This is a genomic window from Streptomyces seoulensis (genome assembly GCF_022846655.1).
GTDB lineage: Bacteria > Actinomycetota > Actinomycetes > Streptomycetales > Streptomycetaceae > Streptomyces.
In genome coordinates this window covers 225,652-282,500 of the sequence record NZ_AP025667.1, presented here as the reverse complement: position 1 = coordinate 282,500, position 56,849 = coordinate 225,652, and the positions used below count along the sequence as shown (strand labels likewise).

The window sequence follows — 56,849 nt, the reverse complement described above, 5'->3', positions numbered from 1 at the left end:
GGATCATCCCCGGCAGTTCCTAATCGAGCTGCCGGCTCCCATTCGAATTGAATTCGGACGCGCCGAAGCCAATCCCAGGGGGATGGTCGTACTGGTGGTTTGAGGTGCCGCTCCAGGCGGCGAGGTGTTGCGGGAGAACCGTTACGGCTCCGTGCAACCCGAAGAACTTTACGGACTCGGCAGGGGTGGGTCAAGCCCCCCTGTCAAGATTTTTTCCGCGGCCCGTCAGTCCAGGTCGGAGAGCCGGCCCTCGGCGTCGGGCTGGGCGTGCTCCACGCGGCGGAGGAGCCTGGTGAGGACCTCCCCCAGTACCGAGCGCTCCCCGAAGGTGAGGTCCTGGAGCAGGTCCTCCTCGAAGACGGTCGCCATACGCATCGCCTCGAGCCACTTCTCGCGCCCCTCGGGGGTCAGCTCCACGATGACACGGACGCGGTTGGACTCGTCGCGCTCGCGGGTGACCAGGCCCTCGGTGACCATGCGGTCGATCCGGTGGGTCATGGCGGCCGGGGTGAGGCCGAGCCGCTTGGCCAGCTCGCCGGGACCCATCCGGTAGGGGGCGCCGGAGAGCACCAGGGCCTTCAGCACCTCCCACTCCGCGTTGCTGATGCCCAGCTCTGCGGTCTGGCGGCCGTACGCCACGTTCATCCGGCGGTTCAGCCGGGACAGCGCCGACACGATCTCCTCGACCTGGGGGTCGAGGTCCTGGAACTCGCGCTGGTAGGCGGCGATCTGTTCTTCGAGTGTCGGCTCCGGGACGCCGGCGTTGTCGGCCATGGCAAGGAGTATGGCACGGGGAGTCTTTGCTTTGAAGTCCTTCGACATGTACTCTTTAGCTTCGAACTTTAGCTTTGAAGTCTTCACTCCTAACTTGTGGAAGAGGTGAACGTGACCAGGGCGATGGGGGCGGCGATGCCCCGCATCCACGTGGGCAACGCGCTCAGCGCGTTCGGACTCGGCTTCACGGTCCCGTATCTGTACGTCTACGTGGCGCAGGTGCGAGGGCTGGGGGCCATGACGGCGGGACTCGTGCTCGCCGTCTTCGCCGTGGCGGCGCTGATCGCGCTGCCGTTCGCCGGTAGGGCGATCGTGCGGCGCGGTCCGTTGCCCGTCCTGCTCGCCGCCCTGGTCCTGTCCGCGCTCGGCGCCCTGGGCCTGGGACTGGCGGGCAGCTCGGTCCCCGTACTGCTGACGGCGGCCGCGCTCGGTGCCGGGCAGGCCGTGATGCAGCCCGCGCTGGCGACGATGATCGTGGACTGCTCGACCACCGCGACCCGGTCGCGGGCGTTCGCCATGCAGTTCTTCCTGCAGAACCTGGGCCTGGGCGTGGGCGGTCTCATAGGCGGCCACCTGGTCGACGCGAGCCGCGCCTCCTCCTTCACCGTGCTGTTCACCATCGAGGCCACGATCTTCCTGCTGCTCGCCGTGCTGATGGCGACGGTGCGGATGCCGCGTGCCCCGCGCATCACCGACCTGCCGTCCGGCTCGGCCAGGGGTGGCTGGCGGCAGTTGCTGGGAAACCGGGCGATGGTGCAGTTGTGCCTGCTGGGCTTCGTGCTGTTCTTCGCCTGCTACGGCCAGTTCGAGTCCGGCCTGAGCGCCTACGGCGTGGAGGCCGCCGGGATATCCACGTCCACGCTGGGCACCGCGCTCGCCGCCAACACGATGATGATCGTCGTGGCGCAGTTCGCCGTGCTGAAGCTGGTCGAGCGGCGGCGCCGCTCGCGGGTGATCGCGGTGGTCGGTCTGATCTGGACCGTGGCCTGGCTGGCGGCGGGGTACGCGGGTCTCGGACACGGCAGCCAGGAGATGGCCACGGCCGCGTTCGTCTCCACGTACGCGCTGTTCGGGCTGGGTGAGGCGATGCTGTCGCCGACCGTGGCCCCGCTCGTCGCCGATCTGGCGCCGGAGGGCATGGCCGGGCAGTACAACTCCGCTTTCGCACTGGTCAAGCAGTTGGCGATGGCGGTCGGGCCGGCCGTCGGCGGACCGCTGGGGGCCTCGCTGCACGGCCCGTACATCGTGACGTTCCTGCTGTTCTCGGTGGCGATCAGCGTGCTGGCGCTGCGGCTGGGCCGTCGGCTCACGCCCGCGCAGGACCACCCGTGGGCCGCGGCGGCCAAGAGCCGGGTCGTGGCGCGGGGCGGTACTCCGGCGGAGTCGGTCAGCGCATAGGGAGTAAGAGGTGAGAAGCGGAAGGGCCGGGAGCACATCGCGTGCTTCCGGCCCTTCCGCATGTACAGGGCCCGCGCCATGTTCAGGGCTAGCGCTTCGGGAGCAGGAACTCGCACCAGACCGCCTTGCCGCCGCCCGGTGTCCGGCGGGAGCCCCAGCCCGAGGCGATGGTGGCGACGATGTCGATGCCACGGCCGGACTCGTCGGCCGGTTCCGCGCGGCGGCGGCGCGGGAGGTGGTCGTCCCCGTCGGTGACCTCGATGAGCAGGCGGCGGTCGGTGCGGCGCAGTCTCAGCCGCATGGGCGGGGTGCCGTGCTGGAGGGAGTTGGCGACCAGTTCGCTGGTGGCCAGGACGCCGAGGTCGTGCAGTTCGGTGGGGAAGCGCCAGCTCGTGAGCACGCCGGAGGCGAAGGCGCGGGCGCGCGGGGCGGCCTCGACTCCGCCGAGGAGGTCCAGGGCCGCGTTGCGGAAGAGGTCGGCCGCGGGGCCGGTGCGGGCCGGGTGCTGGAGGACGAGGACGGCCACGTCGTCGTCGTGGTCGGCGGTGACGCCGGCCGAGCGGACCAGGCGGTCGCAGACGACCTGGGGGGTGCCGGTGGCGCCGGAGAGGGCGCGTGCCAGGGCGGCGATGCCCTCGTCGAGGTCCTGGTCGCGCCGTTCGACCAGGCCGTCCGTATAGAGGACGGCCGTGGCGCCGGGGCCGAGGGGGACGGAGCCGGAGGAGTGCACCCAGCCGCCGGTGCCCAGCGGGGGTCCGGTGGGTTCGTCGGCGCGCAGGACCTCGCCGTTCTCGTCGCGGACGAGGATCGGCAGGTGACCGGCCGAGGCGTAGACCAGGCGGCCCTCGTTGGGGTCGTGGACGGCGTAGACGCAGGTGGCGATCTGGTTGGCGTCGATCTCCACGGCCAGGCCGTCGAGGAGCTGGAGGACCTCGTGCGGGGGGAGGTCGAGGCGGGCGTAGGCGCGGACGGCGGTGCGGAGCTGGCCCATGACGGCGGCGGCGCGGACGCCCCGGCCCATGACGTCGCCGATGACGAGGGCGGTTCGTCCGCCGCCGAGGGTGATGACGTCGTACCAGTCGCCGCCGACCGCGGCCTCGGTGCCGCCGGGCTGGTAGGTCGCGGCCACGCGCAGGTCGTCGGGTTCCTCGAGGTCCTGGGGGAGCAGGGAGCGCTGGAGGGTGACGGCGGTCTCGCGCTGGGTGCGCTCGCTGGCGCGCAGGCGTTCGGCGGCCTCGGCGTGGTCGGTGACGTCGGTGGCGAAGACGAGTACGCCCGCGTCGCGGTCACCGTGTCCGGTGACCGGGGTGCAGGTGAACGTGTAGGAGCGGCCGTCGACGGCCTTGCGGGACTTCAGCGTGCGGGGTCTGCCGCTGCGCAGCACCTGGTCGAGCAGGGGGAGGAGGCCCAGCTCGGCGAGTTCGGGGAGGGTGTCGCGGGCCGGGGCGCCGGGCGGGCGGGGGCCGAAGGCGGTGACGTAGGCGTCGTTGACGTGGGCGACGCGGTGGTCGGGGCCGTGGACGAGGGCGACGAGGGCCGGGACGTGGTCGAGGACCTCGCGCGTGGGCAGTTCGTCGACGGCGGAGGCGGGGTGTCCGGCGCGGGCGGCGGGCACGGGGCTCTCGCTCCGCCGGTCCGGGGGGACCGTCTGCTCGGTCCGCGCTGCGGCGCGGCGCTGCGTTCCGGGGAGCCGGGCGCTCCAGCGCGTGAAGTTCACAGTGGGGAAAGCCTCGTGTGTGCTGAGGGCGGGCTGTTGCCCGTCCGAGGATGTGGAGCAGTCTGGCAGGTGGCCGTCCGCGGCGACATCCGTCAGACGCCCCTGCCGTCCGGGGAGTTCCCGGCTCCGGTCAGGACGACCCCTTCGGGGGGTCCGGGTGCCGCCGTGGGGGTTTTCCACCGGCCGCGAGTTCGAACTCCGCCCGCGGGTGTTCGAGTGAGCCGAGGGAGACGATCTCCCGTTTGAAGAGTCCGGCGAGGGTCCATTCGGCGAGCACGCGGGCCTTGCGGTTGAAGGTGGGCACGCGGCTGAGGTGGTAGGCGCGGTGGAGGAGCCAGGCGGGGCGGCCCTTGAGCCTGCGCCCGTACACCTGGGCGACGCCCTTGTGCAGGCCGAGGGAGGCGACCGAGCCGAGCTGCCGGTGGGAGTAGGTGCGCAGGGGCTCGCCGCGCAGGGTGTGCACGATGTTGTCGCCGACGACCCTGGCCTGGCGCAGGGCGTGCTGGGCGTTGGGCGCGGTGGTGGCGCCGGGTGCGGTGGCGGTGACGTCGGGTACGGCGGCGGCGTCGCCCGCGGCCCAGGCGTGCTCGGTGCCCTCGACGGCGAGCTGGGCGGTGCAGCGCAGCCGGCCCCGCGGGTCGAGGGGCAGGTCGGTGGCGGCGAGCAGCGGGTGGGGTTTGACGCCGGCGGTCCAGACGACGGTGCGGGTGGGGAACCGGCGGCCGTCGCTGAGTACGGCGACACGGTCGGCGCAGGAGTCGAGGCGGGTGTTCAGCAGCACCTGGATGTTGCGGCGGCGCAACTGGGTGACGGTGTGGCGGCCCAGTTCGGGGCCGACCTCGGGCAGGACCCGGTCGGTGGCCTCCACCAGGACCCACTTCATGTCCTCGGGGCGGAGGTTGGGGTAGTAGCGGGCGGCGTAGCGGGCCATGTCCTCCAGCTCGCCGAGGGCCTCGACCCCGGCGTAGCCGCCGCCGACGAAGACGAAGGTGAGGGCGGCGTCGCGCAGGGCGGGGTCGCGGGTGGAGGAGGCGATGTCCATCTGTTCGATGACGTGGTTGCGCAGCCCGATGGCCTCCTCGACGGTCTTGAACCCGATGCCGTGCTCGGCGAGGCCCGGCACCGGCAGGGTGCGGGAGACGGAGCCGGGGGCGAGGACGAGTTCGTCGTAGTGGAGGAGCTCGGCGGCGCGGCCCTGCTGTTCGGTGGCGAGGGTGGTGACGGCCGCGGTGCGTACGGCGTGGTCGACGGCGGTGACCTCGCCGATGACGACGCGGCACCCGGGCAGGACGCGGCGCAGGGGGACGACGACATGGCGCGGGGAGAGCGAGCCGGCGGCCGCCTCGGGGAGGAACGGCTGGTAGGTCATATAGGGGTCGGGGCTGACCAGGATGATCTCGACGTCACCCCGTCTGACCTGCCGTTTCAGTTTCCGCTGGAGACGCAGGGCGGTGTACATGCCGACGTGTCCCCCGCCGACGACCAGAATGCGCGCGCGTTCCTTCACCATCCCATGACGCACCCGGCGCTGGTGTTTGTCCACAGCCTCGGCAATTTGTGTGACCGGCGGCCGGATGCGCGGGGGCACGGAATCCGGACATAAATGGCTCGTACTCCGATCGAGGGGCGCACTGTGCGGAACCTACCCCTTCTGAATTGACTCCCGCTCAACTATGTTCGTGTGTCGACGGGGTGCGGGAGGGTCGTCGAGGGGGTCGCCGGGTGCGGGCCCGCTCAGGGACCGGCGCCAGTTTTCCGCGCGCTCCGGAATCAGTGGCGGGGAGAGTCTCCGGGGGGAGACGTCATTACCGGGGGAACACATGCATGTTCAGGACACGCACTGGTCGACGGCGGCTCTCGCGTCCGGCGGCGGACGGTCGGGCGGTTCTCGTCCGGCGCCGCTGCGGGTGGACGCGCAGCGCAATCTGGAGCACGTGCTGAGGGCGGCGCGTGAGGTGTTCGGCGAGCTGGGGTACGGCGCGCCGATGGAGGACGTGGCGCGGCGGGCGCGGGTCGGGGTCGGCACGGTGTACCGGCGCTTTCCCAGCAAGGACGTGCTGGTGCGGCGGATCGCCGAGGAGGAGACCGCGCGGCTGACCGAGCAGGCGCGGGCCGCGCTCGGGCAGGAGGACGAGCCCTGGTCGGCCCTGTCCCGCTTCCTGCGCACCTCGGTGGCGTCCGGCGCGGGCCGGCTGCTGCCGCCGCAGGTGCTGCGGGTGGGGGTCGCGGAAGACGGTGCCGGCACGGTGGCCGAGGAGGCGCGGGTGCCGCAGCAGCGGTCCCAGGCCGGTGCCGGGGAGCTGCGGCTGGTGGACGGGGACCGCGCGGGCGGCGAGGTCGGTACGGCGGCGCTGCTGGACGTGGTCGGACAACTGGTGGAGCGGGCCCGTGCGGCCGGGGAGCTGCGGGCCGACGTGTCCGTCTCCGACGTGCTGCTGGTGATCGCCACGGCGGCTCCCTCGCTGCCCGACGCGGCACAGCAGGCGGCCGCCTCCACCCGGCTGCTGGACATCCTGCTGGAGGGGCTGCGGTCCCGGCCCGCGTAGTGCGCGCGCGGCCCTCGGCACGCTGAACGCCGGTACGAGGCCCGCTTGTTCGGATCTGTTGCGAGCGGATGGTGAAACTTCCGCCCGGATGAGTGACGGGTCCGACGAGCGGACCGGCGGCGAAAGTGGGTATGGCACGCTGAGCCCGTAAAGGATTGGGCTGTGCCGGTGTCGGGGGCTTTACGCGATGGGCGTTGACGGGTGGGACGGCGCGCGCGCCGACGGTGGTGACGCGGAGGCCGGGGAACTGACCTCGCCTCAGGTGCCGAGCCAGGGCGGCCGGGCCGCCTCGGGCGGGGACCGGACCGCGAGGAGCCTGCCGGCCCAGCGCGAGGGCAGCGTCCTTCCGCCCCCGCGTGACGCGGCTCCGGCCGACGGCGAGTTGATCGAGCGGATGCGCGCCGGGGACGACTCGGCGTACGAGGAGTTGTACCGGCGCCACGCGGACGCGGTGCGACGCTACGCGCGTACCTGCTGCCGGGACGGGCACACCGCCGACGACCTGACGGCCGAGGTCTTCGCGCGCATGCTCCAGGCGGTGCGCGGCGGTTCGGGTCCCGAGTACGCGGTGCGCGCCTATCTGCTGACCTCGGTGCGCCGGGTCGCCGCGCACTGGACGCAGTCCGCCAAGCGCGAGCATCTCGTGGACGACTTCGCGGTGTTCGCGCAGGCGGCGTCCCGGGCCGCCGAGGTGGCCGACGACACCGGGTCCCTGGGAGCCTTCGGCGCCGATCTGGGTGCCGACGTGCGCGCGATGCACGAGGCCGAACAGACCCTGGCCATGCAGGCGTTCCGCTCGCTGCCCGAGCGCTGGCAGGCCGTGCTCTGGCACACCGAGGTGGAGGACGAGTCGCCCAGCGAGGTGGCCGTGCTGTTCGGGCTCGACGCCAACGGCACGCGCGTGCTGGCAAGTCGGGCCCGTGAGGGGCTGAAGCAGGCGTACCTCCAGGCGCACGTCAGCGCGACGCTGGTGAACGACGAGGAGTGCGCGCGCTACGCCGACCAGCTCGGTGGCTACGCGCGTCGCAAGCTGCGTGTCCGGGCCGAGCGCGGGCTGCGCAAGCACCTGGAGGAGTGCGCCAAGTGCCGTCTGGCGGCCGCCCAGATCGAGGAGGTGGCCGGCGGGATTCCGGCCGTCGTCCCGATCGCGGTCATCGGCTGGTTCGGCGCCGCCGGGTACGCCAAGGCGCTCGGTGTCATCGCCGGTGGCGCGGGCGTGGGCGCGGCGGGTGCCGCCGCTGCCGCGACCGGGTCCACGGGCGGCGCGGCGGGCGGTGGCGCGGCCTCGGAGGGGCTGGGCGCGCCCGTGAAGGCGGGGATCGCCACGGGTGTGGTGGCGGTGGCCGCGGCGGTCGTCGCGCTGGCGCTGGTGAACGACAGCCGGCCCGCCAAGGAGATCGCCGAGCCGTCGCCGTCCGCGCCGGTGATCCGGCAGACCCCGGCGCCCGAGCCCCCGCCGTCCGGGCGGAAGCCCGAGCCCGCGCCCCCGGCCGCCCCGCCCGCCCCCGCCGCCCCGGCGGAGAAGCCGGCGCCCGAGCCGAAGCCCACGCCGAAGCCGACGCCCAAGCCCACCCCGCCCCCGAAACCGGCACCCACTCCCACCCCGACGCCCACCCCGGCACCCCCGAAGCCGAAGCCGACCCCCACTCCGACCCCCACCCCTCCGCCGCCGCCTCCGCCCGCTCCCGAGGTCTACGATATGAGCGAGCTGAGCTACGACGTGCTGGGTGACGGCAGCGACCCGGAGGTGCGGCTCGGCGAGAGCAGTTGGGTGTGGCAGCGCTACGGCATGTCGATCGGCGGCGAGCGCTACTCCACCGGTGTCACGGTGCACGGGGACTCCTCCGTGACCGTCGACCTCAACCGCGAGTGCACCGCCTACGACGCGTCGGTCGGCGTGGACGACATGACGCTGGGCCTCGGCAAGGTCGCCTTCGCGGTGTACGGGGACGGTGCGCGGCTCTGGCAGTCCGGCACCGTCTCGGGCGGCGACCCGGCGGTCCCGGTCCATGTGAACCTGACCGGCCGGAAGACGGTGCGGCTGGTGGCGGAGTCCAGGGGCGGGGCCTTCGACCAGGCGGCCCTGGCGGACTGGGCGAGGTCCCGCTTCTCCTGCGCTTAGGGCGGCGGCGTTAGGGCCTGCCCGCCCGCAGGGCCCCCCGCTGCGGGGCGATGCCCGCCGGGACGGCGCGGGCGCGGGCCGGGGTGCCGGTCCAGCAGGTGCCGCGGCGGGCCAGGAGGCGGCCGAGCCAGAGTTCCAGGGAGACGAGGTCGGCCAGGCCGTCCAGCGGGAGGGGTTCGCCGGCCGCGGCCTCCCGGACGGCCTTGCGGACCACGCGGGCCTCGACCAGGCCGGCGTCGGCGAGCAGCGGGGTGTCGAAGAGGTCGACCAGGGAGTCGGCGGCCAGGCGCAGCCCGGCTCTCGCCGCTGCGGCCGAGGAGGCGTGGGACGGGGTGCCCCAGCCGGGCGGGAGGTCGGTGACCCCGGCGCCCTCCAGCACCGTGCGCAGTACGGCGGCGCGGGCGCCGGGTCGGACGCGCAGCGCCTCGGGGAGGTCGCGGCAGGCGCGGACGACCTGGTTGTCGAGGAAGGGGGCGTGCAGCCGCTGGGAGCGGACCTCGGCTGCCTGTTCGAGGACGCGGAGGTCGGCCGCGTGCCGGGCGAGGACGGTACGGGCGCGGAACTCGCCGGGTCTCTGTCCGGGGCCGCCGGCCGCCCGGTCGGCGCCGGTCTGGAGCAGAACCGATACTTCGGCCAGTGCTTCCCCCGTGAGCCACCGGGCGGCCGGTCCGGGTCTCGCCCAGGTCAGCGCGGCGAGCGAGGCGCCGACCGGCCCCTTGGGCTCGTCGAACCGGCGCCGCATCAGCCGCTCGGCCAGCGCCTCGAGCCCGGTGCGGTACGGGGTACGGGACAGTCGCCGGGCGGCGCCGTACACGCGCGCGGGGACCAGGACCGAGCCGTCGGCGCGGGTGAGGGCGGCGACCGGGCGGACCAGATGGCGCCGCTGACGGTCCAGCAGCAGGTCGGCCAGGCGGGCGGGGTGGGCGTCCAGTACCTGGCGGGCGCCGTGGCCGGTGAAGTGGTCGGCGCTGCCCGCCGCGAGCCGGGCGCGGTGCCGGGCAGCGGTGACCAGGGAGGGGCCGGGCTCGTCGGTGAGGGGTCCTTCGAGGTCGGCGTAGGGCAGCGTGTCCTCGGCGCCGGTGACCACCACGTGGTGCAGGCGCGGGTTGGCCGCGAGGGCGCCCGCGCGTTCCACCTCGGCCTCGCGGCCGCCGACGGCGAGGTCGTTGAAGGTGACGGCGAGCAGTCGCTCGCCCGCGCCGGTGCCGTGCCCGAGAAGGGTGCCGGGTCTGCCGGGCAGCCCTGCGGCGAGCAGCGCCAGGGTGCCGGAGGCGGGGCCGCCGGAGAGGTCGGCGCCGATGCCGGGCACCGGCATGCCGCGCGCCGCCCGCCGTTCGGCCGGGCCCATGCCGGGCACCGGGCCGGGGTCGAGTCCGGGGACGTGCCGGGGCGCTGCGAGCCGGACTCGTACGGCTTCCACCAGGGCGTCCCGTACGGCGTCCACCGCGCGGTCGGGGTCGGCGGGGGGCGCGGCGACGGCGAGGGAGGCGACCGGCTCGTAGCCGACGATCTCGCGCGCCCCGGCGCGCAGCACCAGCGCGTGGCCGGGCGCGACGCGGCGTACGCCCTCGTAGGGGGTGGTGTCGCGCAGCGCGGCCGGGACCTCGGGGGCGGCGAGGAGGGCGGCGAGATGACCGAAGTCGAGGTTGGCCTCGGTGAGGTCGGCGAGCGGGAGGGCGGCGGTGGCGTAGGCGGTGCCGCCGTCCCAGGGGGCGTGGAAGACCGGGCGGGCGCCGGCGAGGTCGCCGCAGACGGTGATGCGGCGGCCGGCCTGGACGACGGCGGTGTAGCTGCCGGGCCAGGCGGTCAGATGGCGCAGGGCGCCGCCGCGGGCGGTGAACAGGCCGCGCCGCAGCTCCTCGTCGGAGGCGCCGCAGATGCCGAGGACGGCGATGCGGTTCTGCGCGTCGGCGTGGACCACGCGGACCTCGTCGGGGCGCCAGTCGCCCACGGCCCACAGCGGATCGGGGTCACCCCACAGGAGTTGGGAGCCGACGGGGCGCAGCGTCTCGCCCTCGTACCCGGTGGCGCCCGCGGAGTCTGCGGCGCCCAGGGCGCGCGCGGCGGTGCTGCTCCAACCCACCAACCACCGCATCGACGCCTCCACAGGCTGTGGACCACCAGAGCACCGCACGAACCGGACCCATGCTGCCATGAAGAACGCGCCGGGGAAGGGTGGTGGCGCCGCCTTCGATCGAGGGAAATCAGCAGGAAACACGGCAGGACCCGACGCGCCGCCGGGATACGACAGGGCGCGGCGGGCAGGATGAACTCCCGCGCTGCCTCGGGAGGATGAGCAGCGGGAGCGATGCGAATGCGCCCCGCTTCACTCCCCTGGAACCACCTTCGCGCCCTCAAGTGCCATGGTGGGAACGGGAATGACGGAACCGGAACGGCGGCTGTTTTCGGCCAAATTGGCGACAGGGCAAGGGATTTGAGCACGCTCCGTACAGGCCCTGCGGAGCGCACGGCGGTCCGGTGAGCGCGCACGGCCCGGGAGGCGGGCGACGCCTCCCGGACCGGTCCGCCACCCGCGGGGATGTAGGTGGCGGCGTCCCCCAGCCCACTGGACTCAAGTACAGCGGGCCGACCCACGCAATGCCATGGAACCGCTCCCCCGGTGGCCGGAGTAGAGCGCACGGACAGGCGCACGGCCACACGCGCGGGGGCACGCCGCGACAGTCCGTGCACGGTGCGTACAGGGCCGTACTCCCGTACGGACCGCAATCACGCCATCCGGAACAATGCCCCTTAACGCTTGGGATCCGGCGAACTACGCTGTGTTTACGAATGCCGCGTGGTTATGCCAGCGGGGCAGCCGTCTGTGTCGAGGGGTGGCGCATGTCCAGGGAGCAACGCGGGCCGAACGAGAAACTCGGCGCCGTTCTCGCCCTCGCGGGAATCAGCAACGCGGGCCTCGCGCGCCGTGTCAACGACCTGGGCGCGCAGCGAGGGCTGACGCTTCGGTACGACAAGACCTCGGTCGCGCGCTGGGTGTCGAAGGGGATGGTGCCGCAGGGTGCGGCGCCGCATCTGATCGCGGCCGCGATCGGGCAGAAGCTCGGCCGGCCGGTGCCGCTGCACGAGATCGGCCTCGCCGACGCCGACCCCGCGCCCGAGGTGGGCCTCGCCTTCCCCCGGGACGTGGGGCAGGCGGTGCGTTCGGCGACCGACCTGTACCGCCTCGACCTGGCCGGACGCCGTGCCGGGACCGGTGGCATCTGGCAGTCGCTGGCGGGGTCGTTCGCGGTGAGCGCCTACGCGACGCCCGCCTCCCGGTGGCTGATAACCCCCGCCGACAGTTCGGTCGAGCGGGAGGCGAACTCCGCCGAGGGCGCCGCCGCACCGATCAAAGTCGGCCACAGCGATGTGCAGAAGCTCCGGGAGGCCGCCGAGGACGCCCGGCGCTGGGACTCCAAGTACGGGGGCGGTGACTGGCGTTCGTCCATGGTGCCGGAGTGCCTCAGGGTGGAGGCGGCCCCGCTGCTGCTGGGCTCCTACTCCGACGAGGTGGGCCGCGCCCTGTTCGGCGCGGGCGCGGAGCTGACCCGGCTCGCGGGGTGGATGGCCTTCGACACCGGCCAGCAGGAGGCGGCCCAGCGGTACTACATCCAGGCGCTCCGGCTGGCCCGCGCGGCGGCCGACGTCCCGCTCGGCGGCTACGTACTCGCCTCCATGTCGCTCCAGGCGACCTACCGGGGCTTCGGCGACGAGGGCGTCGACCTCGCCCAGGCCGCCCTGGAGCGCAACCGGGGGCTGGCCACCGCGCGCACGATGAGCTTCTTCCGGCTGGTCGAGGCGAGAGCGCACGCACGCGCGGGCGACGCGCACGCGGCCGGCGCCGCCCTGAAGTCGTCCGAGGGCTGGCTGGAGCGGTCCAGGGAGGGCGACAGCGACCCCACCTGGCTCGGCTTCTACGGCTACGACCGCTTCGCCGCCGATGCCGCCGAGTGCTACCGCGACCTCAAGGCACCCCGCCAGGTGCGCCGCTTCACCGAGCAGGCGCTGTCCCAGCCGACGGAGGAGTTCGTGCGTTCGCACGGGCTGCGGCTGGTGGTCTCGGCGGTGGCCGAGCTGGAGTCGGGAAACCTGGACGCGGCCTGCGAGCAGGGCGTACGGGCGGTCGAGGTGGCCGGCCGTATCTCCTCCGCGCGCACCACCGAGTACGTCAAGGACCTCCTGCACCGCCTGGAGCCCTACGGGGACGAGCCCCGGGTCGTGGAACTGCGCGAACGGGCCCGCCCGCTGCTGATGGCACCCGCCTAGGGCACAAGCCCGCTGCCGCGCGGTTTGAAGGCGTTGTCAGTGGCGCAGTGCACTATCGAGGCCGGGAGGTGGTGCAGGTGCGGGCGGACGCGTACGACTGCGATGTGCTGGTGGTCGGTGGCGGCATCGTCGGGCTGTCGACGGCGTACGCCCTGACGCGCGCCGCTCCCGGTACGCGGGTCACCGTGCTGGAGAAGGAGCCCGGCCCGGCCCGCCATCAGACGGGCCGCAACAGCGGGGTGGTCCACAGCGGGATCTACTACCGGCCGGACTCGCTCAAGGCGCGGTACGCGGTGCGCGGCGCCGCCGAGATGATCAAGTTCTGCGCGGAGTACGGCATCGACCACTCCGTCACCGGCAAGCTGATCGTCGCCACCGACCGCGCCGAGCTGCCCCGGCTGCACGCCCTGGTGCAGCGCGGCCGGGAGAACGGCATCCCGGTCCGGGAGCTGGGCGCCGCCCAGATCGCCGAGTACGAGCCGGAGGTGCGCGGCCTGGCCGCGATCCACGTCGGCACGACCGGCGTGTGCGACTTCACGGCCGTCGCCCGCCAACTGGCCCGTGCCTCCGGCGCCGAGATCCGCTACGGCTCACGGGTCGTCCGGGTGGACCGGCGCCCCGACCGGGGCGTGGCGGTGCTGACCTCGGCCGGCCAGGTGGTCCGCGCACGCGTGCTGGTGAACTGCGCGGGGCTGTACTGCGACGAGCTGGCCCGCCTCACCGGGGACGAGCCGGGCGTGCGGATCGTGCCGTTCCGGGGGGAGTACTACGAGCTGGCGCGGCCGGAGCTGGTGCGCGGCCTGGTGTACCCGGTGCCCGACCCGGCGTTCCCGTTCCTCGGCGTCCATCTGACCAAGGGGCTCGACGGGGGCGTGCACGTGGGCCCCAACGCGGTCCCGGCGCTGGCCCGCGAGGGGTACGGCTGGGGCGTGGTCCGCCCGCGCGAGCTGGCGGGCACCGCGAGCTGGCCCGGCACGTGGGCGCTGGCCCGGCGGCACTGGCGGTACGGCGCGGGCGAGCTGTACCGGTCGGTGTCCAAGGGGGCCTTCCTGGACGCGGTGCGCCGTCTGGTGCCCGGTGTGGAGGAACGGGACCTGGTGCGGGCGCCCGCCGGGGTGCGCGCGCAGGCGGTGACGCGGGACGGGACGCTGGTCGACGACTTCCTCATCCGCGAGGGCCCCCGCGCGGTGCACGTCCTGAACGCCCCGTCCCCGGCGGCCACCGCGTCCCTGCCCATCGGCCGCGAGGTGTCCCGCCGGACGCTCGGGATGCTGCGGGACCTTTGACGTGGCGCTTCCGTCCGGCGGGGCGCGCCTCCGCCGCCGCGGAGCCCCCGTGACCGACCGCACGGCCCCCAGCGGCCGGGGCCGGCCCGGTGGAGCGCCTAAAATCGGACCCACTGTGTCTGACTCCGTGAACACCCCCGAAGCCACCCGGCCCGCCGACGCCGAGCCGCGCACCGCGCGGCCCGCGGAGCCCGGACCGTCCGCCCGGACCTCCCGGAGCAAGGGCGAGCCCCGGTTCCCCGACGGGCCGCAGCCCGACCCCGCCGGATCGCACTTCGAGCGGCGCATCCGCAGCTTCCAGCCCCGGCGCAGCCGGGTCACCACCGGCCAGGGCGAGGCACTGGCCCGGCTGTGGCCGCAGTGGGGGCTGGACATCGACGGGCAGCGGGTCATCGACCTCGCGGAGCTGTTCGGCAACGCGAACCCGGTCGTGCTGGAGATCGGCTTCGGCATGGGCGAGGCCACCGCGCAGATGGCGGCGGCCGCCCCGGACACCCACATCCTCGCCGTGGACGTGCACACCCCCGGCCAGGGCAATCTGCTGAACCTGGCCGAGCAGGGCGGGCTGACCAACGTCCGGGTCGGCAACGGCGACGCGATCATCCTGCTGCGGGAGATGCTCACCCCCGACTCCCTCGACGGGCTCCGCGTCTACTTCCCCGACCCCTGGCCGAAGAAGCGGCACCACAAGCGGCGGTTGATCCAGCCCGAGTTCCTGAGCCTGGCCGCGACCCGGCTGGCGCCCGGCGCGATCGTGCACTGCGCGACGGACTGGGAGCCGTACGCCGAGCAGATGCTGGAGGTGCTCACCGCGCACCCGGACTTCGAGAACACCCGGGCGGACGGCGGGTACGCGCCGCGCCCCGCGTTCCGGCCGCTGACCCGGTTCGAGGGCCAGGGTCTGGACAAGGGCCATGTCGTGAACGACCTGCTGTTCCGCCGCGTACCGCACCAGAACCCGTAACTCGTCGCGGGCCGCGAAGCCCGAGGCCGTACGGCCCGGTCACCGTTAGGGTCGATGCTGTGGCCATCAGTTCCCCGTACCCGTCCCACACCTCCGGCGACGGACCCCGGCCGCCCTGGTGGCGGCGGGAGTGGGTGCGTCACGGGGCGCTGGCCGCGCTGCTGGCGCTCTCGGGGCTCGTGATCCTGGCGCTGGTGCGCCGGCAGACCGGCACGGAGGGCTTCCTCGTCGGACTGGGGCTGGCCGTGGTGCCGGTGCCCTGGCTGACCGCGGCGTTCCGCTGGCTGGACCGGGTACGGCCCGGACCCTGGCGGAACCTGCTGTTCGCGTTCGCGTGGGGGGCCTGCGCGGCGGCGCTGATCGCCATCGTCGCCAACAGCTTCGCCACCCACTGGATCGCCACCGCGACCGCGGACCCCTCCGGCGCGGACACGCTCGGCGCGACGGTGATAGCGCCGGTGGTGGAGGAGTCGGCCAAGGCCGCCGCCGTACTGCTGGTGTTCGTCTTCCGCAGACGGGACTTCACCGGACCGGTCGGCGGCGCGGCGATAGCCGGGGTGACCGCGACCGGCTTCGCGTTCACCGAGAACATCCTCTACCTGGGCAACGCCTTCGGCACCGACCAGTCCATCGGCACCACGGGCCTCGTCTCCGTGACCGCCGCGACCTTCTTCGTGCGCGCGGTGATGTCGCCGTTCGCGCACCCCCTGTTCACCGTGCTCACCGGCATCGGCTTCGGCCTGGCCGCGCTCCCCCGCAGGCGGCGGCCGGTGCTGCGGGTGCTCTTCCCGGTGGGCGGGCTGCTGCTCGCGATGGGCATGCACGCCCTGTGGAACGGCTCGGCCGCCTTCGGCCAGTTCGGCTTCCTCGTCGTCTACGGCGGCTTCATGGTCCCCGCGTTCGGGCTGCTGACCTGGCTGCTGATCCGCTCGCGGCAGCGTGAACTGCGCGTGGCCCGTGAGGAACTGCCCGTCTACGTCCACGCCGGCTGGCTCGGCCCCGCCGAACCCTTCGCCCTCGGTTCGCTGCGCGCCCGCCGCCTGGCCCGCGACCACGCCCGCCGCTTCTTCGGCGGCCGCCCGGCCGCCCGCGCGGTGGTCCGCTACGAGAGCGACGCCACCGAACTGGCCCTGCTGCGCCACCGCGCCCGGGCCGGCCGCGTCGGCACCGACTTCGCCGCCCGGGAACGGGAACTCCTGGCCGCCCTGTGGCAGCGCCGGGACTCCTCGCGCCCCGCCCTGGAGTACGCGGCCCGTGTGACGGCCCCGCCGCCCAGGCCGGTCCCGTACTGGCAGCGGTACGGGCACCCGGCACCCCCGTACGCCGGGTACAACCCGTACCGCTCATAGGGACCGGGTCAGGCCGAAGCCTCCGTGAGGCGGTCCAGCTCCGCCGTGGTGAGCGTCAGCTCCGCCACGTCCAGCAGGGCCGGGAGCTGGTCGACCGTGCGGGCCGAGGCGATGGGGGCGGCGACCGTGGGCTGGGCGGCGAGCCAGGCGAGGGCGACCGTGGCGGCAGCGGTGTCGTGGGCGGCCGCGACCTCGTCCAGCGCCGTCAGGACCTTCTGGCCGCGCTCGGAGTCCAGGTGCTTGGCGGCCGAACCTGCGCGGGCGCTGTCGACCGTCGCGCCGGGGCGGTACTTGCCGGTGAGGAAGCCGGAGGCGAGCGCGAAGTACGGGACGGCCGACAGTCCCTCGCGGGCGGCGACGTCCTGGAGCGGGCCCTCGTAGGTGTCGCGGGAGACCAGGTTGTAGTGGGGCTGGAGGGCGACGTACCGGGCCAGGCCCGCGCGGTCGGAGAAGTCCAGGGACTCCTTCAGCCGCTCGGCGCTGATGTTGGAGGCGCCGATGTAGCGGACCTTGCCCGCCCGCACCAGCTCGTCCAGCGCGCCGATGATCTCCTCGACCGGCACGTCGGGCTGGTCGAAGTGGGTGTAGTACAGGTCGATGTGGTCGGTGCCGAGGCGGCGCAGGGAGGCGTCGGCGGCGGCCTTGATGTTGGCGGCGGTCAGGCCCTGGTAGTCGGGGTGCTGGCTGACCTTGGTGGCGATGACGACCTGGTCGCGGTTGCCCCGCGCCCGCACCCACTCGCCGATGATCGTCTCCGACTCGCCGCCCTTGTTGCCCTCGGCCCAGGCCGAGTAGGAGTCGGCGGTGTCGACGAAGTTGCCGCCCGCCGCGGCGTAGGCGTCCAGGACGGCGAAGGACGTGTCCCGGTCGGCGGTCCAGCCGAAGACGTTGCCGCCGAGGGCGAGCGGGAAGACCTCGAGGGAGGAGGAACCGAGTTTGCGCAGAGAAGCAGTCATGTCTCTTCTCAACGATCACTCGGGTCCCGCCCATTCCGGTTCCGGGCAAGGACCCGGTCAAACTCCGGCCGGGTACCTCAGGGGGTGAGTCCCTTGCCGCGCAGCCAGGCGCCGGGGTCGATGCCGGTGGGCTGGCCGCCGGGGTGGACCTCCAGGTGGAGGTGCGCGCCGGTGACGTTGCCGGTGGCGCCGACGCGGCCGATGACCTCGCCGGTGGAGACCTTCTGACCGGTGCTGACGTTGATCGAGGACTGGTGGCAGAACCAGAGCTCGGTGCCGTCGTCGAGGGTGAGGATCGTGCGGTAGCCGTAGGCGCCGGCCCAGCCCGCCTCGGTGATCGTGCCGCTGTGCACGGCCTTGATCAGCGTGCCCGTGGGCGCGGCGAAGTCGAGACCGGTGTGGTAGCCGGAGGACCACAGCGCCCCGGCCTGCCCGAAGGTCGAGGTGATCGTGTACGAGGAGGTCGGCAGCGTGTACTGCTTGGCCAGCGTGGCCAGGCGTGCCGCCTCGGCCTTCTTCTCGGCGTCGGCCTCCGCCCGCTCCTTGGCGTCGGCGGCCTTCGCGGCGGCTTCCTTCGCGGCCTTGGCGGCGGCGTCGGCGGCCTGCTGGTCGGCCTTGGCGACGGCCGCGGCGGTAGCCCGGCTGTCGGCCTTGCTCTGCTGCCGCTCGGCCTGGGCCATGATCCGGCTGCGCAGCGCCTCGCCCGCGTCGGAGGCGGAGTCGTCACTGGCGGCGGTCGCCGTGGCCGTGGCGAGGGAGGCGGCGGGCGCGTCCGTGTGGTGCCCGTCGATCAGGGAGTCCACGGAGGGCAGGTCGGGCATGGCGATGGACACGGGCGGCTTGCCGGTGTTGGCGCTCGCCATGCCACCCGCGCCGACGGCGGCTATGACGCCGACGCCGAGGACGGTGGAGCTGCGGGCGAGTCCGCCGCCGCGCTGCTTGGCCACCCGGTGGCGGCCGCGTACGGGGGGCAGGGACTCCTCGGTGGGATTCCACTCCTCCCACGCGTCGCCTTCCGCGCGGGGGGCGCCGTAGGCGAAGGGCTCACTCGCGTCCGGCGCGAACGGGGCTTGTGGGGCAGGCCGGTTGGACGCCACGCGGGCGCACTCCTCTCCTCCTCCGCCTACCGGGTTAGCTGACGGGTTCGGAGCAGGAAGGTCTCCTACGCGCGTAAACCCGGCGTGCTCCGAGAGCGGTGCACGGCGGACTGGGCGCGATTCACCCCAAGTTGGTGGGTCCCCGGTTCCCTTGCGGGATTCGGCGTGTGCGCACGGCGCCGTCTCTGCTGACGGCTGTAACGACCGCACTGCGTTATCGAACGTTAATAGACACGCACACCGGATTCCAAGCCCGTTCGGCTTGATCGTTAACGTTCCCGACGGGGACGTACGCACCAGGAACGGCGCGAACGGGGCGAGTTGACCGCGCTTCAGGAGTCACAGCGGTTTTGATGGTGACTCAGAAGCGCTGCACTGAGCGGCCATTGCGTCACTTTGGGTAGTTCCCGTTGTGAAGGCTCCGGGAAAACACTCAGGGCCGGAATCCGTTTTACTGGATTCCGGCCCTGAGTCTTCAGTAGCGGGGACAGGATTTGAACCTGCGACCTCTGGGTTATGAGCCCAGCGAGCTACCGAGCTGCTCCACCCCGCGTCGTTGTGTCTCAAGCATACGTCATCCGCGGGGTGCCGCGCACACACCCCGCGGTGACGTGGGCCTCAGTGCGGAAGGTGAGCGTTCGGCCGCTGTGCGAGAGGGGCGTACTCGGGCACCGTCACCACCGTGACGCCTCCGCTGCCGAGCACTCCGGCGCCGTCGGCCGCGGTGACGAAGGTGTCCGGCTCGCGCCAGGCCGTGACCACCCGGCGCACCCCGGCCCGCAGGATCAGCTCGGCGCAGGGGGTGGGGCGGGAGGAGCGGTGCGCGCAGGGCTCCAGGCTGGAGTAGACGGTGGCGCCGGGCAGGCGCGGGTCGGCGGGGTCCAGCCCGGCGAGGGCGGCCTCCTCGGCGTGGACCACCGGGTCGCCGCCCTCGCGCGAGTGTCCGCGCGCCAGCTCGGTGCCGTCCGCCGCGACGACCACCGCGCCGACGCTGAAGGCGGTGTCCGAGGGCGGGCAGAGCGCGGCCAGCTCACAGGCGGTGCGCAGCCAGTGCCGGTCGGCGGCGGTGGGCAGCGGGCCGGCGCCGGGGGCGGTGGGCTCGTAGTGCATGAGGACGACGTCCTCGATCCGCCGGCTCCCGGTCAGCCGCAGCCGGCCCCCCTGGTACGCGCCGGGCCCGAACAGGCGGGGGGCTGCCGGGTCGCCGACGAAGAGCGGGGCGAGGACCAACTGGAGTTCGTCGGCGAGGCCCTGCTGCAGGAGCTGGGTGTGCACGGTGCCGCCCCCCTCGACCATCAGCCTCCGTACCCCGCGCACGTCGTGCAGATGCTCCAGCAGCGCCCGCCAGTCGAGCCCGGAGCCGAGCGGGACCACGTCGGCGGTGTCCCCGAGGAGGCGCGCTGCCCGCTCGGCCCCCTCGTCCGTCGAGTAGACGAGCTTCTCCCCGCCGGTGTGCCAGAAGTTGGCGGCCGGATCGAGGTCACCGGACCCGGTCACGGTCACCTTCAGCGGGTACTCCGCCCGTCCCTCGGCCACCCGCGCGGCCCGCCGCTCGGCCGAGTTGACCAGGAGGCGAGGGTTGTCGGCCCGGATCGTCCCGGCCCCCACGAGGATCGCGTCCACCGATGCCCGCACCTCGTCGACCCGGTCGAAGTCGGCGGGGCTGGACAGCAGCAGCCGCTCGGGGCCGGTGTTGTCCAGGTAGCCGTCGAGCGAGACGGCGGCGGACAGCAGGACGTGGGGGTAGGGCATCGGCGCACTTCTCCGGACTCTGGGCTGGACGGGCGTGCTCCCTTTCTACTCCGCGCCGGCGAACCGGCGTACGAAGTGCCCAGCCGGGGATGAGTACGCGCACTCATCCCTCCCCCGCGCGCCCGGCCCACTCTGGAGACCACCGAGCCCGACCGACCCGAGGGAATCCGATGCCGAACCTCTCCCGCCCGCGCCGCCTGATCTCACTCGCCACCGGTAACCGGGCCGCCCGGACCTACCTCGCGGTCTTCGCCGCCTCCACCCTGGCCATGTTCACCTTCCCGGAGAGCGGGCTCGCCCTGGTCCCGATGGTGCTCACGGCACCCTTCTCCTTCCTGACCATGGCCCTGCCCTTCGGTCCGGGTACCGAGGGCGGCTGGGCGACCGAGGCGCTGGCCACCGGGTCCTGGGTCCTCTGGCTCCTGCTGTGCGCCCTCGTGAACGCCGCCGTGCTCGGCGCGCTCGCCACGAGACCTGGGGCGAGACCTGTGCGCCGGGGGCGGTCCCTTCTCACGCCCGCGGTGGACAACTGGCTCTCGCGCGGGTACCTCGCACTGGCCGCGGCGGCGGTGGGGTCCTTCCTCTACGCCGTGTACCTGTCGCCGGACCCCGGATTCGCCGGGATCTGGCCGCTCATCACCACGGCGCCGCTCAGCGTCGTGGCCCTCGCGGCGTCCGCACCCCTGGAGAACGCCACCCCCGCCTGGCTGAGCTCGGCGGTCTTCACCGTCGGCACCACCCTGGCCGCCCTCGTCAACGCCGTGCTGCTCGGCCGCCTCGCCCGCTCCCTGCGGGGCTGAGACCCACGGCGGAGTGTCCGCCCCGGGAACGGAAGCGCCCCCAGCTCAATACCTCTCTGAGCTGGGGGCGTTCTGGTAGGCCCTGTGGGACTCGAACCCACAACCAATGGATTAAAAGTCCACTGCTCTGCCAATTGAGCTAAGGGCCCTGGCGGTGTTGCCTGTCCGAGCATAGCTGGACGTGGCCGTGTCTCCGATCGGGTATCGGGGACACGGCCGCGTCGGTTCAGTCGGCGAGGAACCAGTGGCGGGCGGAGGCGAGCCACCAGGTGGCGGCGGAGCCGAGGACGACGAGGACGGCGACCGGGGCGTAGTTGAAGGTCTCCCAGGTGACCGGGGAGACCTGGGGAAGCATGAAGAGGACCGTGATCAGGACGACCCAGCAGACCGAGACCACGCCGACCGGGACCGACCAGCGGCCGAGGTGCCACGGGCCCCGCTCGAAGGCGGCGCCCTTGCGGACGCGCAGCAGGGTCGGGATGACGTAGGCGATGTAGAGGCCGATCACCGCGATGGACGTGACGGCCGCGTACGCCGTGGAGTTGATGAGGTACGGCAGGCCGAGGGCGAGCGCGCCGAGGGCGGCCAGCCAGACCGCCGCGACCGGGGTCCGGGTACGCGGGCTGACCGTGTGCCAGACGCGGGAGAAGGGGAGCGCCCCGTCGCGCGAGAAGGCGTAGATCATGCGGCTGTTGGCCGTAACGGACGCCATCCCGCAGAAGAGCTGGGCGCCGATCACCACCAGGAGCAGCAGCTTGCCGGTCGTGGCGCCGAGCGCGTCCAGGAGGATCTGGGCCGGGGGCGCGCCCGTCGGTGACCGGAGCGCGCCGTCGTAGGACTGGATGGCGAAGGTGAAGCCCAGCAGCAGGACGAAGCCCGCGATCCAGGAGGTCCAGATGGAGCGGACGATGCCCTTGGGGCCGGCGGTCGACGCGTCGTGGGTCTCCTCGGTCATGTGGGCGGAGGCGTCGTAGCCGGTGAAGGTGTACTGCGCCATGAGCAGCCCGAGCAGCACGACGTAGAAGCCGCTGCCCCAGCCCGTTTGGTTGACGAACTTCGTGAACACGAAGGACGCCGGCTGGTGGTGGTCGGGCAGGAAGGTGAGCGCGCCGACGATGACCGCGACACCGACCACGTGCCACCACACGCTCACGCTGTTCAGCAGCGCGACGATGCGCACGCCGAAGGTGTTCAGCAGGCCGTGCAGCAGCAGGATCGCGGCGAAGAGCAGGACCGTACGGCCGCGCGTCACCCCGAAGCCGAACTGGAGGTTCAGCCAGGCGCCGAGGAAGGACGCCGCGCCGAAGTCGATGCCCGCCGTCACCGCCACCTGGCCGAGCACGTTGAACCACCCCGTGAACCACGCCCAGGCCGCCGCCGAGCGCGGGGGCGCGAGCCGGTGCGCCCAGAAGTACAGGCCCGCCGAGGTCGGGTAGGCGGAGCAGATCTCGGCCATCGACAGGCCGACCAGCAGCGTCATCAGGCCGACGACCACCCAGCCCCAGGTGATCACCGCGGGGCCGCCGGTGACCATGCCGAAGAGGTACAGGGTGAGGCAGCCGGACAGCACCGAGATGATCGTGAAGGAGACGGCGTAGTTGGAGAACGCCGACATGCGGCGGGCCAGGACCTGGGTGTAGCCGAGCTGGGCGAGCCGCTCCTCGTCGGACAGGGCCGACTCGGTGCCCGCTTGCGTGTCGTCTGTCATGACCCCAGCAATTCCCTGGGGGTGGAGGTGACATGCGCCACTCGGCGGCCGAAGAGCGCCGGGCAACGCGAAGGGCCCGTACGGACAACGCCGTACGGGCCCTTCGTCAGCTCACCTGCTGTCAGCCGTTGCGCTTCCAGCGGGGCTTGTCGTCGCGGCGGCCGAAGGAGGAGCCGCCGCCGGTGCCACGGTGGTCGTCACGGCGGCCCTGGGGACGCTCGTGGCCGCCGGAGCGGAAGCCCGGACGGTCGTCGCGGCGCTCGCGGTTGAACGGACGGTCGCTGCCCCGGTGGCCGCCACGGTCGTCGCGACGGAAGCCGCCACGGTCGTCACGGCGCTCGAAGGAACGGCCACCACGGTCGTCACGGCGCTCGAAACCCCGGTCACCACGGTCCTGGTTGAACGGACGACGCTCGCCACCACGGTCGTCACGGCGCTCGCCGCCACGGTCGTCACGACGCTCGAAAGAACGGCCGCCACGGTCGTCACGGCGCTCGAAGGAACGGCCACCACGGTCGTCACGACGCTCGAAACCCCGGTCGCCACGGTCCTGGTTGAACGGACGACGCTCGCCACCACGGTCGTCACGGCGGAAGCCACCGCGGTCGTCACGGCGCTCGAAGGAACGGCCACCACGGTCGTCACGACGCTCGAAGCCACGGCCACCACGGTCGTCGCGGCGGTCGCCACGGTCGCGGTCGAAGCCACGGCCGCCACGGCCCGCCGGACGCTCGTCGCGCTCGGTCTCGCGCACCGCCGGACGCGCCGCCTCGGCGGTCGCCTCGGCCACGGCCTGCTCGGCGGACGCCTGGGCCTCGGCCACGGCGGCCTCCGGGTCCTCGCCGCGGTCGCGGGCGACCCGGGCCACGAGGCGGTCGGCCTCGTCGCGCAGCTCGGCGGCGCGGCGCTGGGCACGCTCCAGCTCCTTGGTGAGCTGGGCGACCTCGCGCTCGGCCTGCTGCGCGGCGTTGCCCGCGGACTCGGCCTGCACCTCGGTCATGGAGCGGGCGCCGGTGATCTCGGCGACCTCGGTGTCGAAGGCGTCGCCGCCCTGGATGATGTGACGCCCGGCGTCGACACCGGCGTCCTCCATCAGGCGGAAGATCTGACGGCGCTGGTGCGGCAGCGACAGGGAGACGACCGTGCCGGTACGGCCCGCGCGGGCGGTACGGCCGGCGCGGTGCAGGTAGTCCTTGTGGTCGCCCGCCGGGTCGACGTTCAGGACCAGGTCGATGCCGTCGACGTGGATGCCGCGCGCGGCGACGTCGGTGGCGACCAGGACGTTGACGTAACCGTCCTTGAAGTCGGCCAGGGTGCGGGTACGGGCGCCCTGGGTCATGCCGCCGTGCAGCGCGTCGGCCTTCACACCGGACTCGCGGAGCTGCTCGGCGACGCGGTCGGCGCCGAGCTGGGTGCGCACGAAGATGATCGTGCGGCCCTTGCGGGAGGCGATCGCGGCGGTGACCGGCGCCTTGTCCTTGGGCTTCACGATGAGGATGTGGTGCGACATGGTCGTGACGTTGCCCTGGGCGCTGTCGACCTCGTGCGTGACCGGGTTGGTCAGGTAGCGCTTGACCAGCGTGGAGATCTCGTTCTCCATGGTGGCCGAGAACAGCATGCGCTGGCCGCCGGCCGGGACCTGGTCGAGCAGCTCGGTGACCTCGGGCAGGAAGCCCAGGTCGGACATCTGGTCGGCCTCGTCGAGGACCGCGATCTGGACGTCCTCGAGGGAGCAGGCGCCGCGGTTGATGATGTCGCGCAGGCGGCCCGGGGTGGCGACGAGGACGTCGACACCGCGCTCGAGGGCGTAGATCTGGTTGCCCATCGAGGTGCCGCCGCAGACGACCTTCATCTTCAGGCCGAGCACGTCACCGTACGGCTGAAGGGCGTCGGCGACCTGCATCGCCAGCTCGCGGGTCGGCGTCATGATGACGGCGCGCGGGCGCTTCTTCTCGGTGCGGCCGCCGGCCAGCGAGGCCAGGGTGGGCAGACCGAAGGAGAGGGTCTTGCCGGAGCCGGTGCGGCCACGGCCGAGGATGTCCTTGCCGGCCAGGGCGTCCGGGATGGTCGCGGCCTGGATCGGGAAGGGGGTGGTGACGCCGTTCTGCGCGAGCTTGCGCACGATGCCCTCGGGCAGCCCGAGGTCGGCGAAGGTGATCTGGGGGGTGTCGGTGGTGTCGTCGGTCTCGACGACGGCCTCGACGACAGCGGTGACCTCGTTCGTCTCGTCGACGGGGGCGTCCCCGTTCTCGGGCACGACGAACTGATCAGTACTGGACACGGACATGCGAATGCGAAACCTTCCGGAGTCTCTTCGGCACGCGCCCGTCAACTCCGTGATTCGCTCAACACAACCGCCTCAATGCGGTCCGTCACGGCAAAGGAGAGTACGCGCCACACGGCGCGCTCTGCGATGGCGCCGGGCAAATGGGATCAAACGATCTACCACCATACGCACCCCCCACCCCTGAAGGCAAACCAGCTCGTCAGCCCCGGTGCGGCGGCCCGCAGCGCTCACACCGCGACCCCCACGGAGGGCACCGGGACCCGCGCGCCGAGCTGTGTGCCGGGCTCCTCGTGGGCCGACGACGACGGCTCGGCCGACGGCGGCTCGGTGTCCGGCGGCGGCGGGGTCGAGGCCGGCGGCTCGGGCGGCGCGGAGGTCGCCGGGGGCGGCGTCGGCTCCCCGGTCGGCACCGGTTCGCCGGGCCGCACGGTCTGCCCCGGCTTCGACGGCGCCGCCGAACCCTTGCGCGGCTCGCGTTCGTCCGCCGAGGCGGAGGCCGACTCCCCGTGCCGCTTCTTCTTGCCGCCGTGCCCGTGCTTGCCGTCGCCCTTGCCCTCGTCGTCCGCCTCGGCCCCGCCGCCACCGGGCACCGGCCCGCCTCCCGGCGCCTCGCCCTCCCGCTGGGCGGCGGAGTGCGGGGTACGGGCGGGACCCGCGTCGTCGCCGACGTGCACACAGCCGGAGGCGGCGGCCGCGGCCAGCACCGCGACGACCAGACGGACGGGTACGTACAAGCGGCGCACGACGGCCACCTCCGACAGCGGGGAACGGGAACGCCCTGCCCAACTCCCCCCGCCCGCAGGAGGACACGCCGCTGTCCGAGCCCGCCGGTGCGCGGCGGCCCGCGCGTACACCCCCCGCGCCGGGCGCGGGTCCCCGACAATGGCCCTGTGCTGGAGATGACACGCGACAGGTTCGAAGAGCTGGTGAGCGAGGCCCTGGACCGGATCCCGCCGGAGTTGACGCGGGTCATGGACAACGTGGCCGTCTTCGTGGAGGACGAGCCCTCCGCCGACGACCCCGAACTGCTCGGCCTGTACGAGGGCACCCCGCTCACCGAGCGCGGCGAGTGGTACGCCGGGGTCCTCCCGGACCGCATCAGCATCTACATGGGCCCCACCCTGCGGTACTGCGAGACCGCCGACGAGGTGGTCCACGAGGTGGCCGTCACCGTCGTCCACGAGGTCGCCCACCACTTCGGCATCGAGGACACCCGTCTGCACGAACTGGGCTGGGGCTGAGCGGAAGCCCCGCATATCCGGGCGCGCGCGAGGGCATACCGCTCCAATGCCGGATGTCCCCGCCGCCTCCGTCCCGGACCCGCCCCGCGACCCGCGGCGCCGGCGACCGCCGCCCAGGTCAGGGGGCGGGCGCTGGCTCAAGGCGTTCGGCCTGACGGGCGTCGTGCTCGTCGGGGCCTGGCTGGGACTGCTGGTCGTCGGCAGCGTCCGGACACCCGTCGGGCCGATGGACACCACGATGACGCTGCGGCCCTCCCTCAGCGGCGGCACCAAGGTCGACGTCTCCCCGCTCGGCGCACTGACCCTGGACAGCCATGTCGCCCCCGTCCGGCTGGACGTCGACGTGGACCGGCTCGACCCCGCGCGCGCCCAGGCGCTGGTCGACCACCCCGAGCGGCTCTCCGGACTCCAGGACGAGGTGGCCCGTGACGTGGAGCGCGGCACGCTCGACCTCGCGGTGCGCTCGAGCGTCGCCGTCGTCACCGGCGCGACCGCGCTCGGCCTCGCCGTCTACCGCCGCCCGAGCCGCGCCCTGGCGGCCGGCGGCCTCGCGCTCGCGCTGCTCGCGGCCTGCGGGGTGTCGGCGTACGCCACGTGGAACCCGAAGTCCGTGCTGGAGCCGAAGTTCTCCGGACTGCTCTCCTCGGCGCCGTCCGTCGTGGGCAACGCCCGCAGCATCGTCACCGACTTCGATGTCTACCAGCGGGAACTCGCCCGCCTGGTGACCAACGTGACCAAGCTGTACGACGTCGCCTCCACGCTCCCCGCCTACCAGCCCGACCCGTCCACGATCCGGGTCCTGCACGTGTCGGACATCCACCTCAACCCCGCCGCCTGGAAGATCATCGGCTCGCTGGTGGACCAGTACAAGGTCGATGTGATCGTCGACTCCGGCGACACCATGGACCACGGCACCTCGGCGGAGAACGGCTTCCTCGATCCGGTGAAGGACCTCGGCGTGCCCTACGTGTGGGTCCGGGGTAACCACGACTCGCGCTCCACCCAGCGCTATCTCGAAGGCATCGAGAACGCGCACGTGCTGGACGAGGGCCGGGCCGAGACGATCGCCGGGGTGCGCTTCGCCGGCACCGGTGACCCCCAGTTCACCCCCGACCGCTCCCAGGCGACCGGCGGCGACGCGGCGGAGCGGCTCGCGGGCGCCCGGCTCGCCTCGGCGCTGCGCGACCAGAGGGCGAAGGGCACCCCGGTGGACATCGCGGTGGCGCACGAGCCGGTGGCCGCCGCCGGGACCGACGGCACGGTGCCGCTCGCGCTCTGCGGACATCTGCACACCCAGGGCACGAAGCTCCTCCCGCTGGGCACCCGGCTGCGCCGCGAGGGCTCGACCGGCGGCAGCGGGCTGCGCGCGGTGGAGGGCCAGTACCCGGCGCCGATCGAGGCGTCGGTGCTCTACCTGGACCGGGACACCCGGCATCTGCAGGCATGGGACGCGATCAGGCTGGGCGGGCTCGGGCGCACCACGGCGGAGGTCAGCAGGCATCTGGTGGAGAAGTGAGTGGGCGGCTCCACGCCATCTCGACGGCGAAGGGTTTTGCCCATACCGCTCGCGATCCCCTATGCTTCACACGTCCCCGACGCGCTGCGAAGCGCCCAGGCGGGCCGATAGCCCTCATCGTCTAGCGGCCTAGGACGCCGCCCTTTCAAGGCGGTAGCACGGGTTCGAATCCCGTTGGGGGCACCACAACAGACTTGTCACGAAGGCCCGCCCTGATCCAGGGCGGGCCTTCGTGTTTCCCGCCGCCGGGCCCCGGCCACCCCCCGAAAGCTCGGTACGGAGCACCGCCCCTGCTCTGATACGCTTCTCGAGCGACGTCAGCCCAACAGATGCGCACCTCACCCCCGGTGAGAATCGCGTTGGGAGGACCCGCAACCTTGTGCGACACTGTCGTACAGCGCCTGGTCCTGTGGAGCAGTTTGGAGTGCTCGCCACCCTGTCAAGGTGGAGGCCGCGGGTTCAAATCCCGTCAGGACCGCTGAGGTTTCACGTGAAACCTCGTGGCTGGGTAGCTCAGTTGGTACGAGCGATCGCCTGAAAAGCGATAGGTCGCCGGTTCGACCCCGGCCCCAGCCACAAAAGCCCGATACGGGCCGAACCCCCTCCAGTTTCTGGAGGGGGTTCTTTCGTTCGGGGCCGGCGGATTCGGTGCCGCTGGAGCGCGGTTGCAGGCGATCGGCGCGGTACTAGAGTGAAAAGCATCCATTCGTGGGGAAATCACTCAAGGGGGCGTTTCATGCCCGCCACGAACAGAAAACGGACGGCTGCCCTGTGTTCGGTCTTCATGGCCGCCGGCATCGTCCTCACTCCGATCGGCATCCAGCAGGCGTCAGCGGCGCCCGCCCAGGCCCACGCCGGCACCACGACGACGGCACCCGCCTCTCCCGGGGACTACAAGAAGGGGTTCCGGGACGGCTTCAGGTCCGGGTACCGCGACGGCCGCCACTGCCATCACCACAACGGCGACCACCGCGACGGGAAGGGCCTCTCGCTGAAGGACCCGAAGCGCGACTACCAGCAGGGATTCAAGAACGGCTACAAGTCGGGCTTCCGGCTCGGCCGGAACTCCTGCTGACGCCCGGCGTCCCGAGCGTCAATTCATTCGCGCACCATTTCCCCGAGGTGAGATCCTGGATCGCGTATGTCTACGCATCCCGCCCCCGCCTTGGGGTCTCTCGCCTCCCGTCTGACCGAGCTGTCGCTGCGTGACGCGCACCGGCTCGGGCGCAGGCTCGAAGGCGCACGCAAGATCCGTAAGCCGGAGGCGCGTGCCGCCGTCCTGGCCGAGCTGGAGGGCGAGGTCGACAAGGCCGCGTCCCGGATGACCGAGCGGCGCTCCCGGGTGCCCTCGGTCAGCTATCCCCAGCAGCTCCCGGTCAGCCAGAAGAAGGACGAGATCGCGGCCGCCATCCGCGATCATCAGGTCGTCATCGTGGCCGGTGAGACAGGCTCCGGAAAGACCACCCAGATCCCCAAGATCTGCGTGGAGCTGGGCCGGGGCCTGCGCGGGATGATCGGGCACACCCAGCCCCGCCGGATCGCCGCCCGGACCGTCGCGGAGCGCGTCGCCGACGAGCTGCACACCCCGCTCGGCGAGACCGTCGGCTGGAAGGTCCGCTTCACCGACCAGGTGAACCCGGACGCCACCTTCATCAAGCTGATGACCGACGGCATCCTGCTCGCGGAGATCCAGAACGACCGCGAGCTGCGCGCCTACGACACGATCATCATCGACGAGGCCCACGAGCGGTCGCTCAACATCGACTTCCTGCTCGGCTACCTCGCCCAGTTGCTGCCGAAGCGCCCTGACCTGAAGGTCGTCATCACCTCGGCGACCATCGACCCGGAGCGCTTCTCCCGGCACTTCGGCGATGCCCCGATCATCGAGGTCAGCGGACGGACGTACCCGGTGGAGGTGCGCTACCGGCCGCTGCTGGAGGAGGACTCCGCCGACGCCGACCGGGACCAGATCACCGCGATCACCGACGCCGTCGAGGAACTGGTGGCCGAGGGCCCCGGCGACATCCTCGTCTTCCTCTCCGGCGAGCGGGAGATCCGGGACACCGCGGACGCGCTGGAGAAGAAGAAGTACCGCTCGACCGAGGTGCTGCCGCTGTACGCCCGCCTCTCGCACGCCGAGCAGCACCGGGTGTTCCAGCAGCACACCGGGCGCCGGATCGTGCTGGCGACCAACGTCGCCGAGACCTCGCTGACCGTGCCCGGCATCAAGTACGTGATCGACCCCGGCTTCGCCCGGATCAGCCGCTACAGCCACCGCACCAAGGTCCAGCGGCTGCCCATCGAACCGGTCTCGCAGGCCAGCGCCAACCAGCGCAAGGGCCGCTGCGGCCGTACCTCCGACGGCATCTGCATCCGGCTGTACAGCGAGGACGACTTCCTCGCCCGGCCGGAGTTCACGGACGCCGAGATCCTGCGCACCAACCTCGCCTCCGTCATCCTGCAGATGACCGCGGCCGGCCTCGGCGACATCGAGAAGTTCCCCTTCATCGACCCGCCGGACCACCGCAACATCCGCGACGGCGTCCAGTTGCTCCAGGAACTGCACGCGTTCGACCCCGCGCAGAAGGACCCGCGCAAGCGGATCACCGACACCGGCCGCAAGCTCGCCCAGTTGCCGGTCGACCCGCGCCTGGCGCGGATGGTGCTGGAGGCCGCGAAGAACGGCTGCGTCCGCGAGGTCATGGTCATCGCCGCCGCCCTGTCCATCCAGGACCCGCGCGAGCGCCCCGCCGACAAGCAGACCCAGGCCGACCAGAGCCACGCCCGCTTCCGCGACGAGACCAGCGACTTCCTCGCCTACCTCAACCTCTGGCGGTACCTGCGCGAGCAGCAGAAGGAGCGCGGCTCCTCCTCGTTCCGCCGGATGTGCAAGCAGGAGTACCTCAACTTCCTGCGGGTGCGCGAGTGGCAGGACATCTACCTCCAGCTCCGCACGGTCGCCAAGCAGATGGACATCCACCTCAACGAGGAGGACGCCCCCGCCGACCGCGTCCACGTCTCCCTCCTCGCGGGCCTGCTCTCCCACGTCGGGATGAAGGACGTGAAGGACGGCAACAAGAACGAGTACCTGGGCGCCCGCAACGCCAAGTTCGCGGTGTTCCCCGGTTCCTCGCTGTTCAAGAAGCAGCCGAAGTTCCTGATGTCGGCCGAGCTGGTGGAGACCTCCCGGCTCTGGGCCCGCGTCAACGCCAGGATCGAGCCCGAGTGGGTCGAGCCGCTCGCGGAGCACCTGCTCAAGCGCACGTACAGCGAGCCGCACTGGGAGAAGGACCAGGCGGCCGTGATGGCGTACGAGAAGGTGACGCTGTACGGCGTCCCGATCGTCGCCCAGCGCAAGGTGAACTACGGCCGGATCGACCCCGAGATCTCCCGTGAGCTGTTCATCCGCAACGCCCTGGTCGAGGGCGACTGGCGCACCCACCACAAGTTCTTCGCCGACAACCGCAAGCTGCTCAGCGAGGTCGAGGAGCTGGAGCACCGGGCGCGGCGCCGGGACATCGTCGTGGACGACGAGACGCTGTTCGACTTCTACGACCAGCGGGTGCCCGAACACGTCGTCTCCGGCGCCCACTTCGACTCCTGGTGGAAGCACAAGCGGCACGAGCAGCCCGAGTACCTGGACTTCGAGCGGGAGATGCTCATCCGGGAGTCGGCGGAGGCGGTCACCAAGGCCGACTACCCCGACACCTGGCGCCAGGGCGAGCTGAAGTTCCGGGTGACCTACCAGTTCGAGCCGGGCGCGGACGCCGACGGTGTGACCGTGCACATCCCGCTCCAGGTGCTCAACCAGGTCACCGACGAGGGCTTCGACTGGCAGATCCCCGGCCTGCGCGAGGACGTCGTCACCGAGCTGATCCGCTCCCTGCCCAAGCCGGTCCGCCGCAACTACGTCCCGGCGCCGAACTACGCCAAGAAGTTCCTCCAGCGGGCGGTTCCCCTGCAGGAGCCGCTGGCGACGACCATGGCGCGCGAGCTGAAGCGCATGGTGGGCGTGCCCTTCGAGGCCGAGGACTTCGACTGGTCGAAGGTCCCGGACCATCTGAAGGTCACCTTCCGGATCGTGGACGAGCGGCGCCGCAACCTGGCCGAGGACAAGGACCTGGAGGCGCTCAAGCTCCAGTTGCGCCCGAAGGCCCGCCAGGCCATCTCGCAGGCCGCCGCGGCCACCGCGTCCCGGCAGGGCGGTCCCTCGCTGGAGCGCTCGGGCCTGACCGACTGGACGATCGGCACCCTCAGCCGGGTCTTCGAGACCCGGCGGGCCGGCCAGCCGGTGAAGGCGTACCCGGCGCTGGTGGACGACGGCGACACCGTCTCGGTCCGCCTCTTCGACACCGAGGAGGAGCAGGCCGAGGCGATGTGGAAGGGCGTACGCCGGCTGATCCTGCGCAACATCCCGGTGAACCCGGCGAAGTTCGCGTCCGACAAGCTGACCAACGCGCAGAAGCTCGCGCTCTCCGCCAACCCGCACGGTTCGGTGCAGGCGCTGTTCGACGACTGCGCGATGGCGGCGGCCGACAAGCTGATCGCGGACTTCGGCGGCCCGGTGTGGGACGAGGAGTCGTACCGGAAGCTCTACGACAAGGTGCGGGCCGAGATCGTGGACACCACCGTGCGTGCGGTGGGCCAGGTGCAGCAGGTGCTGGCCGCCTGGCAGGCGTGCGAGCGGCGGCTGAAGTCGGTGAACAGCCCGACCCTGCTGGCCAACCTGGCGGACGTACGGCAGCAGTTGGACGCGCTGGTCAAGCCCGGCTTCGTGACCTGGGCGGGCATCGCGCGGCTGCCGCATCTGATGCGCTACCTGGTGGCCGCCGACCGGCGCCTCCAGCAGATGCCGACGAACGTCCAGCGGGACACCACCCGGATGCAGAAGGTCCACGAGATGCGGGACGAGTACGCCTGGCTGCTGGAGCAGCTCCCCAAGGGGCGCCCGGTACCCCGGCAGGTGCTGGACATCCGCTGGATGATCGAGGAGCTGCGGGTCAGCTATTTCGCCCACGCGCTGGGCACCGCTCACCCGGTCTCCGACAAGCGGATCGTGAAGGCGATCGACGCCGCCGTACCGTAGCGGAGCCGCTGCGCTGGGTGAGTTCGACCTGCGCCCCCAGACTCCTGTACAGTCCTTCTCGCAGCGCAACGCGGAAAGCGGAGCGAGGCACCAGATGGTCCTGTGGAGCAGTTTGGAGTGCTCGCCACCCTGTCAAGGTGGAGGCCGCGGGTTCAAATCCCGTCAGGACCGCAGTAAGAGAAGGGCCCCCGGATTCCGGGGGCCCTTCCGCCGTTCCTGGGCTGCCCACCCGCGCCCTTGACGGGGTCACGTCCCGCCGGTACCCAGAAGACAGGCCCCGCTTCCCCTGTGCGGCCTGCGGAGGTGGCGTATGGCGGCATCGGCCCGGCACGAGACACGGGCGCTCCTGAGGGCGCATCTGGCGGCCGCCTCGTCCTACCGGCACCGCACCCGCCACTGCCCCGTCTGCCACCGCCTGCTGCGGCTGGCCATGGACGCCACCCCAACACCCGTTCGTACGGCGGACGATGGGGCGGACGAGCGCCAATAACCCACCGGTGGGCGGAACAACAAGGACCCTGGCGTGTGACGGGAGTCACGGCATGAGTTTTCGAAACCCGGGTTCTTACCACTGCCCTACAACAGGTCAATTTAATATGTGCAATTGCACCCGCCCCCGAGGTGCCCCACGGGGCTCGTGAGACAAGCGCGGGGGCTGCGGGCGAGGCGGCGCGCGGGACTTCCCGCGGCCCTCCCCAGACTCCGACAAGGCCGCTCACGCGGGGGCCGGCAGGCGCCCGTGAGCGCACAAAAAAGATCGCGCTGGACCCGGCGGAGTCCAGCGCGATCGACGACGCACCCGGTGCCACGTGCTTTCGGACTTCGTCCGGCGTGGGCATGGGGCCTGTTGGGGCAGGTCCCGCGTCGTGTGGAGCTAGGGTTCGGGCGCTTCGGCCGGTTGGGGGGCCGGTCGTTTTGCCCTGTTATTCAGTTGTTCAGGCCTCGCTGCGCTGCTGCGGGATGCCCGCGAGCAGAGCGCGGACCTCCGCCTCGCGGTAGCGGCGATGCCCGCCGAGCGTGCGGATCGACGTGAGCTTGCCGGCCTTCGCCCACCGCGTGACCGTCTTGGGGTCGACACGGAACATGGTGGCGACCTCAGCCGGGGTCAGCAGCGGCTCGGCATCAGGGGTGCGAGCGGTCATGAGCGGCCTCCTCGGGAGAACCGAACCTTCTCGGTTCTTTCCTCTAAATTCTGCACCTTGACCCGCGTTGCCCGAAATGGCGGACGCGAGTCGAGTCGGTTATAGGACGAACGGCTTGTCCTCGGCACTACAACTACACCATCTGTCCAGCCGCGTCGGCCAAACCGATGGAATTGCCCTCCCAGGTGTTCATCCACGACGGAAGCCGATGGACCATGCCATAGCGGACAGTCACGCCGACGTGACGATCAGTCACATGGCGATCGGGAGCCGCAAGGCCCCCCAAAGCGTGCAATGCGGAGAATCCGCCCATAGTGGAGCACAGATGGGCAGACAGAGTCCTCCCCGGACTCCTTGTCCTATTTTGGCACGAGGAGTGGCAAGAGACGCAAGGGCCGTGTAAGTGCCGTCCATCACCCAATGAGGCAAAAGCCCGGTTCGAGGCCAACGCCCCGTCAAACGGTCCAAGTTCCGTAGACCGTACGCTGTTCGAAGCCATTTCGACCGTGACGTACGTCACTTCGGGAGGGCTCAGTTCGCCGAGCGCAGGTCCCGCACCGACCGCCAGCGGGCCGCCAGACGTCCGTAGACACGGCTCGCGGCGCTCTCGTCGCCCCGGCGCAGCGCGTCGATGCCCTCGGCCACGTCCGCCGCGGAGTGGTCCTCCCGCAGCGTCCCGGCCGGCACCGCGTGCACCAGGCCGCCGTAGTCCAGCTCGACCACCGAGCGCGGGTGGAACTCCTCCAGCCAGCGGCCGACGTCCAGCACGCCGTCGATCAGCGGGCTCTCCCCGACCGTGTCCCTGAGGGTGCGCAGCGACCGCGCCACCCGGCGCCGGGCCTGCACCATCTGCGTGCGGTAGCGGAGCATCGGCGGGATCTCGCCGCTGCGCGGCTCGAAGCGGCGCTCCTCGTCGGCGACCAGCACGAACCAGGCCAGCGGGATCTGCCAGCTCGCGCCGCGGATCCAGGGGCGGGCGTCGGGGTTGCGGGCGAGCCAGCGCTCGTAGTCCTGGGCGGCCTGGTCGCGCACCAGGGGCGGCAGCGCCGCGTCCAGCACCGGCGGGGGCAGTTCCTCGCCGAGCCCGGCCAGCGCCTGCCAGCCGCGCAGCCGGGTCCGCCAGGGGCAGACGCACACCACGCCGTCCCGCTCCAGCACGAACGCGTCGGCGCTCTCGTGCACCGGTACCGGCACGGGCGGGGTGGGCAGCAGGTCGGCCAGCGCCCGGCGCAGCTCGTCCTGGTAGGTGGGGCGGTCCGGGCGGCGGGCGTAGCGCGTCCAGTGGTCGCGCTCCGGCTCCGGGAAGGCGGCCAGCGGCTCGTAGACGCGCAGGTAGGCGGCATAGGGGACGACCATGGAGGACACCTCGGGCACGCCTGCTCCCTCCCCGTCGGGGCCACCTCGCAACCACTGCGAATCGTGCCACGGCAGCGCCCGCGCGTCGCACCTGCGGGTGATCCTCGGCGGGTGCCGGTCGCGGGCCCGGCCCAGGCCCTACGCTCAGCCTTGCGGCCCAACGGCCGCGTGGCAGCACCCCGCCAGCATCCCCCGCCACCAAAAGTGTGGGGGGAACCCCCAGGGGCTCCGGCCCCGCCCGCCGCTTCTTACACAGGAGTCACCACAGTGACCGAGGTAACCGGCGTCACCGCAGATGTCCTGCACACCCTGTTCCGCTCGGACCAGGGCGGCCACGAGCAGGTCGTGCTCTGCCAGGACCGCGCCACCGGCCTGAGGGCCGTCATCGCCATCCACTCCACCGCGCTGGGCCCCGCGCTCGGCGGCACGCGCTTCCACCCGTACCCGAGCGAGGCCGAGGCCGTGGCCGACGCCCTCCAGCTCGCGCGCGGGATGTCGTACAAGAACGCCATGGCCGGTCTCGACCACGGCGGCGGCAAGGCCGTGATCATCGGTGACCCCGAGCGGGACCGCACGGAGGAGCTGCTGCTCGCCTACGGGCGCATGGTCGCCTCGCTGGGCGGCCGCTACGTCACCGCGTGCGACGTGGGCACCTACGTGGCCGACATGGACGTGGTGGCCCGCGAGTGCCGCTGGACCACCGGACGCTCGCCCGAGCAGGGCGGCGCGGGCGACTCCTCGGTGCTCACCGCGTTCGGCGTCTACCAGGGCATGCGCGCCTCGGCCCAGCACCTGTGGGGCGACCCCTCGCTGCGGGACCGCGTGATCGGCATCGCGGGCGTCGGCAAGGTCGGCCGGCATCTGGTCGGGCATCTCCTGGCGGAGGGTGCCGAGGTCGTGGTGACCGATGTGCGCGCGGAGGCCGTGGACCGGATCACCGAGGCCCACCCCGGTGTGCGCCGGGTCGCCGACACCGACGCCCTCATCCGGCTGGAGGGGCTCGACATCTACGCCCCCTGCGCGCTCGGCGGGGCGCTGGACGACCACACGGTGCCGGTGCTCACCGCCTCCGTGGTGTGCGGCGCGGCCAACAACCAGCTCGCCCACCCCGGTGTCGAGAAGGACCTCCAGGACCGGGGCGTCCTCTACGCGCCGGACTACGTGGTGAACGCGGGCGGGGTGATCCAGGTCGCCGACGAGCTGCACGGCTTCGACTTCGAGCGGTGCCGGGCGAAGGCCGCGAAGATCTTCGACACCACGCTGGCGATCTTCGCACGTGCGAAGGCGGACGGGGTTCCGCCCGCCGCCGCGGCCGACCGGATCGCCGAGCAGCGGATGGCCGAGGCCCGCGCGGCACACTGACCGACACGCCGGGGGAAGCAGTCACCCGGAGGCGGTCCCGGCAGTGCGTCCGGGCCGCGTCCGGCTGGGCGCTCGCCGCCCCCGGCGGTACCCGTCGGGGGCAACTTGGAGAGAACTGTCACTTCCGTCGGCGGGTCGTACCCCGATAAGTGGTTAAAATCGCCATTGACCAGCGAGGACAGGGCTCCTCGTGGGTCCTGTGCACACGCGCGTGCTGCGGGCGACGTACCGTATGGGCGCGGGCTCAGGTACCGTGGAAGCCCTACGGACCGGCCTCTCTACGGGGAGTCCGTTTCGGATCATGAACGCGTGTCAGACTCTGGGGCCGTTGAGCCCCGTCACCGAGGGGGTCGAGCCATGGGGCGCGGCCGGGCCAAGGCCAAGCAGACGAAGGTCGCCCGCCAGCTGAAGTACAACAGCGGTGGGACTGATCTGTCGCGTCTGGCCAGTGAACTGGGCGCATCAACTTCGAACCAGCCGCCGAACAGCGAGCCGTTCGAAGAGGATGAGGACGACGAGGAAGACCTCTACTCCCGTTACGCCGACCTCTATGAGGACGACGACGAGGACGAGGACGACGGTCCCTCACAGCACCGTCGCGGCGCTTGACCTTGCACTGAGCATCCTGCAACGAGCAGCGGAAGACCGGTCGGTGGCACTGCCACCGACCGGCTTCTGTGCTGTCCGGAAGCCGGCCGGCGGCCGGGCTAGACCGCGTAGTCGCCGACGAGTCCGGCGGCGCTCTCCTGCTCGCCGCGCTCGGCGATCGAGCCGGCCACCCAGGCTTCGACGCCCCGGTCGGCCAGCGTGGTCAGCGCGGCGTCGGCGGACTCCGCCGGGACGACGGCCATCATGCCGACGCCCATGTTGAGGGTCTTCTCCAGCTCCAGCCGCTCCACGTCGCCGCTGCGGCCGACCAGGTCGAAGACCGGGCCCGGCGTCCAGCTCGAGCGGTCCACGGTGGCGTACAGCCCGTCCGGGATCACCCGGGCCAGGTTGGCCGCGAGGCCGCCGCCGGTGATGTGCGAGAAGGCGTGCACCTCGGTGGTGCGGGTCAGCGCCAGGCAGTCCAGCGAGTAGATCTTGGTGGGCTCCAGGAGCTCCTCGCCGAGCGTGCGGCCGAACTCGGCGACCTCGCTCTCCAGCGCCAGCCCGGCCCGGTCCAGCAGGACGTGGCGGACCAGGGAGTACCCGTTGGAGTGAAGCCCGGAGGACGCCATGGCGATCACCACGTCGCCCGAGCGGATGCGGTCGGGGCCCAGCAGCCGGTCGGCCTCCACCACGCCGGTGCCGGCGCCGGCCACGTCGAAGTCGTCCGGGCCGAGCAGACCGGGGTGCTCGGCGGTCTCGCCGCCCACCAGGGCGCACCCGGCGAGCACACAGCCCTCCGCGATGCCCTTGACGATCGCGGCGACCCGCTCGGGGTGGACCTTGCCGACACAGATGTAGTCGGTCATGAACAGCGGCTCCGCGCCGCACACCACGATGTCGTCCATGACCATGGCGACCAGGTCGTGGCCGATCGTGTCGTACACGCCGAGGCGGCGCGCGATGTCGACCTTCGTGCCGACGCCGTCCGTGGCGGAGGCGAGCAGCGGGCGCTCGTAGCGCTTGAGGGCGGAGGCGTCGAAGAGGCCGGCGAAGCCGCCGATGCCGCCGAGGACCTCGGGGCGACGGGTCTTCTTCACCCACTCCTTCATCAGCTCGACCGCGCGGTCGCCCGCCTCGATGTCGACGCCCGCGCTGGCATAGCTGGCACCCGTGGTCTCAGAGGACATGACGTGAGAGAACTTTCCTGTCGTACGGCTCGGACGGCGCGGCTCAGGGACGCCGGATGGCGTCGGCCGCGGCGGTGGTGGCGGTTCCGGCCGCCAGCTCGGTCTCCAGCAACTGCTTGCCGAGCAGTTCCGGGTCGGGCAGGTCCATCGGGTACTCACCGTCGAAGCAGGCGCGGCACAGGTCCGGCTTGGCGATGGTGGTCGCGTCGATCATCCCGTCGATGGAGATGTAGGCGAGCGAGTCGGCGCCCAGGCTGGTGCCGATCTCCTCGATCGTCATGCCGTTGGCGATCAGCTCCGCGCGGGTGGCGAAGTCGATGCCGAAGAAGCAGGGCCACTTCACCGGGGGCGAGGAGATCCGGATGTGGACCTCGGCGGCGCCCGCCTCGCGCAGCATGCGGACCAGGGCCCGCTGGGTGTTGCCGCGCACGATGGAGTCGTCCACGACGACCAGGCGCTTGCCCTTGATGACTTCCTTGAGCGGGTTCAGCTTCAGCCGGATGCCGAGCTGGCGGATGGTCTGCGAGGGCTGGATGAAGGTCCGGCCGACGTAGGCGTTCTTCACCAGGCCGTTGCCGAAGGGGATGCCGGACGCCTCGGCGTAACCGATCGCGGCCGGGGTCCCGGACTCCGGGGTCGCTATGACCAGGTCGGCCTCGGCGGGCGCCTCCTTGGCCAGGCGGCGGCCCATCTCGACGCGGGACAGATACACGTTCCGGCCGGCGATGTCGGTGTCCGGGCGGGCCAGGTACACGTACTCGAAGACACAGCCCTTGGGCTTCGCTTCCGCGAACCGGGAGCTGCGCAGACCGTTCTCGTCGATGGCGATGAACTCGCCCGGCTCGATCTCGCGGACGTAGGAGGCGCCGCAGATGTCGAGGGCGGCGGACTCGGAGGCCACCACCCAGCCGCGCTCCAGCCGGCCGAGGACCAGCGGGCGGATGCCCTGCGGGTCACGGGCGGCGTAAAGGGTGTGCTCGTCCATGAAGACGAGGCTGAAGGCGCCCTTGACCTTCGGGAGCACCGCGTGGGCGGCCTCCTCGATGGTCATCGGCTTGCCGTCCTCGTCGACCTGCGCGGCGAGCAGCGCGGTCAGCAGGTCGGTGTCGTTGGTGGCCGCGACACGGGTGGAGCGGCCGTTGGTGTCCTTGGGCAGGTCGGCGACCATCTCCGCCAACTGGGCGGTGTTGACCAGGTTGCCGTTGTGGCCGAGCGCGATCGAACCGTGCGCGGTGGCGCGGAACGTCGGCTGGGCGTTCTCCCACACGGAGGCTCCGGTGGTCGAGTAGCGGGCGTGTCCGACCGCGATATGACCCTGGAGCGAACCGAGCGAGGTTTCGTCGAAGACCTGGGAAACCAGGCCCATGTCCTTGAATACGAGGATCTGGGAGCCATTACTGACCGCGATTCCCGCGGATTCCTGACCCCGGTGCTGGAGGGCGTAGAGCCCGAAGTACGTGAGCTTTGCGACCTCTTCACCCGGCGCCCAGACACCGAAGACGCCGCAAGCGTCCTGGGGGCCTTTTTCGCCGGGAAGCAGATCGTGATTGAGTCGACCGTCACCACGTGGCACGCCTCCGAGTGTAGGCGAGGCCGACCGCTGGGCCGAATTGGGGATACGTAGCCCTCGCCGAACCTGAGCTTGCGATCACCTTGGTTGATTCTGCGTTTACGCAGGTCAGAGAGGTGCGTGCGAGGCGGTCACGGACAGGTGGGGCTCAGGTGAGCGCTCCTGGGGCCTGTGGGGCCCTGTCCTGAGTGAGGTGTCGCACATCATTCGGACGCGCTCGGCGTGAGCTGGACGCGCCCTCCCTCGCCCGTGGTGAGGGTCAGCGCCCCGTCGTCGGTACGCGCGGTCAGCGCCCCGGAGTCGAGGGCGCGGGTCAGCGCGCGTTCGAAGGTCATCCGGGGTTCGTCGCACGCCATCCGGGTCGTGCGCAGGGTGCCGAAGTCGATCCGGCCGCCGTCGACGGTGGTGGGCGCGGAGAAGGTGTTGCAGCCGAGGTTGCCGGTCGCGCGGCCCTCGTCGTCGATGCGGATGCGGGCGGCCGCGGGGGCGCGGTGCGTGGTGCCGCCCTCGGTGACGCTGTCCACCCGCCAGTCGGTGCCGGTGAGCTTCGGCGGTGGGGCCACCGAGCCGCTGCCGGTGTCGGCGGTGTCGTTCCCACAGGCCACCGCGAGCGGTACGAGCGCGGCGGCCACGGTCAGTGTCATGCGCTGCGTGTGCCGGTCCATGCCGGTTCGACGTACGGGGAGCCGCCGGGGTTCCGGCTACGACCGCAGCGGCAGCAGGCCGGAGAGGTCGGCGCGCTCCCCGCTGGCCGACACCTCTGCGCGGGCGAGGGCGTCCGCCCAGGTCAGGCGGCCGGTGGCGAGGCGGACCCAGGTGAGCGGATCGGTCTCGACCACGTTGGGCGGGGTGCCCCGGGTGTGCCTCAGGCCCTCGACGCACTGCACCACCGCGTACGGCGGCACCCGCACCTCGGTGGAGCCGCCGGGCGCCTTGTCGGCGAGGGCGTCGGCGAGCAGCCGGGTCGCGGCGGCGAGGGCGTGCCGGTCCTGGGGCACGTCGAGTCCGGGTACGGCGTCGGACAGGTCGTCCGCGGCGAGGACCAGCTCGACGGCACGGGTGACCAGGTACTCGTTGAGCGGCAGCACACCCGCGCCGGTGTCCACGAGCGGACTGCCGGGGTGGTCGGCCAGCAGGGCGCGCAGATCGGCTTCGGCGGCGGCCAGGTCGGCCGGGGCCGGGGTGAAGGCGACGGGCGCACGCAGCGGCCACCGGGTGAGCGGCAGCGTCTGCTTCAACTGCGCCGGCCGCTCCAGCGCCTGCCGTACGGCCGCGACGCAGGCGGTCACCTGCGCGGCCAGCTCCCCGACGGTCATCCCGTCCCGCCGTGTGGGCAGGGCGAGTTGATCGGGGCCGAGGCCGGCGACGGCCTCCCGTACCGCGCCGAGCTGTGCGAGCACGGCCGTGCGGGTCCTCAGGGGGTCGTACTTGCGGGCACGCTTCTTCGCCGGGGGCATGGGGCGACCCTATGCCGGGACGGCCCCCGCCCGGGTGGGGCGGGAGCCGTCCGCGGTCATCACGCCAGCAGGGCCGGGATGGTGTTCTCGTGCGCCTCGCGCAGCTCGGCCAGGGAGAGGCCGAACTCGCCCTGGATCTCGACCGAGTCACCGTCCACGACACCGATGCGGGTGGCCGGAAGGCCCCGCGCGCCGCACATGTCGGTGAAGCGCAGCTCCTCCGAGCGCGGCACGGCGACGAGCGCGCGGCCCGCCGACTCCGACAGCAGGAAGGTGAACGCGTCCAGACCGTCCGGGACGATCAGTCGCGCGCCCTTCTCCCCGAGCAGCGCCGACTCGACCACGGCCTGGATCAGACCGCCGTCGGAGAGGTCGTGCGCGGAGTCGACCATGCCGTCGCGGGAGGCGGAGATGAGGATCTCGGCCAGCAGCCGCTCCCGCTCCAGGTCGACCTTCGGGGGCAGGCCGCCGAGGTGGTCGTGGACGACCTGGGACCAGGCCGAGCCGCCGAACTCCTCGGAGGTGTCACCCAGGAGGTAGAGGAGCTGCCCCTCCTCCTGGAAGGCGACCGGGGTGCGCCGGGCCACGTCGTCGATGACGCCGAGCACCGCGACCACCGGGGTCGGGTGGATGGCGGCCTCGCCGGTCTGGTTGTACAGCGAGACGTTGCCGCCGGTCACCGGGGTGCCGAGCTGGAGGCAGCCGTCCGCCAGACCGCGCACGGCCTCCGCGAACTGCCACATCACGGCCGGGTCCTCGGGCGAACCGAAGTTCAGGCAGTCGGAGACGGCGAGCGGCTTCGCGCCGGTCGTCGCCACGTTCCGGTACGCCTCCGCCAGCGCGAGCTGCGCACCCGTGTACGGGTCGAGCTTGGCGTAGCGACCGTTGCCGTCGGTGGCGATGGCGACGCCGAGGCCGGTCTCCTCGTCCACGCGGATCATGCCGGAGTCCTCCGGCTGGGCGAGGACGGTGTTGCCCTGCACGAAGTGGTCGTACTGCGAGGTGATCCACTTCTTCGACGCCTGGTTGGGCGACGCGACCAGCTTCATGACCTGCTCGCGCAGTTCCTCGGAGGTCGCGGGACGCGGCAGCTTGTTCGCGTCGTCGGCCTGGAGGGCGTCCTGCCAGTCGGGGCGGGCGTAGGGGCGCTCGTAGACCGGGCCGTCGTGGGCGACGGTGCGCGGGTCGACGTCGACGATCTTGCCGCCGTGCCAGTAGATCTCCAGGCGGTCGCCGTCGGTCACCTCACCGATGACGGTGGCGATGACGTCCCACTTCTCGCAGATCTCCATGAAGCGGTCGACCTTCTCCGGCTCGACCACCGCGCACATGCGTTCCTGCGACTCGCTCATGAGGATCTCCTCGGGCGAGAGCGTGGAGTCGCGCAGCGGAACGTCGTCCAGGGTGACGGTCATGCCGCCGGAGCCGTTGGAGGCCAGCTCACTGGTGGCGCAGGACAGCCCGGCGGCGCCGAGGTCCTGGATGCCGACGACCAGCTTCTCCTTGAACGCCTCCAGGGTGCACTCGATGAGGAGCTTCTCCTGGAAGGGGTCACCGACCTGGACGGCCGGGCGCTTGGAGGGCTTGGCGTCGTCGAAGGTCTCGGAGGCGAGGATCGAGGCGCCGCCGATGCCGTCGCCGCCGGTCCGGGCACCGTAGAGGATGACCTTGTTGCCGGCGCCGGACGCCTTGGCGAGGTGGATGTCCTCATGCCGCATGACGCCGATGGCACCGGCGTTGACCAGCGGGTTGCCCTGGTAGCAGGCGTCGAAGACGACCTCGCCGCCGATGTTGGGCAGGCCCAGGCAGTTGCCGTAGCCGCCGATGCCCGCGACGACGCCGGGCAGCACGCGCTTGGTGTCGGGGTGGTCGGCGGCGCCGAAGCGCAGCGGGTCCACGACCGCGACGGGGCGGGCGCCCATGGCGATGATGTCGCGCACGATGCCGCCCACGCCCGTGGCCGCGCCCTGGTAGGGCTCGACGTAGGAGGGGTGGTTGTGCGACTCGACCTTGAAGGTGACCGCGTAGCCCTGGCCGACGTCGACCACGCCCGCGTTCTCGCCGATGCCGACGAGCATGGCGTCGGACTGCGGCGCCTTCTCGCCGAACTGGCGCAGGTGGACCTTGGAGGACTTGTACGAGCAGTGCTCGGACCACATGACCGAGTACATGGCGAGTTCGGCGCCGGTCGGGCGGCGGCCGAGGATCTCGACGACCCGCTCGTACTCGTCCTTCTTCAGGCCGAGTTCGGCCCAGGGCAGCTCGACGTCGGGGGTCGCGGCCGCGTTTTCGACCGTGTCCAGAGGCGTCCGGCTCATGCGTTGACCAGCTTCTTGAGGATCGAGGTGAAGAAGGGGAGGCCGTCGGTGCGGCCCGTTCCGATCAGCGGCTCGACGGCGTGCTCGGGGTGCGGCATGAGACCGACGACGTTCCCGGCCTCGTTGGTGATGCCGGCGATGTCGTTGAGCGAGCCGTTGGGGTTCATGTCCAGGTAGCGGAAGACGACCCGGCCCTCCGCCTCCAGCTCGTCGAGCGTGTACGCGTCGGCGACGTACCGGCCGTCCATGTTCTTCAGCGGGATGTGGATCTCCTGGCCCTGGCGGTAGTCGCCGGTCCAGGAGGTCTCCGCGTTCTCCACCCGCAGCTTCTGGTCGCGGCAGATGAAGTGGAGGTGGTCGTTGCCGAGCATCCCGCCGGGCAGCAGGTGCGCCTCGGTGAGGACCTGGAAGCCGTTGCAGATTCCGAGGACCGGAAGGCCGGCCTTCGCCTGCTCGATGACGGTCTCCATCACCGGCGAGAAGCGGGAGATGGCTCCGGCGCGCAGATAGTCGCCGTAGGAGAAACCGCCGGGCAGCACGACGGCGTCGACCTGCTTCAGGTCCTTGTCCTTGTGCCACAGCGCGACGGGTTCGGCGCCGGCGAGGGTGATGGCGCGCCGGGTGTCACGGTCGTCCAGGCTTCCCGGAAATGTGACGACGCCAATACGAGCGGTCACTCGGCGGCCCCCGCCACTTCCTCCACCTTCACGGTGAAGTCCTCGATCACCGTGTTGGCGAGGAAGGATTCCGCCAGATCGTGGATGCGGGCGAGCGCGGCCTCGTCGACCGGCCCCTCTACTTCCAGCTCGAATCGCTTTCCCTGACGGACGTCCGAGATCCCCGTGAAACCCAGGCGCGGCAGCGCACGCTGGACCGCCTGGCCCTGGGGGTCGAGGATCTCCGGCTTGAGCATGACGTCGACTACGACGCGTGCCACTGGCACTCCCGGTGTGTGGTGCTGAGCAGGTTCCTTCAGACTACCCGTACAAAATTTCTACGCGGGTAGAGTTGGAGGTTTCTACGTGACCCGCATCACGATCGGGTGTCGAACACGGGCCTTGGTGGAAATTTCTGGGAAAGTTCTGCGGGCCGTCCGTGATGCCTATTGAGTCCGGACACGCGGACGTATTCAGTGGGGCTTCCCATTTCATTGCCGCGCACTGTACAAATGAATTGGCAATAGCCGATACTCGGCACGTCATTGCCGGTGAAGCCGGTGAACCGTATCGACGTGCCGCACGAAGGGACCGATATCCGTGGCGCAAAAGGTCGTGGTCACGCTCTTCGACGACATCGACGGCTCGGAAGCGGCGGAAACGATCGCCTTCGGACTCGACGGCAAGTCGTACGAGATCGACCTGAACGAAACCAACGCCAAGAAACTGCGCAAGGCGCTCGCGCCCTACGTGGAGGCCGGCCGCAAGCGCGCCCGGTCCGGCAAGGCGTACAAGCAGACCGAGGTCGCCCCCGACCCGTCGGCCATCCGCGCCTGGGCCCAGGCGAACAAGATGGACGTGCCCGCGCGCGGCCGCATCCCCAAGAAGGTCTACGAGGCGTTCAGCGCCGCCCGCTGAGCCCGTACGGGACGACCCCTCAGGGCTCCGCACGCCGGGCCCTGAGACTCGTTCACCTGACCTCGGGGGGAACCGACTTGCGCAACCCCCCTGCTGATCGGCTAATGTCTGGGACACGCCGAGGGGCGAGGCCGGAAGGCCGAAACCCACGGAGCGTGCGGGTGTAGTTCAGTAGTAGAACACCCCCCTTCCAGGGGGGAGGCGCAGTGTGCGATTCCTGTCACCCGCTCTGGCACCGGTCATGACCATCCTTTTGGATCAGGTAGGCTGGTGCTCGCACCGATCGGTGGGAGCCGGTCGGGAGCAGTGCGGACGTAGCTCAGTTGGTAGAGCGCAACCTTGCCAAGGTTGAGGTCGCGAGTTCGAGCCTCGTCGTCCGCTCAGCGAAAAGCCCCGGTCTTCGGACCGGGGCTTTTTTGTATGCCCCCCGCCCGCTCTGACATTTGTCATGGCAGCCGATGACACCGCGCACTGCCGGCCGGGCCGGACCGCCGGGACGCTGGAGCCATGGACAGCACCCCACACTCCCCTGTGATCGAGGTCACCGATCTGCGGCGGGTCTACGGCGACGGGTTCGAGGCCGTGCGCGGCATCACCTTCTCCGTGGCCCGCGCCGAGATCTTCGCCCTGCTCGGCACCAACGGCGCGGGCAAGACCTCCACCGTCGAACTGCTGGAGGGCCTCGCGGAACCCGCCGGGGGCCGGGTGAAGGTCCTCGGCCACGACCCCTACGCCGAGCGGGCCGCCGTACGCCCGCGCACCGGCGTGATGCTCCAGGAGGGCGGCTTCCCCTCCGACCTCACCGTCGCCGAGACCGTCCGCATGTGGGCGGGCTGCACCAGCGGCGCCCGTTCCGGGGCGGAGGCACTGGACCGGGTCGGCCTCACCGGGCGGACCCGCGTACGGATCAAGCAGTTGTCCGGCGGGGAGCGGCGGCGCCTCGACCTGGCGCTCGCCCTGCTCGGCGACCCCGAGGTGCTGTTCCTGGACGAGCCCACCACCGGACTGGACGCCGAAGGCCGCCGGGACACCTGGGAGTTGGTGCGCTCGCTGCGCGACACCGGCACGACCGTGCTGCTCACCACGCACTATCTGGAAGAAGCGGAGGGCCTGGCCGACCGGCTGGCGATCCTGCACGAGGGCCGTATCGCCGTCTCCGGCACCCCGGCCGAGGTCACCGCGGACCGCCCGGCCAGCATCTCCTTCCGGCTGCCCGAGGGGTACTTCCCCGGCGACCTGCCTCCGCTGGCCGAACTCGGCGTCTGCGCCCACAAGATCAGGGGGCGTGCCGTCCGGCTCAGCACCCGCGAGCTCCAGCGGTCGGCCACCGGCGTGCTGGCCTGGGCACAGGGGGCCGGGGTGCGGCTGCACGGCCTGGACATGCGGTCGGCGTCACTGGAGGAGGCGTTCCTCGGGATCGCCGGAGAGCGGGAGGCGGCGGCATGAGCGGCACGGCACTGTCCATCGGAAACGGAGCGGCCCGGCGGCTGGGCGCGCTGGCCCGCGCCGAACTCACCCTGCTCGGCCGCAACAAGGGTGTGGTGCTCACCGCGCTGGTCGTGCCGCTCACCCTGCCCTTCACCGCACGGCAGGCCATCGACCGACTGGAACTGGAGAAGCTCGGGCTCAGCGTCGGCACGGTCATGCTGCCCGCCGCCGTCGGCTTCACCTTCCTCTTCGCGGTCTACGCCTCCCTGGTCAACGCCTACGTCGCCCGCCGCGAGGAACTCGTCCTCAAGCGGCTGCGCACCGGCGAACTCTCCGACCCCGAGATCCTCACCGGGACCGCCCTGCCCGCCCTGGCCCTCGGGCTCGCCCAGGCGCTGCTGCTCTGCGCCGGCTGCACGGCACTGCTGCGTCTCGGCCCGCCGAAGGCACCGCACCTGGCGCTGCTCGGGCTGGTGGCCGGGCTGGTCACCAGCGCCGCCCTGGCCGCGCTGACCGCCTCCTTCACCCGCAGCGCGGAGAGCGCCCAGGTGACCGCGCTGCCGGTGGTGTTCGCCTCCATGCTCGGCTCCGGCATCATGTTCCCGACCGAGGCCATGCCCGACCGGCTCGCCGACATCTGTGAACTCCTCCCGCTCTCCCCGGCGATCCGCCTGGTCCGCGGCGGCTGGACCGGGCACCTGAGCGCGTACGAGGCACTGGGCGCCACGGCGACCGCGCTGGCCTGGGCGGTCGTGGCAGTGTTCGCCGCGAGGCGCTGGTTCCGCTGGGAACCGCGCCGCTGACACCGGGGGGAGACGGGATGCTGGGCCGGATGCGGGGGCTGCGCGAGCGGCACTGGCGGGCGCGGAGCAAGGCGGAGCGGGTGGAGCTGACCACCCTCGGCATGTGGCATCTGACGCCGTGGCTGCTCTCGGTGAGCTGGCTGCTGATGCCCCTGATCGGCGGTCTGCATCACCGGCCGGTGCCGCTCGTGCTCGGCGCGTCCCTGGTCGTCGTGGCCGTGCTGCAGTGCGTGGAGGCCAACCGCCTCATCCGGCCCGCGCTCGGCCGCTACCTCGGGCGCACCGGGCAGCCCGGTCCGGTGCTGTGGGGCTCGTGGGTGCTGCTCGGCGCCGCCCTCGCGCTGATCGTGGCGCTGGCGGCGGTGGACGGTGTCGAAGCGGTGACGGCCAGGCTCGCCTTGGGGGCGGTGCTGACGCCGTTCGGCCTGCCGTACGCGCTGGTGGTGCCGGTCCGGGACTACCTGCGCAAGGTGGTCGTGCTCGCCGGCGTGGTGGTCACCGCGACCGCGCTCGTCCAGCCTGACAGCGGCGGCAGGATCCTGGGCGCCGGTCTCGTGGCCGCCTTCGGCTTCCTGCTGGCCCTGGGTGCCGGCCGCAGCGGCGCTTGGACCCTCTCCGTGCTCTGGGAAGCCGAGCGGGCCCGGGAGGTGGAGGCACGGCTCGCCGTGGCGGAGGAGCGGCTGCGGTTCGGGCGGGACCTGCACGACGTGCTGGGCCGGAACCTCTCGGTGATCTCTCTGAAGAGCGAGCTGGCCGTCCAGTTGGCCCGGCGCGGGCGGCCGGAGGCGGTGGAGCAGATGATCGAGGTCCAGCGCATCGCGCAGGAGTCGCAGCGCGAGGTGCGGGAGGTCGTACGCGGCTACCGGGAGGCCGACCTCGTGGCCGAACTCGCGGGAGCCAAGGGTGTGTTGGGTGCTGCGGGGATCGTGTGCGAGGTGACCGCCGAGAACGCGGCGTTGCCGGTCCCGGTGCAGTCCGCGCTGGCCTGGGTGGTGCGTGAGGCGGCCACCAACGTGCTGCGGCACGGGGACGCGGGGCACTGCGCGGTGGAACTGGTGACACGGAAGGGACATGTGGTGCTGACGGTGGAGAACGACGGCGCCGGAGAACCGGAGAAGGCCGGCGGCTCCGGTCTGGTCGGGCTGCGGGAGCGGCTGGCCGCCGTCGAGGGCACGCTGACGGCGGGGCTCGTCGGCGAGGGCCGGTTCCGGCTCGAGGCGCGGGTGCCGATGGGCCGGGTGTCCGCATGAGCGGGCCGGTGCGGCTGCTGCTGGCCGACGACGAGCATCTGATCCGGGGCGCGCTGGCCGCGCTGCTCTCGCTGGAGGACGACCTGCTGGTCGTCGCGGAGGCGGCGAGCGGGCCCGAAGCGCTGGCGATGGCACGGGCGCACGAGCCCGACGTGGCCGTGCTGGATCTCCAGATGCCGGGTGCCGACGGTGTGAGGGTGGCCACATCCCTGCGGGCCGAACTGCCCGGTTGCCAGGTGCTGATCGTGACCGGGCACGGGCGCCCCGGGCATCTGAAGCGGGCGCTGGCGGCGGGTGTGCGCGGGTTCGTCCCGAAGACGGTCAGCGCCGAGCGGCTCGCCGAGATCATCCGGACCGTGCACGCCGGAAGCCGGTACGTCGACCCCGAGTTGGCCGCCGACGCGATCTCCGCCGGCGACTCCCCGCTGACCGCGCGGGAGGCCGAGGTGCTGGAACTGGCGGCCGACGGGGCACCGGTCACGGAGATCGCCGAGCGGGCCGCGCTGTCGCCGGGGACGGTACGGAACTATCTCTCCTCGGCCGTCACCAAGCTGGGCGCGGAGAACCGGCACACCGCGGTGCGTCTCGCACGGGACCGGGGTTGGGTATAGTTGGCTCCGCGCCACGGCGCACTGCGGACGTAGCTCAGTTGGTAGAGCGCAACCTTGCCAAGGTTGAGGTCGCGAGTTCGAGCCTCGTCGTCCGCTCCATGAAGAAGCCCCCCGGTTCTCACCGGGGGGCTTTTCTCGTCCTAGGACCAGCGGGTGCCGGTCAGCCGCTCGTACGCCTCGATGTACTTGGCGCGGGTCGCCGCCACGACCTCCTCGGGCAGCGCGGGCGGGGGCTGCTCGCTCTTGCGGTCCCAGCCGGACTCGGGGCCGGTCAGCCAGTCCCGCACGAACTGCTTGTCGTACGACGGCTGGGCGTGGCCCGGCTCATAGGTCTCGGCGGGCCAGAAGCGGGACGAGTCCGGGGTGAGCACCTCGTCGGCGAGGACCAGGTCGCTGCCGTCGAAGCCGAACTCGAACTTGGTGTCCGCGAGCACGATCCCCCGGTCACGGGCGATGTCACGGGCGCGGGCGTACACCGCGAGGGTGGCCTGGCGGAGCTGGGCGGCGGTCTCGGGGCCGACCTGGCGGGCCACCTCCTCGTAGGAGACGTTCTCGTCGTGCTCGCCGACCTCGGCCTTGGTGGCCGGGGTGAAGATCGGGCCGGGCAGCTCCGAGCCGTCGACCAGGCCCTCGGGCAGCGCGAGCCCGCAGACCGTACGGGACTCCCGGTACTCCGCGAGGCCGGAGCCGGTCAGGTAGCCGCGGGCCACGCACTCCACCGGGACCATGTCCAGCGACTTGCAGACCAGGGTGCGGCCGGCCCAGTCGGCGGGGGCGCCCTCGGGCAGCTCGGTGCTGATGACGTGGTTGGGCGCCAGGTCGCGGAGCTGGTCGAACCACCACAGCGACAACTGGGTGAGCACCCGGCCCTTGTCGGGGATCTCGGTGGGCAGCACCCAGTCGTACGCGGAGATGCGGTCGCTGGCGACCATCACGAGGTCGCCCGCCGCGTCGCGGTACAGCTCGCGCACCTTGCCGGTGTGCAGGTGCACCAGCCCCGGAACCTGGATCGGCTCGGGCTTTTCTACGAATCCGGACACGGTTCCTCCCCGTGGTTCTGTCCAACTGCCTCGATTCTCCCGTATGCCGGTGATCGGGCTGGTGGCAGGGTCAGTCCCGCTTGCAGATGCGGTCCAGCAGGTTGGCGGTGGCCCGCTGGACACGGGCGTCCACATGGCCGGGCCGGTCCAGCGACGGGGACCAGGCGAAGGTGCCGGAGGCGAAGACCCAGGCGCCGGACGGGGCGCGGTACAGGGAGGTCTCCTGGTGGCGCCGGACGCCCTCGCCGTCGGTGTACGGGGAGTGCGCGAGCAGTACCCGCTCCTCGTGCTCGGGCAGGGCGGTGCGCGGGAAGTACCGGTCCGCCTCGCCCGCGACCAGGCCCGGGATCTCGTCGCCCTCGCGGGCACCGGTGGCGTCCCAGAGCCAGTGGTCGGCGTTGCGGACGATCAGCGGATGCGGCTCGGGCACCCGGCCCGCGTACTGGATGCCGATCAACTGCTGCTCGGGGCGGTCGATCTCCCGCCACAGCACCGGCTTTCCGGGGCCCTTGCGCTTGCGGCAGGTCAGCAGCCGGTCCGGCACCCCGGACGCGGAGGGCGACAACTCCACCTGCCAGTACATGGTGTTGGCCGACAGGAAGACCAGCGAGGTGCCCCGGTCGCGGGCCTCCTCCACCGCCCGGCGCATCGGGACCGACCAGTACTCGTCGTGGCCGGGGAAGACCAGGCCCCGGTACCGGGTGGGGTCGACACGGCCCGCGTGCAGATCGCGGGCGTCGGCGTAGGCGAGGTCGTAGCCGTAGCGCTCGGCCCAGCGGATGAAGTCGTAGGCGTGGCCGACGTGCAGGGGCAGGCCCGCGCCGGCGTACGGGCGGTCGAAGGAGACGGTGGTGGCGGCGTCGGCCTCGCCGAGGAGAGCCCCCTTCTCGTCCCAGGCGTGGTAGAGGCTGGCGCCCGTACGGCCGTCCTCCGGGTACAGGTTGTACGCCTGCCAGGTGATGTCGGGGAGCAGCAGGAGCAGGTCGGCGGGCTCGTCGTCGCGGACCGTGAAGGGCACGTGGGAGCGGTAGCCGTCGGCGGTGGTGAGGACGGCCACGTACGCCCCGACACGCCACTCCGCGGGCACCTGCAGGCGCCAGGACAGCCACCAGTGGTGGCAGGAGACGGTGCGGTCGGCGGCCAGCGGCGGGGTCTGGACGATGCCGGAGAGCCGGGGGCTGGTGGTGATCTTGGCGGCGCCGTGACCGGCGTAATGGCCGATCCGGTAGATGTCGACGCTGAACTCCTGCGGCGGGTCGACCGTGATGTGGAAGTCGATCGCCTCGCCGGGCGCGACCGCGCCGGTGGACGCGAACCCCTTGATCTGGCGGCCCACGTCGTCGGCCGAGCGCGGGCCGGGGCCGGCCGAGCGCGGGGCCGGGACGCGCGGTGCGCCGGGACGGCCGGGCCGGGTGGTGGCCGGCTGGGTGGTGTCGACGTACCAGGGGACCACCTGGCCGGTGTCGTCGAAGTAGGTCTCGCTGCCGCGCAGCCAGGGGACCGGGCCCTGGCCGAAGGGATCGGTGACGGCGTGCGCGAGCGCTCCCGACTCCCAGCGGCGGATGTGATCCGAGGTCATGGACGCCCCCTCCCTCGTGCCCCCGTTGCCTTTATGGCGTTGTCTGTGGTGCCAGGACCGGGCCCGGTGCCGTCGCGTGCCGTCTCGGGTGTGCTCGGTGCGCCGGATCGCTCGGCCGTGCGGGCGTGTGTCGTATGCCCGTGCCATGTGCGTGCCGGTCCCAGCACATCACATAACGCACGACTCCGGTCACTGTTCGTTGCGAATTGGCCTGAAGTGGAAGACCCTGCTCCGTTACACCGGGGCACGGGTGGGACCCCTGGCGTCCGGTGGCCACTCGTGGGGGTGGCCTCAGATCAGCCGGACCGGCTTCTCCGGTCGTATCCCGGCCTCCGCCAGCCAGGCGCGCAGCGGGCCCGGATCGCCCTCCTCGATCAGGCTGAGCACCTTCGGCGCGAGATCGACGGCGCGCTCGCCGTCCAGCAGCAGGGTGGGGCCGTCCAGCCAGTCCAGGCCGGGGGCGGCTCCGGCGGTGTCGACGGCGGCGCAGCAGATCATCGCGGTGATGTGCGCGGCGAGCAGTTCCCGTCCCGTGCGCGGCGGTTGCAGCGGGAACAGCGGCAGGTCGCCGTCCTCCCACAGCGCGCTGTCCGGGCCCTGCGCCCGCGCGCCCTGCGGCGCGGCCCCCTCCTCACGGGCCAGCGCGGCGCTGAGCCCGGCCGCGAGGAGCGCGCTGCGCTCGGTGGCGGGATCGGGGTCCGGATCGTGGTCCGGGTCGGCGCTGTCCAGGGGTGGGGCGGGGGCCGGGACCGTGGGGACGGGCTCGGCGCTGTGGTCGGTGAGGTGGTCCAGGACGCGGGCCAGGGTGGGTCCGCCGGGGTCGGGGGTGGCGGGGTCGAGGCTGGGGCTGACGCCCAGGGAGTCCAGGACCCGGTGCAGCCGGGCCGCCTCCGCGCGCCAGGTGCGGTCCACGACCTCCTCGGGGTACGCCTGCCAGTCCACCGGCGCCCAGCGGGGGCCCGGCTCGGCGGGGCCGCCGTGGAAGAGGCGGGCGGTGAGCAGCGACACGGCCTCGTCCACCGCGCCGGGCTCCTCCAGCAGATCGCACGCGGGACGCTCGCCGAGCCGGGCGGCGAAACCGTCGGCCAGCCGGTCGCGCCGGGACAGCTCGGTCAGCGCGGCGGCCACGCCGACGTCCAGCCGGGAGGGCCAGCGGCCCATCCGCCAGGCGGGCAGCGCCACCTTGGTCAGCAGCCGGTCCCAGCCCGCGTACGCCAGCCCGACCTGCTCCTGGGCGGCGATCCGGGGGCCGTAGTCCACCGACCTGGCGCGCTCGGCGGCGGCCGTGGCGACCCCGCGCTCCATCAGCGCGGCATGCTCCCGGCAGCCGCGCAGCAGCAGCCGGGCCAATCGGCCGAGAGCCGCGTACACGCCCCGGGTCAGCGGGCCGCGGCCCGGCGCGTCGGCGACGGCCACCGCGGCGTCGAGCCCGCGTACGAAGCGGCGGGCGGCGGCTATGTCCGGCTCCGCGGACGGTCCCGTACCGGCGACGACCGGCGCGAGCACCGCGCGCAGCTCCGCGACCCGCATCCACCACAGGAACGGCGACCCGATGACGAGCACCGGCGCCGGGACGGCGATCCGCCTCTCGGGGCGGCCGCCGGGTACCACCGGCTCGTCGTGGGAGCGCGTGATGGGCGGGGCGTGGGCCGGGTGTGTGAGGTCCTCCAGCCAACTGTCGCAGTCCGGGGTGAGCGCTATCGCGGAAGGTGCGGGCACGTCGAGGCGCTCGGCCAGGTCGCGCACCATGCGGTACAGGTCGGGGGCGGACCGCTCCGACACCGGGACCGTGGGGCTCGCGGCGGGGCGCGCGCGGGCCACGACCAGGGCCATGCCGGCGGCCGCCAGCAGCACCAGCACGGCGAGGACGCCGACCGCCCAGCGGGCCGCGTCCCATCCCTGACCGGTGAACTGGCCCGTGGCACCCCCGGTCAGCAGGATCACCTCGGCGGCCGCGGGCAGCAGCGCCACGGCCAGCGCCCGGCTGCGCACGCGCAGCACTGCCAGCGCGCGCGAACGCGCGGCCCTCACGCCGAGCTCTCCACCGTCTCCGGTCATGCGCGACGCTCACCCCCTCCCTGCCGATCGCGTGCTGTCCTGGCGGTGCCCACTCCCCCACTGTGGCACCCGTCACTGACATCGCAATGCCGGTGGGCCAAGTGCCGGACCGCTTGCGCCGCACCATAGTTGGGGCCCCGGCCCCCGTCAGCCGGATGGCGCATTGCTCACTCGATGGAATGGCCTTGGTCAGAGCTGGGTGACAGACGGCAAAGGCCAGGCCCCGGATTTCGGGGTCCGGGGCCTGGGGTGGATCGGGGGTGCCTTCGCGTGGCTAGCAGGGGTCGCTACACCGCGCCGGCCCTGGCTCCCTCGGCCGCCTTCGCCGCGATGTCCGTGCGGTGGTGGGAGCCGTCGAGGCCGATGCGGGCGACCGCGCGGTACGCCCGCTCGCGGGCCTCGGCCAGGTCCTCGCCGGTGGCCGTGACGGACAGCACGCGGCCGCCCGCGCTGACGGTGGCGTCGCCGTCCCGCTTCGTCCCGGCGTGCAGGACGTAGGCGTCGGGGGCGTCCTGCCCGGCCACCTCGTCCAGGCCCGTGATCGGGTCGCCGGTGCGCGGGGTGCCGGGGTAGTTGTGCGAGGCGACGACCACGGTGACGGCCGCGTCCTCGCTCCAGCGCAGCGGCTCCAGGTCGGCGAGGGTGCCGTTGGCGGAGGCGAGCAGGAGGGAGGCCAGCGGGGTCTTCAGCCGGGCCAGCACGACCTGGGTCTCGGGGTCGCCGAAACGGGCGTTGAACTCGATCACCCGCACACCGCGCGAGGTCATGGCGAGCCCGGCGTACAGCAGCCCGGAGAACGGGGTGCCGCGCCTGCGCAGCTCGTCCACGGTCGGCTGGAGCACGGTGCGCAGCACGTCGTCCACCAGCTCCGGGTCGGCCCAGGGCAGCGGGGAGTACGCGCCCATGCCACCGGTGTTGGGGCCCTCGTCGCCGTCCAGCGCGCGCTTGAAGTCCTGCGCGGGCTGGAGGGGTACGACGGTCACGCCGTCGGTGACGGCGAAGAGCGAGACCTCGGGGCCGTCGAGGAACTCCTCGATCACGACCCGCTCGCACGCGGCCGCGTGCGCCTTGGCCTCCGCGACGTCGGAGGTGACGACGACGCCCTTGCCCGCGGCGAGCCCGTCGTCCTTGACGACGTACGGCGCCCCGAAGGCGGCGAGCGCCTCGGCGACCTCCTCGGCGGTGGTGCAGACGTACGAGCGCGCGGTGGGCACCCCGGCCGTGGCCATGACGTCCTTGGCGAACGCCTTGGACCCCTCCAGCACGGCGGCCTCGCGGGACGGACCGAACACCGGGAAGCCCGCCTCCCGCACGGCATCGGCCACCCCGGCGACCAGCGGGGCCTCCGGGCCGATGACCACGAGGCCGGCCTCCAGCTCCCCGGCGAGCGCGGCGACGGCCTTGCCGTCGAGCGCGTCGACCTGGTGCTGCTGGGCCACCTCGGAGATGCCCGCGTTGCCGGGGGCGCAGTGCAGTTCGGTGACGTCGGGGTCGAGGGACAGAGAGCGGCACAGGGCGTGTTCGCGGGCGCCGCCGCCGATGACGAGGACCTTCACGGGGTCAGCCTATCGGTCGGGTCACCGAAGACCGGGGGGTGGGGAAGTTGGAGGTTCCTACGAGGGGAGGCTCGCGCCTGGGCGGGGGCGCCGCGTGAGGCGGGGCCTGAGGTTCGTGGGCGGGGTGCCGGGGCGGTCGGGGTCGGCCGCGCTCCTGATGGGGGTGCACCCGACCGTCGGCCGATGTGGGTGCACTCGGCCGTCGGCCCGCTCACTCGCCCGAGGCGGCCTCAGTGCTCGTGGGAGATCTCGTCGACCACCGTGGCGCCCAGTTCGCGCACGATCAGGTCGCGGCCGGAGAGGGCGGACTCGTCGAGGTCGGGATCGTCGTCCGCGGGGATGTCGTCCTCGGGGGAGACGGGGGACGGCGGCTCGGGAGCCGGGGGTCTGGGGGCGGGGGCCGACCGGTCCTGGGACTGGGGGCCGCCCTGGGAGGGGGAGCTCGGCTGGGAGGCCGTGGGGCCGGGGCTCGCCGCGGGGGCGCCGTAGCCGCCGGTGCTCGCGTGGGCGCCGCCGCCCCCGCCTCCGCCGAAGCTCGGGGTGCCGCCGGAGGGCGGGAGTGCGGAGCCGCCGCCGGAGGGGTCGATGACCGCCTCGATCCTCCACTGCACGTTGAACTGCTCGGCCAGCGCCTGGCGCAGCACGTCCTCGCTGCCGCTGGCGGAGAAGTTGTCACGGGCACCCGCGCTGGCGAAGCCGAGCTGGAGGGTGGTGCCGTCGAAGCCGGTCACCTGGGCGTTCTGGCTGAGCAGGATCCAGGTGAAGCGGCGGCGGTTCTTGACGGCCTCCAGGATGTTCGGCCACAGCATGCGGGGGTCGAGGGCGCCGGAGGGGGCGGGGGCGGCCGGAGCGGGGGCCGAGGGCTGGGACTGCTGACTCTGGCTCGGGGCAGAGGCAGGGGCCGGGGCCTGAGGTCGGCTCGGCGGGGCCTGCTGGGCCTGCGGCTGCTGCTGGCCGCCCGCCGGAGCGGCGGTGGGCCAGGCACCGGAACGCCGGCCGCCACCGGCGGGCGTGGCGGTGGGCCAGGCGCCGGGGGCGGGGGCGGCTTCCTGTGCGGGAGCAGGAGTTGGCGCGGGAGCCGGAGTCGGAGTCGGAGTCGGCG

General features: G+C 72.3%; 44 protein-coding genes, 9 tRNA genes and 1 riboswitch (1 of these 54 running past the window's edge). Of the genes, 27 read left to right on the top strand and 26 right to left on the bottom strand.

Annotation, left to right across the window (positions count from 1 at the left end):
• Positions 1-225 precede the first annotated feature (225 nt).
• Positions 226-774: a MarR family winged helix-turn-helix transcriptional regulator gene (locus HEK131_RS01325; RefSeq protein ID WP_217460686.1), complete on the bottom strand. Its 549-nt coding sequence runs from the start codon at positions 772-774 to the stop codon at positions 226-228.
• Positions 775-909: 135 nt separating this feature from the next.
• Here HEK131_RS01325 and HEK131_RS01320 point away from each other — a divergent pair, with 135 nt between their 5' ends.
• Positions 910-2,172, top strand: coding sequence for an MFS transporter (locus HEK131_RS01320; protein WP_244451922.1), 1,263 nt, complete (start codon positions 910-912; stop codon positions 2,170-2,172).
• A gap of 88 nt (positions 2,173-2,260) precedes the next feature.
• On the opposite strand, the gene HEK131_RS01315 is transcribed toward HEK131_RS01320, so the two are convergent.
• Positions 2,261-3,889, bottom strand: coding sequence for an ATP-binding SpoIIE family protein phosphatase (locus HEK131_RS01315; RefSeq protein WP_244333341.1), 1,629 nt, complete (start codon positions 3,887-3,889; stop codon positions 2,261-2,263).
• Between the two features lie 130 nt (positions 3,890-4,019).
• Positions 4,020-5,399: an NAD(P)/FAD-dependent oxidoreductase gene (locus tag HEK131_RS01310; protein WP_244333338.1), complete on the bottom strand. Its 1,380-nt coding sequence runs from the start codon at positions 5,397-5,399 to the stop codon at positions 4,020-4,022.
• 310 nt (positions 5,400-5,709) lie between these two features.
• On the opposite strand from HEK131_RS01310, the gene HEK131_RS01305 reads away from it, so the two are divergent.
• A complete protein-coding gene (locus HEK131_RS01305) occupies positions 5,710-6,435 on the top strand; it encodes a TetR/AcrR family transcriptional regulator (protein ID WP_161148299.1) in 726 nt (241 codons plus the stop codon).
• A 187-nt stretch (positions 6,436-6,622) separates the two neighbouring features.
• Entirely contained in the window at positions 6,623-8,557 is a 1,935-nt protein-coding gene (locus HEK131_RS01300; RefSeq protein WP_244333335.1) for a sigma-70 family RNA polymerase sigma factor, read from the top strand.
• 10 nt (positions 8,558-8,567) lie between these two features.
• Here HEK131_RS01300 and HEK131_RS01295 read toward each other — a convergent pair whose 3' ends face one another.
• The gene (locus tag HEK131_RS01295) at positions 8,568-10,652 is read right to left on the bottom strand and encodes an asparagine synthase-related protein (protein ID WP_244333332.1); all 2,085 of its coding nucleotides are present in this window, start codon (positions 10,650-10,652) and stop codon (positions 8,568-8,570) included.
• 746 nt (positions 10,653-11,398) lie between these two features.
• On the opposite strand from HEK131_RS01295, the gene HEK131_RS01290 reads away from it, so the two are divergent.
• The 4 genes from HEK131_RS01290 (at position 11,399) to HEK131_RS01275 (ending at position 16,422) form a co-directional block, all read left to right on the top strand.
• Entirely contained in the window at positions 11,399-12,823 is a 1,425-nt protein-coding gene (locus tag HEK131_RS01290; protein ID WP_217461651.1) for an MFS transporter, read from the top strand.
• Between the two features lie 68 nt (positions 12,824-12,891).
• On the top strand, positions 12,892-14,109 hold the full coding sequence (gene lhgO, locus HEK131_RS01285) for an L-2-hydroxyglutarate oxidase (protein WP_217461658.1): 1,218 nt from the start codon (positions 12,892-12,894) through the stop codon (positions 14,107-14,109).
• A gap of 115 nt (positions 14,110-14,224) precedes the next feature.
• Complete coding sequence (trmB, locus tag HEK131_RS01280; RefSeq protein ID WP_244333330.1) at positions 14,225-15,073, top strand: tRNA (guanosine(46)-N7)-methyltransferase TrmB; 849 nt, start codon at positions 14,225-14,227, stop codon at positions 15,071-15,073.
• A gap of 59 nt (positions 15,074-15,132) precedes the next feature.
• Entirely contained in the window at positions 15,133-16,422 is a 1,290-nt protein-coding gene (locus tag HEK131_RS01275; RefSeq protein WP_244333328.1) for a PrsW family intramembrane metalloprotease, read from the top strand.
• Positions 16,423-16,430: 8 nt separating this feature from the next.
• Here the strand turns inward: HEK131_RS01275 and HEK131_RS01270 are convergent, their stop codons facing one another.
• The 4 genes from HEK131_RS01270 to HEK131_RS01255 form a co-directional block, all read right to left on the bottom strand.
• The gene (locus HEK131_RS01270) at positions 16,431-17,378 is read right to left on the bottom strand and encodes an aldo/keto reductase (protein ID WP_244333325.1); all 948 of its coding nucleotides are present in this window, start codon (positions 17,376-17,378) and stop codon (positions 16,431-16,433) included.
• Positions 17,379-17,455: 77 nt separating this feature from the next.
• Complete coding sequence (locus tag HEK131_RS01265) at positions 17,456-18,475, bottom strand: M23 family metallopeptidase (RefSeq protein ID WP_217461654.1); 1,020 nt, start codon at positions 18,473-18,475, stop codon at positions 17,456-17,458.
• A gap of 7 nt (positions 18,476-18,482) precedes the next feature.
• Positions 18,483-18,651, bottom strand: a riboswitch (cyclic di-AMP (ydaO/yuaA leader).
• A 303-nt stretch (positions 18,652-18,954) separates the two neighbouring features.
• Positions 18,955-19,028 (bottom strand) — tRNA-Met (locus HEK131_RS01260).
• Positions 19,029-19,093: 65 nt separating this feature from the next.
• Positions 19,094-20,227 carry a dihydrofolate reductase family protein gene (locus tag HEK131_RS01255; RefSeq protein ID WP_244333322.1) on the bottom strand — a complete coding sequence of 378 codons (1,134 nt, stop codon included), beginning with the start codon at positions 20,225-20,227 and terminating at the stop codon, positions 19,094-19,096.
• A gap of 170 nt (positions 20,228-20,397) precedes the next feature.
• On the opposite strand from HEK131_RS01255, the gene HEK131_RS01250 reads away from it, so the two are divergent.
• Complete coding sequence (locus tag HEK131_RS01250; RefSeq protein WP_244333320.1) at positions 20,398-21,027, top strand: SCO4225 family membrane protein; 630 nt, start codon at positions 20,398-20,400, stop codon at positions 21,025-21,027.
• Positions 21,028-21,100: 73 nt separating this feature from the next.
• Here the strand turns inward: HEK131_RS01250 and HEK131_RS01245 are convergent.
• The 4 genes from HEK131_RS01245 to HEK131_RS01230 form a co-directional block, all read right to left on the bottom strand.
• Positions 21,101-21,176 (bottom strand) — tRNA-Lys (locus tag HEK131_RS01245).
• A gap of 77 nt (positions 21,177-21,253) precedes the next feature.
• The gene (locus HEK131_RS01240; protein ID WP_244333318.1) at positions 21,254-22,735 is read right to left on the bottom strand and encodes an amino acid permease; all 1,482 of its coding nucleotides are present in this window, start codon (positions 22,733-22,735) and stop codon (positions 21,254-21,256) included.
• 121 nt (positions 22,736-22,856) lie between these two features.
• Positions 22,857-25,022 carry a DEAD/DEAH box helicase gene (locus HEK131_RS01235; RefSeq protein ID WP_244333316.1) on the bottom strand — a complete coding sequence of 722 codons (2,166 nt, stop codon included), beginning with the start codon at positions 25,020-25,022 and terminating at the stop codon, positions 22,857-22,859.
• Positions 25,023-25,249: 227 nt separating this feature from the next.
• A complete protein-coding gene (locus tag HEK131_RS01230; RefSeq protein ID WP_244333314.1) occupies positions 25,250-25,765 on the bottom strand; it encodes a hypothetical protein in 516 nt (171 codons plus the stop codon).
• A gap of 147 nt (positions 25,766-25,912) precedes the next feature.
• On the opposite strand from HEK131_RS01230, the gene HEK131_RS01225 reads away from it, so the two are divergent.
• From HEK131_RS01225 to HEK131_RS01185, 9 genes are all read left to right on the top strand, one after another.
• Positions 25,913-26,263: a metallopeptidase family protein gene (locus HEK131_RS01225; RefSeq protein WP_217462406.1), complete on the top strand. Its 351-nt coding sequence runs from the start codon at positions 25,913-25,915 to the stop codon at positions 26,261-26,263.
• 46 nt (positions 26,264-26,309) lie between these two features.
• Entirely contained in the window at positions 26,310-27,779 is a 1,470-nt protein-coding gene (locus HEK131_RS01220) for a metallophosphoesterase family protein (protein ID WP_217462405.1), read from the top strand.
• Positions 27,780-27,889: 110 nt separating this feature from the next.
• Positions 27,890-27,965, top strand: a tRNA-Glu gene (locus HEK131_RS01215).
• A gap of 217 nt (positions 27,966-28,182) precedes the next feature.
• Positions 28,183-28,257, top strand: a tRNA-Asp gene (locus HEK131_RS01210).
• Positions 28,258-28,281: 24 nt separating this feature from the next.
• Positions 28,282-28,355: transfer RNA gene (locus HEK131_RS01205), tRNA-Phe, on the top strand.
• A 160-nt stretch (positions 28,356-28,515) separates the two neighbouring features.
• Complete coding sequence (locus HEK131_RS01200) at positions 28,516-28,854, top strand: hypothetical protein (RefSeq protein ID WP_217462404.1); 339 nt, start codon at positions 28,516-28,518, stop codon at positions 28,852-28,854.
• Between the two features lie 66 nt (positions 28,855-28,920).
• Complete coding sequence (hrpA, locus tag HEK131_RS01195) at positions 28,921-32,865, top strand: ATP-dependent RNA helicase HrpA (RefSeq protein ID WP_217462403.1); 3,945 nt, start codon at positions 28,921-28,923, stop codon at positions 32,863-32,865.
• 96 nt (positions 32,866-32,961) lie between these two features.
• Positions 32,962-33,036 (top strand) — tRNA-Asp (locus tag HEK131_RS01190).
• Between the two features lie 139 nt (positions 33,037-33,175).
• On the top strand, positions 33,176-33,355 hold the full coding sequence (locus HEK131_RS01185; protein ID WP_244333312.1) for a DUF6274 family protein: 180 nt from the start codon (positions 33,176-33,178) through the stop codon (positions 33,353-33,355).
• Positions 33,356-33,800: 445 nt separating this feature from the next.
• Here the strand turns inward: HEK131_RS01185 and bldC are convergent, their stop codons facing one another.
• Together bldC and HEK131_RS01175 are read right to left on the bottom strand one after the other, a co-directional pair.
• Positions 33,801-34,007: a developmental transcriptional regulator BldC gene (gene bldC / locus HEK131_RS01180; RefSeq protein ID WP_003949541.1), complete on the bottom strand. Its 207-nt coding sequence runs from the start codon at positions 34,005-34,007 to the stop codon at positions 33,801-33,803.
• Positions 34,008-34,538: 531 nt separating this feature from the next.
• Positions 34,539-35,381: a hypothetical protein gene (locus HEK131_RS01175; RefSeq protein WP_244333310.1), complete on the bottom strand. Its 843-nt coding sequence runs from the start codon at positions 35,379-35,381 to the stop codon at positions 34,539-34,541.
• 249 nt (positions 35,382-35,630) lie between these two features.
• On the opposite strand from HEK131_RS01175, the gene HEK131_RS01170 reads away from it, so the two are divergent.
• On the top strand, positions 35,631-36,725 hold the full coding sequence (locus HEK131_RS01170; RefSeq protein ID WP_244333308.1) for a Leu/Phe/Val dehydrogenase: 1,095 nt from the start codon (positions 35,631-35,633) through the stop codon (positions 36,723-36,725).
• Positions 36,726-37,082: 357 nt separating this feature from the next.
• Positions 37,083-37,334 (top strand): DUF3073 domain-containing protein, encoded by a 252-nt coding sequence (locus tag HEK131_RS01165; RefSeq protein WP_217462399.1) that lies wholly within the window; start codon positions 37,083-37,085, stop codon positions 37,332-37,334.
• 98 nt (positions 37,335-37,432) lie between these two features.
• Here HEK131_RS01165 and purM read toward each other — a convergent pair whose 3' ends face one another.
• The 7 genes from purM to purS all read right to left on the bottom strand — a co-directional run bounded on the left by purM (position 37,433) and on the right by purS (position 44,785).
• Positions 37,433-38,503: a phosphoribosylformylglycinamidine cyclo-ligase gene (gene purM / locus HEK131_RS01160; RefSeq protein WP_217462398.1), complete on the bottom strand. Its 1,071-nt coding sequence runs from the start codon at positions 38,501-38,503 to the stop codon at positions 37,433-37,435.
• Between the two features lie 43 nt (positions 38,504-38,546).
• Positions 38,547-40,076: an amidophosphoribosyltransferase gene (gene purF / locus HEK131_RS01155; RefSeq protein ID WP_161148894.1), complete on the bottom strand. Its 1,530-nt coding sequence runs from the start codon at positions 40,074-40,076 to the stop codon at positions 38,547-38,549.
• Between the two features lie 200 nt (positions 40,077-40,276).
• Complete coding sequence (locus HEK131_RS01150; protein ID WP_244333306.1) at positions 40,277-40,717, bottom strand: META domain-containing protein; 441 nt, start codon at positions 40,715-40,717, stop codon at positions 40,277-40,279.
• 57 nt (positions 40,718-40,774) lie between these two features.
• Positions 40,775-41,530: a sterol carrier family protein gene (locus tag HEK131_RS01145; protein WP_244333304.1), complete on the bottom strand. Its 756-nt coding sequence runs from the start codon at positions 41,528-41,530 to the stop codon at positions 40,775-40,777.
• Positions 41,531-41,589: 59 nt separating this feature from the next.
• Positions 41,590-43,848, bottom strand: a complete 2,259-nt coding sequence (purL, locus tag HEK131_RS01140; protein WP_244333302.1) for a phosphoribosylformylglycinamidine synthase subunit PurL — start codon at positions 43,846-43,848, stop codon at positions 41,590-41,592.
• A complete protein-coding gene (purQ, locus tag HEK131_RS01135; RefSeq protein ID WP_244333300.1) occupies positions 43,845-44,525 on the bottom strand; it encodes a phosphoribosylformylglycinamidine synthase subunit PurQ in 681 nt (226 codons plus the stop codon). The genes purL and purQ overlap by 4 nt, the downstream gene beginning before the upstream one ends.
• A complete protein-coding gene (gene purS / locus HEK131_RS01130; protein ID WP_030816897.1) occupies positions 44,522-44,785 on the bottom strand; it encodes a phosphoribosylformylglycinamidine synthase subunit PurS in 264 nt (87 codons plus the stop codon). The genes purQ and purS overlap by 4 nt, the downstream gene beginning before the upstream one ends.
• 319 nt (positions 44,786-45,104) lie before the next feature.
• Here purS and HEK131_RS01125 point away from each other — a divergent pair, with 319 nt between their 5' ends.
• From HEK131_RS01125 to HEK131_RS01090, 8 genes are all read left to right on the top strand, one after another.
• The gene (locus tag HEK131_RS01125) at positions 45,105-45,422 is read left to right on the top strand and encodes a histone-like nucleoid-structuring protein Lsr2 (protein WP_161148899.1); all 318 of its coding nucleotides are present in this window, start codon (positions 45,105-45,107) and stop codon (positions 45,420-45,422) included.
• Between the two features lie 157 nt (positions 45,423-45,579).
• Positions 45,580-45,651 (top strand) — tRNA-Gly (locus HEK131_RS01120).
• A gap of 79 nt (positions 45,652-45,730) precedes the next feature.
• Positions 45,731-45,803, top strand: a tRNA-Gly gene (locus HEK131_RS01115).
• Between the two features lie 126 nt (positions 45,804-45,929).
• On the top strand, positions 45,930-46,868 hold the full coding sequence (locus HEK131_RS01110; RefSeq protein WP_244333298.1) for an ABC transporter ATP-binding protein: 939 nt from the start codon (positions 45,930-45,932) through the stop codon (positions 46,866-46,868).
• Entirely contained in the window at positions 46,865-47,653 is a 789-nt protein-coding gene (locus tag HEK131_RS01105) for an ABC transporter permease (RefSeq protein ID WP_244333296.1), read from the top strand. The genes HEK131_RS01110 and HEK131_RS01105 overlap by 4 nt, the downstream gene beginning before the upstream one ends.
• A gap of 17 nt (positions 47,654-47,670) precedes the next feature.
• Positions 47,671-48,903: a sensor histidine kinase gene (locus tag HEK131_RS01100; RefSeq protein WP_244333295.1), complete on the top strand. Its 1,233-nt coding sequence runs from the start codon at positions 47,671-47,673 to the stop codon at positions 48,901-48,903.
• Positions 48,900-49,514, top strand: a complete 615-nt coding sequence (locus tag HEK131_RS01095) for a response regulator transcription factor (RefSeq protein ID WP_217462390.1) — start codon at positions 48,900-48,902, stop codon at positions 49,512-49,514. The genes HEK131_RS01100 and HEK131_RS01095 overlap by 4 nt, the downstream gene beginning before the upstream one ends.
• Before the next feature lie 23 nt (positions 49,515-49,537).
• Positions 49,538-49,613 (top strand) — tRNA-Gly (locus tag HEK131_RS01090).
• A 41-nt stretch (positions 49,614-49,654) separates the two neighbouring features.
• Here the strand turns inward: HEK131_RS01090 and HEK131_RS01085 are convergent.
• The 5 genes from HEK131_RS01085 to HEK131_RS01065 all read right to left on the bottom strand — a co-directional run.
• Positions 49,655-50,554, bottom strand: coding sequence for a phosphoribosylaminoimidazolesuccinocarboxamide synthase (locus tag HEK131_RS01085; RefSeq protein ID WP_244333292.1), 900 nt, complete (start codon positions 50,552-50,554; stop codon positions 49,655-49,657).
• Positions 50,555-50,624: 70 nt separating this feature from the next.
• Positions 50,625-52,133: a N,N-dimethylformamidase beta subunit family domain-containing protein gene (locus tag HEK131_RS01080; RefSeq protein ID WP_217462388.1), complete on the bottom strand. Its 1,509-nt coding sequence runs from the start codon at positions 52,131-52,133 to the stop codon at positions 50,625-50,627.
• Between the two features lie 291 nt (positions 52,134-52,424).
• On the bottom strand, positions 52,425-54,191 hold the full coding sequence (locus HEK131_RS01075; RefSeq protein WP_244333290.1) for a hypothetical protein: 1,767 nt from the start codon (positions 54,189-54,191) through the stop codon (positions 52,425-52,427).
• 287 nt (positions 54,192-54,478) lie between these two features.
• Entirely contained in the window at positions 54,479-55,747 is a 1,269-nt protein-coding gene (gene purD / locus HEK131_RS01070; protein ID WP_217462386.1) for a phosphoribosylamine--glycine ligase, read from the bottom strand.
• Positions 55,748-55,977: 230 nt separating this feature from the next.
• On the bottom strand, positions 55,978-56,849 hold the 3' end of the coding sequence (locus tag HEK131_RS01065) for a DNA polymerase III subunit gamma and tau (protein WP_244333288.1). It continues 1,429 nt past the right edge of the window; the window shows 872 of its 2,301 coding nt (coding positions 1,430-2,301); the start codon falls outside the window, past its right edge — the gene reads right to left on this strand; it ends in the stop codon at positions 55,978-55,980.

Excerpts from the sequence above, each read along its gene's own strand:
- HEK131_RS01325 (WP_217460686.1), bottom strand. The coding sequence starts at position 774 with ATGGCCGACAACGCCGGCGTCCCGGAGCCGACACTCGAAGAACAGATC.
- HEK131_RS01320 (WP_244451922.1), top strand. The coding sequence starts at position 910 with ATGCCCCGCATCCACGTGGGCAACGCGCTCAGCGCGTTCGGACTCGGC.
- HEK131_RS01310 (WP_244333338.1), bottom strand. The coding sequence starts at position 5,399 with ATGGTGAAGGAACGCGCGCGCATTCTGGTCGTCGGCGGGGGACACGTC.
- HEK131_RS01305 (WP_161148299.1), top strand. The coding sequence starts at position 5,710 with ATGCATGTTCAGGACACGCACTGGTCGACGGCGGCTCTCGCGTCCGGC.
- HEK131_RS01300 (WP_244333335.1), top strand. The coding sequence starts at position 6,623 with ATGGGCGTTGACGGGTGGGACGGCGCGCGCGCCGACGGTGGTGACGCG.
- HEK131_RS01295 (WP_244333332.1), bottom strand. The coding sequence starts at position 10,652 with ATGCGGTGGTTGGTGGGTTGGAGCAGCACCGCCGCGCGCGCCCTGGGC.
- HEK131_RS01290 (WP_217461651.1), top strand. The coding sequence starts at position 11,399 with ATGTCCAGGGAGCAACGCGGGCCGAACGAGAAACTCGGCGCCGTTCTC.
- HEK131_RS01270 (WP_244333325.1), bottom strand. The coding sequence starts at position 17,378 with ATGACTGCTTCTCTGCGCAAACTCGGTTCCTCCTCCCTCGAGGTCTTC.
- HEK131_RS01255 (WP_244333322.1), bottom strand. The coding sequence starts at position 20,227 with ATGCCCTACCCCCACGTCCTGCTGTCCGCCGCCGTCTCGCTCGACGGC.
- HEK131_RS01250 (WP_244333320.1), top strand. The coding sequence starts at position 20,398 with ATGCCGAACCTCTCCCGCCCGCGCCGCCTGATCTCACTCGCCACCGGT.
- HEK131_RS01240 (WP_244333318.1), bottom strand. The coding sequence starts at position 22,735 with ATGACAGACGACACGCAAGCGGGCACCGAGTCGGCCCTGTCCGACGAG.
- HEK131_RS01235 (WP_244333316.1), bottom strand. The coding sequence starts at position 25,022 with ATGTCCGTGTCCAGTACTGATCAGTTCGTCGTGCCCGAGAACGGGGAC.
- HEK131_RS01220 (WP_217462405.1), top strand. The coding sequence starts at position 26,310 with ATGCCGGATGTCCCCGCCGCCTCCGTCCCGGACCCGCCCCGCGACCCG.
- HEK131_RS01200 (WP_217462404.1), top strand. The coding sequence starts at position 28,516 with ATGCCCGCCACGAACAGAAAACGGACGGCTGCCCTGTGTTCGGTCTTC.
- hrpA (WP_217462403.1), top strand. The coding sequence starts at position 28,921 with ATGTCTACGCATCCCGCCCCCGCCTTGGGGTCTCTCGCCTCCCGTCTG.
- HEK131_RS01185 (WP_244333312.1), top strand. The coding sequence starts at position 33,176 with ATGGCGGCATCGGCCCGGCACGAGACACGGGCGCTCCTGAGGGCGCAT.
- bldC (WP_003949541.1), bottom strand. The coding sequence starts at position 34,007 with ATGACCGCTCGCACCCCTGATGCCGAGCCGCTGCTGACCCCGGCTGAG.
- HEK131_RS01165 (WP_217462399.1), top strand. The coding sequence starts at position 37,083 with ATGGGGCGCGGCCGGGCCAAGGCCAAGCAGACGAAGGTCGCCCGCCAG.
- purM (WP_217462398.1), bottom strand. The coding sequence starts at position 38,503 with ATGTCCTCTGAGACCACGGGTGCCAGCTATGCCAGCGCGGGCGTCGAC.
- HEK131_RS01150 (WP_244333306.1), bottom strand. The coding sequence starts at position 40,717 with ATGACACTGACCGTGGCCGCCGCGCTCGTACCGCTCGCGGTGGCCTGT.
- HEK131_RS01145 (WP_244333304.1), bottom strand. The coding sequence starts at position 41,530 with ATGCCCCCGGCGAAGAAGCGTGCCCGCAAGTACGACCCCCTGAGGACC.
- purL (WP_244333302.1), bottom strand. The coding sequence starts at position 43,848 with ATGAGCCGGACGCCTCTGGACACGGTCGAAAACGCGGCCGCGACCCCC.
- HEK131_RS01110 (WP_244333298.1), top strand. The coding sequence starts at position 45,930 with ATGGACAGCACCCCACACTCCCCTGTGATCGAGGTCACCGATCTGCGG.
- HEK131_RS01105 (WP_244333296.1), top strand. The coding sequence starts at position 46,865 with ATGAGCGGCACGGCACTGTCCATCGGAAACGGAGCGGCCCGGCGGCTG.
- HEK131_RS01100 (WP_244333295.1), top strand. The coding sequence starts at position 47,671 with ATGCTGGGCCGGATGCGGGGGCTGCGCGAGCGGCACTGGCGGGCGCGG.
- HEK131_RS01095 (WP_217462390.1), top strand. The coding sequence starts at position 48,900 with ATGAGCGGGCCGGTGCGGCTGCTGCTGGCCGACGACGAGCATCTGATC.
- HEK131_RS01080 (WP_217462388.1), bottom strand. The coding sequence starts at position 52,133 with ATGACCTCGGATCACATCCGCCGCTGGGAGTCGGGAGCGCTCGCGCAC.
- HEK131_RS01075 (WP_244333290.1), bottom strand. The coding sequence starts at position 54,191 with ATGACCGGAGACGGTGGAGAGCTCGGCGTGAGGGCCGCGCGTTCGCGC.